The sequence below is a fragment of the Oceanimonas doudoroffii genome, from assembly GCF_002242685.1.
GTDB lineage: Bacteria > Pseudomonadota > Gammaproteobacteria > Enterobacterales > Aeromonadaceae > Oceanimonas > Oceanimonas doudoroffii.
In genome coordinates this window covers 1-56,059 of sequence record NZ_NBIM01000008.1, presented here as the reverse complement: position 1 = coordinate 56,059, position 56,059 = coordinate 1, and the positions used below count along the sequence as shown (strand labels likewise).

54 protein-coding genes and 1 tRNA gene (1 of these 55 cut by a window edge) are annotated in these 56,059 nt (G+C 61.7%); 18 read left to right on the top strand and 37 right to left on the bottom strand.

What is annotated here, in order from left to right; all coding sequences use genetic code 11:
- The 9 genes from B6S08_RS16115 to hutI all read right to left on the bottom strand — a co-directional run.
- Window positions 1-139 carry the beginning of a TonB-dependent receptor family protein gene (locus B6S08_RS16115; protein ID WP_169716421.1) on the bottom strand. Its footprint begins 1,976 nt before the window's first position, so 139 of the gene's 2,115 nt are visible here — the first part of the coding sequence; it begins with the start codon at window positions 137-139; its stop codon lies off the left edge, out of view.
- 107 nt (window positions 140-246) lie between these two features.
- Complete coding sequence (locus tag B6S08_RS16110; RefSeq protein ID WP_094201832.1) at window positions 247-1,035, bottom strand: ABC transporter ATP-binding protein; 789 nt, start codon at window positions 1,033-1,035, stop codon at window positions 247-249.
- A 2-nt stretch (window positions 1,036-1,037) separates the two neighbouring features.
- Window positions 1,038-2,048, bottom strand: a complete 1,011-nt coding sequence (locus B6S08_RS16105) for a FecCD family ABC transporter permease (RefSeq protein WP_094201831.1) — start codon at window positions 2,046-2,048, stop codon at window positions 1,038-1,040.
- The gene (locus B6S08_RS16100; RefSeq protein WP_094201830.1) at window positions 2,045-3,004 is read right to left on the bottom strand and encodes a FecCD family ABC transporter permease; all 960 of its coding nucleotides are present in this window, start codon (window positions 3,002-3,004) and stop codon (window positions 2,045-2,047) included. The genes B6S08_RS16105 and B6S08_RS16100 overlap by 4 nt, the downstream gene beginning before the upstream one ends.
- Window positions 3,001-3,942, bottom strand: a complete 942-nt coding sequence (locus tag B6S08_RS16095; protein ID WP_094201829.1) for an iron-siderophore ABC transporter substrate-binding protein — start codon at window positions 3,940-3,942, stop codon at window positions 3,001-3,003. Before B6S08_RS16095 ends, B6S08_RS16100 begins: the two co-directional genes overlap by 4 nt.
- 152 nt (window positions 3,943-4,094) lie before the next feature.
- Window positions 4,095-5,627 carry a histidine ammonia-lyase gene (gene hutH / locus B6S08_RS16090; RefSeq protein ID WP_094201828.1) on the bottom strand — a complete coding sequence of 511 codons (1,533 nt, stop codon included), beginning with the start codon at window positions 5,625-5,627 and terminating at the stop codon, window positions 4,095-4,097.
- Window positions 5,628-5,632: 5 nt separating this feature from the next.
- The gene (gene hutU / locus B6S08_RS16085; RefSeq protein ID WP_094201827.1) at window positions 5,633-7,327 is read right to left on the bottom strand and encodes a urocanate hydratase; all 1,695 of its coding nucleotides are present in this window, start codon (window positions 7,325-7,327) and stop codon (window positions 5,633-5,635) included.
- A 15-nt stretch (window positions 7,328-7,342) separates the two neighbouring features.
- Window positions 7,343-8,260, bottom strand: coding sequence for a formimidoylglutamase (gene hutG / locus B6S08_RS16080; RefSeq protein WP_245849884.1), 918 nt, complete (start codon window positions 8,258-8,260; stop codon window positions 7,343-7,345).
- Between the two features lie 8 nt (window positions 8,261-8,268).
- A complete protein-coding gene (gene hutI, locus B6S08_RS16075; protein WP_094201825.1) occupies window positions 8,269-9,474 on the bottom strand; it encodes an imidazolonepropionase in 1,206 nt (401 codons plus the stop codon).
- Between the two features lie 179 nt (window positions 9,475-9,653).
- Here hutI and B6S08_RS16070 point away from each other — a divergent pair, with 179 nt between their 5' ends.
- Together B6S08_RS16070 and B6S08_RS16065 are read left to right on the top strand one after the other, a co-directional pair.
- Window positions 9,654-10,964 carry a YjiH family protein gene (locus B6S08_RS16070; RefSeq protein WP_094201824.1) on the top strand — a complete coding sequence of 437 codons (1,311 nt, stop codon included), beginning with the start codon at window positions 9,654-9,656 and terminating at the stop codon, window positions 10,962-10,964.
- 96 nt (window positions 10,965-11,060) lie between these two features.
- The gene (locus tag B6S08_RS16065) at window positions 11,061-11,597 is read left to right on the top strand and encodes a YaeQ family protein (protein ID WP_094201823.1); all 537 of its coding nucleotides are present in this window, start codon (window positions 11,061-11,063) and stop codon (window positions 11,595-11,597) included.
- A gap of 172 nt (window positions 11,598-11,769) precedes the next feature.
- Here B6S08_RS16065 and hutC read toward each other — a convergent pair whose 3' ends face one another.
- Entirely contained in the window at window positions 11,770-12,477 is a 708-nt protein-coding gene (gene hutC / locus B6S08_RS16060; RefSeq protein ID WP_094201822.1) for a histidine utilization transcriptional repressor HutC, read from the bottom strand.
- A 170-nt stretch (window positions 12,478-12,647) separates the two neighbouring features.
- Between hutC and B6S08_RS16055 the strand changes: the two genes are divergently transcribed.
- Window positions 12,648-13,121, top strand: coding sequence for a MarR family winged helix-turn-helix transcriptional regulator (locus B6S08_RS16055; RefSeq protein ID WP_094201821.1), 474 nt, complete (start codon window positions 12,648-12,650; stop codon window positions 13,119-13,121).
- 74 nt (window positions 13,122-13,195) lie between these two features.
- Here B6S08_RS16055 and B6S08_RS16050 read toward each other — a convergent pair whose 3' ends face one another.
- Complete coding sequence (locus B6S08_RS16050; protein WP_094201820.1) at window positions 13,196-13,777, bottom strand: YjaG family protein; 582 nt, start codon at window positions 13,775-13,777, stop codon at window positions 13,196-13,198.
- 150 nt (window positions 13,778-13,927) lie between these two features.
- On the opposite strand from B6S08_RS16050, the gene B6S08_RS16045 reads away from it, so the two are divergent.
- Together B6S08_RS16045 and B6S08_RS16040 are read left to right on the top strand one after the other, a co-directional pair.
- The gene (locus B6S08_RS16045; RefSeq protein ID WP_094201819.1) at window positions 13,928-14,872 is read left to right on the top strand and encodes a D-2-hydroxyacid dehydrogenase; all 945 of its coding nucleotides are present in this window, start codon (window positions 13,928-13,930) and stop codon (window positions 14,870-14,872) included.
- Window positions 14,872-15,462 carry a uracil-DNA glycosylase family protein gene (locus B6S08_RS16040; RefSeq protein WP_094201818.1) on the top strand — a complete coding sequence of 197 codons (591 nt, stop codon included), beginning with the start codon at window positions 14,872-14,874 and terminating at the stop codon, window positions 15,460-15,462. Before B6S08_RS16045 ends, B6S08_RS16040 begins: the two co-directional genes overlap by 1 nt.
- Before the next feature lie 290 nt (window positions 15,463-15,752).
- On the opposite strand, the gene znuB is transcribed toward B6S08_RS16040, so the two are convergent.
- Together znuB and znuC are read right to left on the bottom strand one after the other, a co-directional pair.
- Window positions 15,753-16,541 (bottom strand): zinc ABC transporter permease subunit ZnuB, encoded by a 789-nt coding sequence (gene znuB, locus B6S08_RS16035; RefSeq protein WP_094201817.1) that lies wholly within the window; start codon window positions 16,539-16,541, stop codon window positions 15,753-15,755.
- On the bottom strand, window positions 16,531-17,268 hold the full coding sequence (gene znuC / locus B6S08_RS16030) for a zinc ABC transporter ATP-binding protein ZnuC (protein ID WP_094201816.1): 738 nt from the start codon (window positions 17,266-17,268) through the stop codon (window positions 16,531-16,533). Before znuC ends, znuB begins: the two co-directional genes overlap by 11 nt.
- 87 nt (window positions 17,269-17,355) lie before the next feature.
- Between znuC and B6S08_RS16025 the strand changes: the two genes are divergently transcribed.
- Both B6S08_RS16025 and mepM read left to right on the top strand, forming a co-directional pair.
- The gene (locus B6S08_RS16025; protein ID WP_094201815.1) at window positions 17,356-18,390 is read left to right on the top strand and encodes a zinc ABC transporter substrate-binding protein; all 1,035 of its coding nucleotides are present in this window, start codon (window positions 17,356-17,358) and stop codon (window positions 18,388-18,390) included.
- 188 nt (window positions 18,391-18,578) lie between these two features.
- Entirely contained in the window at window positions 18,579-19,928 is a 1,350-nt protein-coding gene (gene mepM, locus B6S08_RS16020) for a murein DD-endopeptidase MepM (RefSeq protein WP_094201814.1), read from the top strand.
- 87 nt (window positions 19,929-20,015) lie between these two features.
- Here mepM and hemE read toward each other — a convergent pair whose 3' ends face one another.
- The gene (gene hemE, locus B6S08_RS16015) at window positions 20,016-21,083 is read right to left on the bottom strand and encodes a uroporphyrinogen decarboxylase (RefSeq protein WP_094201813.1); all 1,068 of its coding nucleotides are present in this window, start codon (window positions 21,081-21,083) and stop codon (window positions 20,016-20,018) included.
- Between the two features lie 178 nt (window positions 21,084-21,261).
- Between hemE and rsd the strand changes: the two genes are divergently transcribed.
- Together rsd and B6S08_RS16005 are read left to right on the top strand one after the other, a co-directional pair.
- On the top strand, window positions 21,262-21,729 hold the full coding sequence (gene rsd / locus B6S08_RS16010; RefSeq protein WP_094201812.1) for a sigma D regulator: 468 nt from the start codon (window positions 21,262-21,264) through the stop codon (window positions 21,727-21,729).
- Between the two features lie 10 nt (window positions 21,730-21,739).
- Window positions 21,740-22,102, top strand: a complete 363-nt coding sequence (locus B6S08_RS16005) for a PilZ domain-containing protein (protein WP_094201811.1) — start codon at window positions 21,740-21,742, stop codon at window positions 22,100-22,102.
- Here the strand turns inward: B6S08_RS16005 and radA are convergent.
- Window positions 22,099-23,466 (bottom strand): DNA repair protein RadA, encoded by a 1,368-nt coding sequence (gene radA, locus B6S08_RS16000; RefSeq protein ID WP_094201810.1) that lies wholly within the window; start codon window positions 23,464-23,466, stop codon window positions 22,099-22,101. The two genes, B6S08_RS16005 and radA, sit on opposite strands and share 4 nt — an antisense overlap.
- A 69-nt stretch (window positions 23,467-23,535) precedes the next feature.
- On the opposite strand from radA, the gene B6S08_RS15995 reads away from it, so the two are divergent.
- Window positions 23,536-25,785, top strand: a complete 2,250-nt coding sequence (locus tag B6S08_RS15995) for a PilZ domain-containing protein (protein ID WP_094201809.1) — start codon at window positions 23,536-23,538, stop codon at window positions 25,783-25,785.
- Here the strand turns inward: B6S08_RS15995 and serB are convergent.
- Window positions 25,745-26,722 (bottom strand): phosphoserine phosphatase SerB, encoded by a 978-nt coding sequence (gene serB, locus B6S08_RS15990; RefSeq protein ID WP_169716425.1) that lies wholly within the window; start codon window positions 26,720-26,722, stop codon window positions 25,745-25,747. The two genes, B6S08_RS15995 and serB, sit on opposite strands and share 41 nt — an antisense overlap.
- Window positions 26,723-26,812: 90 nt before the next feature.
- Here serB and B6S08_RS15985 point away from each other — a divergent pair, with 90 nt between their 5' ends.
- Window positions 26,813-27,349 (top strand): hypothetical protein, encoded by a 537-nt coding sequence (locus B6S08_RS15985; RefSeq protein ID WP_094201909.1) that lies wholly within the window; start codon window positions 26,813-26,815, stop codon window positions 27,347-27,349.
- Between the two features lie 3 nt (window positions 27,350-27,352).
- Here the strand turns inward: B6S08_RS15985 and deoD are convergent, their stop codons facing one another.
- From deoD to prfC, 6 genes are all read right to left on the bottom strand, one after another.
- A complete protein-coding gene (gene deoD, locus B6S08_RS15980) occupies window positions 27,353-28,066 on the bottom strand; it encodes a purine-nucleoside phosphorylase (RefSeq protein ID WP_094201807.1) in 714 nt (237 codons plus the stop codon).
- Between the two features lie 27 nt (window positions 28,067-28,093).
- Window positions 28,094-29,311 carry a phosphopentomutase gene (locus B6S08_RS15975; RefSeq protein ID WP_094201806.1) on the bottom strand — a complete coding sequence of 406 codons (1,218 nt, stop codon included), beginning with the start codon at window positions 29,309-29,311 and terminating at the stop codon, window positions 28,094-28,096.
- 46 nt (window positions 29,312-29,357) lie between these two features.
- On the bottom strand, window positions 29,358-30,131 hold the full coding sequence (deoC, locus tag B6S08_RS15970) for a deoxyribose-phosphate aldolase (protein WP_094201805.1): 774 nt from the start codon (window positions 30,129-30,131) through the stop codon (window positions 29,358-29,360).
- A gap of 63 nt (window positions 30,132-30,194) precedes the next feature.
- The gene (locus tag B6S08_RS15965; RefSeq protein WP_094201804.1) at window positions 30,195-31,472 is read right to left on the bottom strand and encodes a NupC/NupG family nucleoside CNT transporter; all 1,278 of its coding nucleotides are present in this window, start codon (window positions 31,470-31,472) and stop codon (window positions 30,195-30,197) included.
- Between the two features lie 106 nt (window positions 31,473-31,578).
- A complete protein-coding gene (locus B6S08_RS15960) occupies window positions 31,579-32,343 on the bottom strand; it encodes a TatD family hydrolase (RefSeq protein ID WP_094201803.1) in 765 nt (254 codons plus the stop codon).
- Between the two features lie 114 nt (window positions 32,344-32,457).
- Entirely contained in the window at window positions 32,458-34,047 is a 1,590-nt protein-coding gene (prfC, locus tag B6S08_RS15955) for a peptide chain release factor 3 (RefSeq protein WP_094201802.1), read from the bottom strand.
- A gap of 199 nt (window positions 34,048-34,246) precedes the next feature.
- On the opposite strand from prfC, the gene B6S08_RS15950 reads away from it, so the two are divergent.
- From B6S08_RS15950 to fabG, 3 genes are all read left to right on the top strand, one after another.
- Entirely contained in the window at window positions 34,247-34,801 is a 555-nt protein-coding gene (locus B6S08_RS15950) for a tRNA-uridine aminocarboxypropyltransferase (RefSeq protein ID WP_094201801.1), read from the top strand.
- Window positions 34,802-35,244: 443 nt separating this feature from the next.
- Window positions 35,245-36,507 (top strand): urate hydroxylase PuuD, encoded by a 1,263-nt coding sequence (locus B6S08_RS15945; RefSeq protein ID WP_094201800.1) that lies wholly within the window; start codon window positions 35,245-35,247, stop codon window positions 36,505-36,507.
- A 204-nt stretch (window positions 36,508-36,711) separates the two neighbouring features.
- Window positions 36,712-37,464 (top strand): 3-oxoacyl-ACP reductase FabG, encoded by a 753-nt coding sequence (gene fabG, locus B6S08_RS15940; RefSeq protein ID WP_094201799.1) that lies wholly within the window; start codon window positions 36,712-36,714, stop codon window positions 37,462-37,464.
- Between the two features lie 191 nt (window positions 37,465-37,655).
- On the opposite strand, the gene B6S08_RS15935 is transcribed toward fabG, so the two are convergent.
- The 7 genes from B6S08_RS15935 to B6S08_RS15905 form a co-directional block, all read right to left on the bottom strand.
- Window positions 37,656-39,125 (bottom strand): PhnE/PtxC family ABC transporter permease, encoded by a 1,470-nt coding sequence (locus tag B6S08_RS15935; RefSeq protein ID WP_245849883.1) that lies wholly within the window; start codon window positions 39,123-39,125, stop codon window positions 37,656-37,658.
- Complete coding sequence (locus tag B6S08_RS15930) at window positions 39,122-39,793, bottom strand: ATP-binding cassette domain-containing protein (protein ID WP_094201798.1); 672 nt, start codon at window positions 39,791-39,793, stop codon at window positions 39,122-39,124. Before B6S08_RS15930 ends, B6S08_RS15935 begins: the two co-directional genes overlap by 4 nt.
- A complete protein-coding gene (locus B6S08_RS15925) occupies window positions 39,793-40,665 on the bottom strand; it encodes a putative selenate ABC transporter substrate-binding protein (RefSeq protein ID WP_094201797.1) in 873 nt (290 codons plus the stop codon). The genes B6S08_RS15930 and B6S08_RS15925 overlap by 1 nt, the downstream gene beginning before the upstream one ends.
- A 54-nt stretch (window positions 40,666-40,719) precedes the next feature.
- On the bottom strand, window positions 40,720-41,049 hold the full coding sequence (locus B6S08_RS15920; protein WP_094201796.1) for a branched-chain amino acid transporter permease: 330 nt from the start codon (window positions 41,047-41,049) through the stop codon (window positions 40,720-40,722).
- Window positions 41,042-41,722, bottom strand: coding sequence for an AzlC family ABC transporter permease (locus B6S08_RS15915; RefSeq protein WP_094201795.1), 681 nt, complete (start codon window positions 41,720-41,722; stop codon window positions 41,042-41,044). The genes B6S08_RS15920 and B6S08_RS15915 overlap by 8 nt, the downstream gene beginning before the upstream one ends.
- Before the next feature lie 62 nt (window positions 41,723-41,784).
- Window positions 41,785-43,143, bottom strand: coding sequence for a heavy metal sensor histidine kinase (locus tag B6S08_RS15910; protein WP_094201794.1), 1,359 nt, complete (start codon window positions 43,141-43,143; stop codon window positions 41,785-41,787).
- On the bottom strand, window positions 43,140-43,811 hold the full coding sequence (locus B6S08_RS15905; protein WP_094201793.1) for a heavy metal response regulator transcription factor: 672 nt from the start codon (window positions 43,809-43,811) through the stop codon (window positions 43,140-43,142). Before B6S08_RS15905 ends, B6S08_RS15910 begins: the two co-directional genes overlap by 4 nt.
- 180 nt (window positions 43,812-43,991) lie before the next feature.
- On the opposite strand from B6S08_RS15905, the gene uraH reads away from it, so the two are divergent.
- The gene (gene uraH / locus B6S08_RS15900; protein WP_094201792.1) at window positions 43,992-44,399 is read left to right on the top strand and encodes a hydroxyisourate hydrolase; all 408 of its coding nucleotides are present in this window, start codon (window positions 43,992-43,994) and stop codon (window positions 44,397-44,399) included.
- A 129-nt stretch (window positions 44,400-44,528) separates the two neighbouring features.
- Here the strand turns inward: uraH and pntB are convergent, their stop codons facing one another.
- The 8 genes from pntB to B6S08_RS15860 all read right to left on the bottom strand — a co-directional run bounded on the left by pntB (window position 44,529) and on the right by B6S08_RS15860 (window position 52,123).
- Window positions 44,529-45,905 carry a Re/Si-specific NAD(P)(+) transhydrogenase subunit beta gene (gene pntB / locus B6S08_RS15895; RefSeq protein WP_094201791.1) on the bottom strand — a complete coding sequence of 459 codons (1,377 nt, stop codon included), beginning with the start codon at window positions 45,903-45,905 and terminating at the stop codon, window positions 44,529-44,531.
- Window positions 45,906-45,909: 4 nt separating this feature from the next.
- Entirely contained in the window at window positions 45,910-47,436 is a 1,527-nt protein-coding gene (locus B6S08_RS15890; protein WP_094201907.1) for a Re/Si-specific NAD(P)(+) transhydrogenase subunit alpha, read from the bottom strand.
- 399 nt (window positions 47,437-47,835) lie between these two features.
- Entirely contained in the window at window positions 47,836-48,594 is a 759-nt protein-coding gene (locus tag B6S08_RS15885; RefSeq protein WP_094201790.1) for a M90 family metallopeptidase, read from the bottom strand.
- Between the two features lie 5 nt (window positions 48,595-48,599).
- On the bottom strand, window positions 48,600-49,895 hold the full coding sequence (locus tag B6S08_RS15880) for an NRAMP family divalent metal transporter (protein WP_094201906.1): 1,296 nt from the start codon (window positions 49,893-49,895) through the stop codon (window positions 48,600-48,602).
- Between the two features lie 259 nt (window positions 49,896-50,154).
- Window positions 50,155-51,162 (bottom strand): peptidoglycan DD-metalloendopeptidase family protein, encoded by a 1,008-nt coding sequence (locus B6S08_RS15875; protein ID WP_094201789.1) that lies wholly within the window; start codon window positions 51,160-51,162, stop codon window positions 50,155-50,157.
- A 40-nt stretch (window positions 51,163-51,202) separates the two neighbouring features.
- Entirely contained in the window at window positions 51,203-51,646 is a 444-nt protein-coding gene (gene rimI / locus B6S08_RS15870; RefSeq protein WP_245849882.1) for a ribosomal protein S18-alanine N-acetyltransferase, read from the bottom strand.
- A complete protein-coding gene (locus tag B6S08_RS15865; RefSeq protein WP_094201788.1) occupies window positions 51,622-51,993 on the bottom strand; it encodes a hypothetical protein in 372 nt (123 codons plus the stop codon). Before B6S08_RS15865 ends, rimI begins: the two co-directional genes overlap by 25 nt.
- A gap of 53 nt (window positions 51,994-52,046) precedes the next feature.
- A tRNA-Trp gene (locus B6S08_RS15860) sits at window positions 52,047-52,123 on the bottom strand.
- A gap of 309 nt (window positions 52,124-52,432) precedes the next feature.
- Here B6S08_RS15860 and pyrB point away from each other — a divergent pair.
- From pyrB to B6S08_RS15845, 3 genes are all read left to right on the top strand, one after another.
- Window positions 52,433-53,356 (top strand): aspartate carbamoyltransferase, encoded by a 924-nt coding sequence (gene pyrB, locus B6S08_RS15855; protein WP_094201787.1) that lies wholly within the window; start codon window positions 52,433-52,435, stop codon window positions 53,354-53,356.
- Between the two features lie 8 nt (window positions 53,357-53,364).
- On the top strand, window positions 53,365-53,820 hold the full coding sequence (pyrI, locus tag B6S08_RS15850) for an aspartate carbamoyltransferase regulatory subunit (RefSeq protein WP_094201786.1): 456 nt from the start codon (window positions 53,365-53,367) through the stop codon (window positions 53,818-53,820).
- 146 nt (window positions 53,821-53,966) lie between these two features.
- Entirely contained in the window at window positions 53,967-55,886 is a 1,920-nt protein-coding gene (locus B6S08_RS15845) for a RecQ family ATP-dependent DNA helicase (protein WP_094201785.1), read from the top strand.
- Window positions 55,887-56,059 lie beyond the last annotated feature (173 nt).

Sequence of the window (56,059 nt, the reverse complement as noted above, 5' to 3'; positions counted from 1 at the left end):
CAATCTGATCCAGTTCAGTGCTGGCGACTTCTTCGGCGGACAGCGGCAAGGCCGGCATCAGTGCCAGGCTGACCAGAATACTTAACGGACGACGGCTGAAGCCGGCCACGGCAGGCTTCACAATCCCTGTAGATGACATAAACAAAACCCAAATGATAATGATTGACTCTTAGTGTTTGGGTATTGTTTTTTATGTGACCTTTCATTTCAATAAAAAATTGAACTTTTTTGAATTTCTGTGACGACTTACCTGGCCGTGCCCCGCGCCAGGGCATGATGAACACCGTCTTCATCCCGCAGAATACGGGCGTCCACTCCGAACACCTCGGCCAGCAGGGCCGGCGTCAGCACCTCGGCTGGACTGCCTTCTCGCACCAGACGGCCCGCCCGCATCACCACCAGGTGCTGGGCGTAGCGGGCCGCCTGATTCAGCTCATGCAGCGACATCAGCACCGACAACCCCTGCTCCCGATGCAGCTGCCCCAGCAGCTCCAGGGTTTCCAGCTGGTAGCCCCAGTCCAGGTAGGTGGTAGGCTCGTCCAGCAGCAGCAGGCCGGCCTGCTGGGCCAGGGCCATGGCGATCCACACTCGCTGCTGCTGGCCACCGGACAGGCTGCGCAGCGGCTTGTCGGCCAGCTCGGCCACGCCGGTCTGGCCCATGGCCCAGTCCACCCGGTCGAGATCTTCCTGTCCGGGACGGCGCCACAGCCCCAGGTGAGGGTAACGCCCCAGCATCACCAGCTGGCGCACATGAATTTCGTCCGGTGCCGTGGGTTGCTGGGGCATAAAGGCCAGCCGCCGGGCCAGGGCCTGCCGGGGCCACTGCGCCAGCTCTCGCCCCTGCAGGCGAATGCTGCCGGCCTGGGGCCTGAGCAGTCCGGCCAGCCCCTTGAGCAGGGTACTCTTGCCGCAACCATTGGGCCCCAGCAGGGCACAGACGCCGGGTTCCAGCTTGAGGCTGATGCCGTTGACGATGGCTTGCTGGCCGGCGCGCCCCTGACCATAGCCAAGGCTGAGGTTGTCGATTTCCAGCATGTTCATACCTTGCGATTGAGCAGATAAAGAAAGAAGGGGCAACCGATAAGGGCGGTCACTACCCCCACCGGTAACTCGAACGGGCTCATCACCACTCGCCCCAGGGTATCGCCGGCCACCACCAGCAAGGCGCCCAGCCAGATGCAGCCCCACAACTGATCGACAATGCGGTTGGGATAAAGCCTTCGGGCCAGCCAGGGCACCAGAATGCCGACAAAGCCGACCGGGCCGCTCATGGCCACGGCGCTGGCCGCCAGGGCCACCGCCAGCGTCAGCATCAGGCCGTTCCAGCGGGTCACGTTAAAGCCCAGGGTCTGCGTTTTTTGAGCATCCAGGCTGAGCAGCAGCATGGGCCGGGACAGCAGGGTTACCAGGGGCAACAGCACCAGGCTCCAGGGCAGCAGGGCCCACAGCCGCTCCCAGCCGGCGCCATACAGGGTGCCCGCCAGCCAGAGAATAATCACCTCGCTGCTGGCCTGCCCCCACAACACCAGGGCGCCCATCAGCAATGCCGAAAAGATGGCGGCGCAGGTGGCGCCCACCACCGCCAGCCGCACCGGGCTGAGTCCGGTGCGGCGCCACAGCCACCACAGCAAGGCCCCCGCCAGCAGGCCGCCCGTCAGGGTCAGCCAGGGTAACCAGGCCAGGGTGACCGGCACCAGCTGGTAGGCGGTATCCTGTCCCATCAACCGGCCCAGCACGACAAACACAATGACCGCCGCCAGGCCGCTGCCGGAGGAAATGCCCAGCACCCCGGCATCGGCCAGGGGGTTGCGGGTGATCAGCTGCAGCAGGTAACCGGCCAGGGCAAAATGCGCACCAACCAGGCCTCCCAGCAGCACCCGGGGCAGGCGGTAATCGAGTACCACCCGCTGCAGGTGCGCACCGGCTTCACCGGCCATCAATTCGATCAGGTTGCCGGACTGCACCTGCACCGCTCCCTGCACCAGGGCGGTCAGGGCAGCCAGCAACAGCAGCAGGGGCAGTCCCAATACCGACAGCAGCCGCGTCATAGCTTTTCCCTTACCATCAGTTGCAACAACAGGGGCCCGCCCAGCAGGGCAGTCATGACTCCTAACGGAATCTCCTGGGCGGTGCCGGGCAGCCGGGCCAGCACATCGGCCCCCATCAGCAGCACCCCGCCCAGCAGCAGGCACAGTCCAAAGGGTTGCCGCCGCTCCGGCCAGAGAAAGCGCACCAGGTGTGGCGCCAGCAGCCCCACAAACCCGATGGGGCCGGCCACCGCCACCGTTGAGGTGGCCAGCAGGGTCGCCAGCAGCAAATACCAGGCGCGCCAGCGCGCCGGCCGTATTCCCAGGCTGAGGGCCATGTCATCGCCATTTTCCAGCACCGCCAGGTTGCGCCGGGTCAGCCACAGCGCCAGCAGGGCCGGCACCACACACCACAGCAACAACTGCAGCTGTGGCCAGCTGCGTCCGGCCACGCCCCCCGCCATCCAGAACAGAAACTCGCCGGCGTCCGCCTCCGCCCGCAGTAACAGGGTGGTGGTCAGGCCGCCACAGAGGGCGGTAACCGCCACCCCGGCCAGCACAATACGGGTAGGTTGCAGCTGTCGTCCCCCCGCCAATAACAGGGTCAGCAGGCCGGCCACCAGACCGCCGGCCATTGCCAGCCAGGGGGTCAGACCAATACCGGCCTGCCCCAGCAAGATGCCGGCGACCACCGCCAGCGCCGCGCCGGCAGACACGCCGGTCAGGGCGGGAGACGCCAGCGGGTTGCGGCTGACCCGCTGCATCACCAGGCCAGACAATGCCAGACAACCGCCCACCACAAAGGCCAGCAGTGCCCGGGGCAGGCGCAATTCCCACACCACCACCTGGGCCAGGCCATCGCCCTGCCCTTGCAGCGCGGCCCACAACCGTTCCGTACCGAGAGGGACATGACCCGCCGCCAGTCCGCCCCACAACAGCAGCGGCATCATGGCCGCCAACAGCAGTTGCAACTTCATGAGAACGGCTTGACCGCCAGCTCGGCCGGCAAGGCTGTCGGGGCCTCAAACAATGCCGGATAGGCCAGGTGCCCCAGCTGTTGCAATATGAGCGTACGAGCAATGGGACCGCCCCCTTCCTTCCAGTGGTACCCCACCGAGTAGACGCGCTGGTTCTTGACCGCCTTCAGGTATTTCCACAACGGATTTTTGACGAAGGCCCTGGGCTGGGCGCTGGGAAACAGCACCAGAATATCCGGATCGGCGGCCAGCAGCTGCTCAAGGGGCATGCGAAAGCCAAAGGGCAGCTTGCCCGGCCATTCGGGGCTGGCACCGGCCACGTTGTTCAGGCCCAAAGCCGAGGCCAGCTCCACCGGCAGAAAGTGATCGTAATAGACAAAGGGCTGCTCACTGGCGGTGACCAGCATGGCAATGCTTTGCCCGCTTAGCTCGCCTATCCGTTCCGCCATTTGCGCCAGGGTTTGCTCGAACTCCCGGTTGAGTGCCTCGGCCTGCTGGGGCTTGCCCACCAGGGTACCGATGTCGGTCACCGCCTTCAGGCTGTCTTTCAGGGTCAGATCATCAAAGGCCGCGTAGGGCGCGATGGCCTGCAGCCTGTCGGCATGAGATTCGGTGTAACGGCGCACCGCCAGTACCAGATCCGGCGCCTGCTCGGACAACAACTCCAGATTGGGCTGTCCTCGCGCGCCCAGGCTCACCGCCTGCGACACTCCCTGTCCCAGGTAAGTAGGCCTGTCCTGCCGGCCGAACTGGGTTACCGCCACCGGGGTTTCCCCCAACGCTACCAGGGCATCGGCGGCAAAGGCGGACACCGCGGCCGAACGGCTCGCCGGCTGCGCCAGGGTGATGTCAGCCCCTCTGTCATCGGTAATGCTCACCTCGGCCTGTGCCTGGCAGGCCAGGCTACCCAGCAACAACGCCGTGAAGATAAACCTCATTCGAAACCTCTCCCTACATCGAATCGACCAGGAAGTTTAAAGCAAACGTGAATCAAAATCAGTTGGCTTGTTATACATTTGGCCAACCGGTCATCATCGGGATCAAAAAAGGGCTGCCGAGGCAGCCCTTTAAGAGTATCAACCGGTGATTTTCAGTGGCTGGGCAGCAGCCCCGCCGGCACCAGGTGGCTGAGCACGTTGGCCTTGAGCAGGGTGTTGGCCTGTTCGATATCGGGGCCAAAGAAACGATCCTTGTCGTAGTAGCTCACCCGTTCGCGCAGGGTCCGGCGCGCCTGTTCCAGCAACTCAGTGGTCTTCATGCCGCCACGGAAGTCCAGGCCCTGACAGGCCGCCAGCCATTCAATGGCCAGCACGCCCCGAGTGTTCTCCACCATGTCCCACAGCCGGCGACCGCCGTTGGGAGCCATGGACACATGGTCTTCCTGGTTGGCGGAGGTGGGCAGTGAGTCCACCGAGTGCGGGTGCGCCAGCGCCTTGTTGTCGGACGCCAGCGCCGCCGCCGAGACCTGGGCGATCATAAAGCCGGAGTTGACCCCGCCGTTTTCCACCAGGAAGGGCGGCAGCCCCGACATATGGGTATCCATCATCAGCGATACCCGGCGCTCGCTCAGGGAGCCGATTTCGGCAATGGCCAGGGCCAGGTTGTCGGCGGCCATGGCCACCGGCTCGGCGTGGAAGTTGCCACCGGAAATCACGTCGTTGTCGTCGGCAAACACCAGGGGGTTGTCGGACACGGCGTTGCCTTCAATCAGCAGTACTTCGGCGGCCTGACGCAGTTGAGTCAGGCAGGCGCCCATCACCTGGGGCTGGCAGCGCAGGGAGTAGGGATCCTGCACCTTGGCGCAATTCACGTGGGAACGGCTGATCTCGCTTGCCTCGCCCAGCACATGGCGATAGGCGGCGGCGGCATCGATCTGTCCTCGCTGGCCGCGCACGTCGTGAATGCGCGGGTCAAAGGGACGGCGGGAGCTGAGCGTGGCCTCCACGGTGAGGCCACCCACGGCAATGGCGCCGGCGAACAGATCCTCCGCCTCGAACAGGCCGCGCAGGGCAAAGGCGGTGGACACCTGAGTGCCGTTGAGCAGCGCCAGTCCTTCCTTAGGGGCCAGCCCCATGGGTTTGAGGCCGGCGATCTCCAGCGCCTGGCCGGCGCTGATGATCTCGCCTTGATAGCGGGCCTGGCCCTCGCCCAGCAGCACGCAGCTCATGTGCGCCAGCGGTGCCAGATCCCCTGAAGCACCCACGGAGCCCTTGCCGGGAATGCAGGGATAAACCTCATGGTTGACCAGGGCCATCAGGGCTTCCAGCACTTCCAAGCGAATGCCGGAAAAGCCCCGGGCCAGGCCGTTGATCTTGAGCACCATGATCAGGCGCACCAAGTCGTCGCTCACCAGCGTGCCCAGGCCGGTAGCGTGGGACAGCACCAGGGAACGCTGCAGGGTTTCCAGATCCTCAGGTTTGATTCGTGTGTTGGCCAGCAGGCCAAAGCCGGTGTTGATGCCGTACACGGTGCGGTCTTCCGCTACCATACGGTTCACACAATCCACCGAAGCCTGAATGGCGCCATGGGTGGATGGATCCAGACTCAGTTTGACCGGCTGCTCATAAGCCTGGCGCATTTGCGCCAGGGTCATTTTTCCGGGGTTGAGGGTCAGTGTGTTCATCGTGCTCAGTCCTTGTTGCTCAAGCCGTTAATCATGGGCAGATCCAGGCCCTGCTCGTGGGCACAGTCGATGGCAATATCATAACCGGCATCGGCATGGCGCATGACGCCGGTGCCCGGATCGTTACGCAGCACGCGGCCCAGGCGGGCGGCGGCGGCATCGGTGCCGTCGGCCACGATCACCACACCGGAGTGCTGGCTGAAGCCCATGCCCACACCACCACCGTGATGCAGCGACACCCAGGTGGCACCGCCGGCGGTGTTCAGCAGGGCGTTCAGCAGCGGCCAATCGGAGACCGCATCGGAGCCGTCCTGCATGGCTTCGGTTTCCCGGTTGGGGCTGGCCACGGATCCGGAGTCCAGGTGATCCCGGCCAATGACGATGGGCGCCTTGAGCTCACCGTTTTTGACCATGTCGTTAAAAGCTCGGCCGAGACGGGCACGATCCTTGAGGCCCACCCAGCAGATCCGCGCCGGCAGTCCCTGAAAGCTGATCCGCTCCCGGGCCATGTCGAGCCAGTTGTGCAGGTGCGGATCGTCGGGGATCAGCTCCTTCACCTTGGCATCGGTCTTGTAAATGTCTTCCGGATCGCCGGACAGCGCCACCCAGCGGAACGGGCCTATGCCCTGGCAGAACAGCGGACGAATATAGGCCGGTACGAAGCCCGGGAAGTCAAAGGCATTCTCCACCCCTTTTTCCTTGGCCATCTGACGAATGTTGTTGCCGTAGTCGGTGGTAGCCGAGCCACGCTCCTGCAACGCCAGCATGGCGCGCACCTGAATGGCCATGGACTCCTTGGCGGCATTCACCACCGCGGCTTCGTCCTTCAGACGCATGTCGGCGGCGTGCTCCATGGTCCAGCCTTTCGGCAGGTAGCCGTTCAGCGGGTCGTGGGCGCTGGTCTGGTCGGTAGTCACGTCGGGCACTATGCCGCGCTCCACTATTTCGGGGAAGATGTCGGCACAGTTGCCGAGCAGGCCCACGGACACCGCCTCACCCTTGGCCTTGGCTTCGTCAATCATCCCCAAGGCTTCATCCAGGCTGTAGGCCTTCTTGTCGACATAACGGGTGCGCAGGCGGAAGTCGATGCGGGTCTCGTCGCATTCCACCGCAATACAGCTGAAGCCGGCCATGGTGGCGGCCAGCGGCTGGGCTCCGCCCATGCCGCCCAGACCGCCGGTGAGGATCCAGCGGCCTTTGGCTTCGCCGTTGAAGTGCTGCTTGGCCATGGCCACAAAGGTTTCGTAGGTGCCCTGCACTATGCCCTGAGAGCCGATGTAGATCCAGGATCCGGCGGTCATCTGGCCGTACATCATCAGGCCTTTTTTATCGAGCTCGTTAAAATGCTCCCAGTTGGCCCAGTGGGGCACCAGGTTGGAGTTGGCCAGCAGCACGCGGGGCGCATCGGCGTGGGTCTTGAACACGCCCACCGGCTTGCCGGACTGGATCAGCAGGGTTTCGTCATCCTCCAGGCGGGTCAGCACCTCGGCAATGCGATCGAAGCAGGGCCAGTTGCGGGCGGCGCGGCCGATGCCGCCATACACCACCAGATCTTCGGGTCGCTCGGCCACGTCCGGGTGCAGGTTGTTGTGCAGCATGCGGTAGGCGGCCTCGGTGAGCCAACTCTTGCAGATTTTATTGACGCCGGTAGGCGCCTTGATGACGCGGCTGGGGTCGTGACGGTTGCTGTGCTGAGACATGAAAAATTCCCTCTCTTATGGTGCCAATGTATGGATCAATCGAGCCGCCAGACGGGCCGTGTGGCCGTCCACGTCGTACTCGGGGTTGAGTTCTGCCAAATCCGCCAGCCGTAGCTTGCCGCTGGCGCGAATGTGTTCAATCAGAGGCTCGATCACTTCCAGCCCCACGCCCCGGGGCGCCGGCGCACTCACGCCGGGGGCCTGGGCGGCGGGAAAGACGTCGATATCCACGGTCAGGTAAAGGTGATCGCAGTTCGCCATAAAGCCGTTGAGCGCCTCGATCAGCGCCGGCAGGGCGGCGGCGGTCATGGCCTTGTCTTCCCGCACTAGCACTCCCAGACGTTCGGCCCGGGCAAACAGCGCCTGGGTATTGGCGGCCCGACTGACCCCCAGACAGGCGTAGGCAAAGGGCCAGTCGCGCTGCTCGCAGGCGTTGGCGATCTGGGCAAAGGGGGTGCCCGACGACACCACGAACTGCGGATCCCGTAGATCGAAGTGGGCATCGAAATTGATGATGCCGATGCGCGGGCACTGCTCCGTCTTCTCCAGATGCTTTGCCAGGCCGCTCCAGGAGCCAAACGCCACCTCGTGACCGCCGCCCATCACGATGGGAAAGTGGCCGGCGGCCAGGCTGTGCGCCACCCGCTCCGCCAGCGCCCGATGGGCACCGTCCAGATCCTCGCCCTGGCACACCACGTCTCCGGCATCATAGGCCGGCGCACTCTGGTGCCAGGCCAGCGGACCCAGGGCCCGGCGCAGGGCCGCGGGACCGCCGGCGGCGCCTGTCCGGCCCTTGTTGCGGCGCACGCCTTCGTCGCTGCAAAAGCCCACCAGGGCGGTGCCCGGGGCCGCGCCTTCGGTCAGCGGCTGCACTCGCTGGTGCCAGCGTGGGCTGTTGGTTTCCGGATCAATGCGTCCGCTCCAATTGCTCATATCGATACTCATGCCGGCTCTCCCGCGACCATGCGTTGATTCAGGGTCGGCAAGCCCACGCTGTAGGCCAGCTCCGCCGGGTTGCTGGTGTTCCACAGACACAGATCCGCCCGCAGCCCGGGAGCAATGCGCCCGATCTGTTGATGCAGCCCCAGGGCGCGAGCGCCGTGGGCGGTGACCCCACTCAGGGCTTCCAGCGGCGTGAGCCGGAACAGGGTGCAGGCCATGCTCAGCATCAGTTTCAGGCTGAAAATCGGCGAGGTACCCGGATTGGCGTCGGTGGCCAGGGCCATGGGCACCCCATGGCGGCGCAACAGCTCAATGGGCGGCACTCTGGTTTCGCGCAGCATGTAAAAGGCGCCGGGCAACAGGGTGGCGACCGTGCCGGCCTCGGCGAGAGCAATAACTCCGGCTTCGTCCAGGTATTCGATATGATCCACCGACAAGGCCCCGGCCCGGGCGGCGGCGGCGCTGCCGCCCAGATTGGACAGCTGCTCGGTGTGACCCTTGATGGCCAGACCATAAGCCCTGGCGGCGACATAGACCCGCTGACACTGCGCCACCGAAAAACCGATGCCCTCGCAGAACACATCCACCGCATCCGCCAGTCCTTCGGCGGCCGCCGCCGGAATCATGCGGTTGCACACCAGATCTATATAGCCGTCGGCATCGTCTTTATATTCCGGTGGCAGGGCATGGGCCCCAAGCAGGGTGGTTATCACCCGCACCGGCCGCTCGCGCCCCAGCCGGCGGGCCACCCGCAGCATCTTGAGTTCGTCTTCCACGGTCAGGCCGTAACCGGACTTGATCTCCACCGTGGTCACACCCTCACTCATCAGCGCCTCAAGGCCCGGCAGCGCGGCCTGGTACAGCTCCTCTTCGCTGGCATCGCGGGTGGCGCGCACCGTGCTGAGAATGCCGCCGCCGGCGCGGGCGATCTCTTCATAACTTTTACCCTCGAGCCGGGCCTCAAACTCACCGGCGCGGCTGCCGCCAAACACCAGGTGGGTATGGCAGTCCACCAGCCCCGGGGTCAGCACCCGCCCCTCGGCGTCGATCACCTCACCGGCCGCCGGTTCGCCGACCAACAGTTCGCTCATCGGGCAAACCCGCTCGATCAGGCCGTTTGTTACCGCTACCGCCATGGGCTCGGCGGCGGTGGCCAGGCCGTCAAACAGGGTGACGTTGATCCAGAGACGATCCGGTTGCGACATGACAGACTCCTTGTATGAATATTTGTATATACATTTATACATTCCACCCCGGTATGGCAAGTCCAATTTGGCGTAACCGCCGATTAATTGACAAGGATCACATCATAAAGAAACGACTTATTAACAATGGTCCGGTTTATGTATATACATTAGACATCATTTACAGGGAGGTTTTCTCAATGCAGTACGCCACCACCGAGTCCCGCACTTCCCTGCGGGCCACCCTTCGCCTGCTGGGGCTCAGCGCCGTGGGCATCCTCATCTTTTTTATTCCCGTCACCCTGCAGGGCAAGACCAGTATTCCGCTGGATCACATGGTGGGCTGGTTGCGCACTGCAATGGGGGAAACCGGGGCCGGCTGGTATGCCATGGCCATGATACTGGCCGGGGCGGTCTATCCGCTGATCAGCGGCCAATGGCGGCGCAGCCAGACCGATCGCATCTTTCTGCTGCTGAAGTGGCTGGGCGTCATCGCCGGTGCGCTGGCGCTCACCGGCATGGGCCCCGCCGCCCTGCAGACGCCGGACATGCTGCCCTTTCTGTTTAACAAGCTGGTGATTTCGGTGGGGCTGATTGTGCCGCTCGGCTCGGTGTTTCTGGCCTTTCTGGTGGGCTATGGCCTACTGGAGGCCATCGGCATTCTGGTGCAGAAGCTGATGCGCCCGATCTGGCGCACCCCGGGGCGTTCGGCCATCGATGCGGTGGCCTCCTTTGTGGGCAGCTACTCCATCGGCCTGCTGATCACCAACCGGGTGTACGGCTCGGGACACTATTCCGCCCGGGAAGCCGCCATTATCGCCACCGGGTTTTCCACCGTGTCCGCCACCTTTATGATCATTGTGGCCAAGACCCTGGATCTGATGGATATCTGGAATCAGTATTTCTGGCTGACCCTGGTGATCACCTTTGTGGTTACCGCCATCACGGTACGGCTGCCGCCCCTGTCCCGTATGGATGACGGCGCCGAACACCGGGAGCCGGTGGGAGAGCCGGGCCGACGTCTGGCCCTGGCCTGGCAAAACGGCCTGCAGGTGGCCGAGCAGGCCCCGTCCCTGCCACGCAATGTGCTGGAGAACTTTCGCGATGGCCTGGTGATGACCATCAGCATACTGCCAACCATTATGTCGGTTGGACTGATTGGGCTGCTGGTGGCCAAATACACGCCGCTGTTCGACTGGCTGGGCTACCTGTTCTACCCGGCCACACTGGTATGGGGGCTGGAAGAAGGCATGGCGTTGTCCCGGGCCACCGCCTCGGGCCTGGCGGAAATGTTCCTGCCGGCGCTGCTGATGGCGGAGGCCGACTTTGTGGCCCGCTTTGCCGCCGGCGTGGTATGCGTGTCGTCGGTGCTGTTTTTCTCGGCATCCATTCCCTGCATTCTGGCTACCCGCATTCCGCTGAAGGTCGGCACCCTGGTACTTATCTGGTTTATTCGTGCCTTTCTGAGCCTGCTGCTGGCCATTCCCGTGGCCATGATGATCGCCCCCTGAGAATCCCCACCAACCGGCCCGCCCTCGTGCGGGCTTTTTATTAGCCGGGTGCGCCACTTGCCGTTACTATAGGCGCTTTTGCACGGAACCCCAGCCATGGCCCTTTCCGCCACCCTGCGCAAGGTGCGCATCAATATCAGCGATATGACCCGCCACTATTACCAGGCCCACAGCCTGACCGTGGCCCAGCATCCTTCCGAAACCGACACCCGCCTGATGGTGCGGCTGCTGGCCTTTATGCGCCACGCCGACGAGGAACTCGGCTTTACCAAGGGGCTCAGCACCGACGACGAGCCGGAGCTGTGGCAAAAGGCACCCGATGGCCGCATTGTGCTGTGGGTGGAACTGGGCGAGCCCAGCGTCAAGCGTATCAAGCAGGCCCTGTCCCGGGCCGAACACGTGGTGGTTTACAGCTATGGCGGGCGCAGCGCCGAGGAATGGTGGAGCAAGCACCAGATAGAGCTGGGCCAGCTGCCCAGGCTGGAGATTTTTCACCTGACCGATCCGCAACCGGCGCAGCTGAGTGAATTGTGCCAGCGCAGCATGGACCTGTTCGCCACCCTGCAGGACGAGGAAATTCAGCTCACCGACGGCAGCCACAGCCTAGATTTGCAGCTGACCCGATGGCGGTGACTTCTTCGGAGAGCAGGAAGCTGGAAGTCCAGTCAGCTGCTTCATAAAGCAGCAGTGGGGATTGCCGGAGCTGACCGTCAAATGTCAGGGACGACATTTGGCGAGCGCTACATGGATGTATTTGCAGCGTGTCGGCGTAGCGCAACCTCACTGCTGCTGAATTGCACGGCACTTACAGCTTCAGCGTTGATCTCAGCTTGTAGCGGTTGCCGGGGTGCCAGAGGCGGGCAAAGCTCACCAGTTGGTGCAGCGACCAGGTGCGCCGGGTCACCAGCAGGCAGGGTTGATCGTGAGCCACCTGCAGCCAGTCACCGATGTTGGCCGGCGCCAGCCGGGCCTCGACAATGTGCTCCAGATCCGACAGCGGGCACTGCTGTACCAGGTAGGCATTGGGGGTCTGGCGGCCGAAGTCGCACTGCAGGTAGCCCGGCGCCAGCTGCGGGTTGACGAAGCGCTCTTCCACCTGAATGGGCACGCCGTTCTCCAGGTGCACCAGCACCGAGTGAAACACCTTTGAGTTAAGCCGCATGCCCATGTTCAGGGCCACTTCCTCGTCGGCGCGGCGGCTGTCCAGCACCAGCACCCGATTGGTGTAGTCATGGCCCCGGCTGCGTACCTCGTCGGCGATGTTATTGATGTCGGCCAGGGGCGATTCCGCCTTGGGCTCGGTCACAAAGGTGCCCAGCCCGGCCCGGCGCATCAGGTAGCCTTCCTGCACCAGATCACGAATGGCCTTGTGCGCGGTCATGCGGCTGACGCCGAACTGGCCGGCCAGCTCCTGCTCGGGCGGAATTTGCTGGTGCAGCGGGTATTCCCCCGATTCGATGCGGGCCAGAATATGCTGCTTGATCTGCTGATAAAGGGGAATCGACTGGGTCACTGGGCCTCCTGCTGTGATCTTCAATTGTACATACAATTACCCCTGAGTCACGGCCACGGGTGTTCAAACCATGACGCGGATCCCGACGGGACTTTCAACCCGAACGGTTTTGCGCTATGGTGCGCGCGATTTAAGCATGCCCATCATCAAAGAACACAGACAGGTAGATAGTGGAAAAACATGAAGAGGTACTGGTAGCCCTGCGCCAGATCATCCGCGCCATCGATCTCCATTCCCGCCAGCTCAGCAAGGCGTCGGGCCTCACCGGGCCGCAGCTGCTGCTGATGCAGGCCATTCGCGAGCACGGCGACATCACCATGCGCAAGCTGGCCCAGGCCACCAACATGAGCCAGGCCACCGCCACCACCATTATCGACCGGCTGGAACAAAAACAGCTGGTGCGCCGCGAGCGCAGCCAGACCGACAAACGCAAGGTGCATGCGGTGCTGACCGAAGCCGGCGTGGACAAACTGAAAACTGCGCCGCGGCCGCTGCAGGAAAGCTTTATTCAGCGTTTTCAGTCTCTGGAAGAATGGGAGCAGAATCTGCTGTTGTCCTCGGTACAGCGCATTTCCTCGATGATGAACGCCCATGATCTGGATGTGGCGCCCCTGCTGCAGGTGGGCAGCCTGCTGCACGAGTAATTTCAGGCGAGGCGCGAAGAATAAGGGGGAAAGCAATGGGACACTCCATCGCCCGACTGCTTTCCCGCTGAGGCTCAGGCGTCCAGACTGATGCCGATATTGGACACACCTCCCTGGGCGGCAAAATCACGCACCGCCATGATGAGCTCGGCCTCACGGGGCTGGGCCACCCGCTCCAGAAGCTCCACCTGAAACTCCATTTCCGCTTCCATCAGCTCATGCTCGTAGAGCTCTTCATTTTCCAGCTCCCGCTCCGCCATCAGCTCGGCAAAGCCCGCCACCGTGCCCAGTGAGGCATTGCTGGCTTCGCTCGCTTCCTCGCCGATGCGGCAGATCACCGAGTTGTAGGCCGCCCCCAGACACACACAGGCATCCAGGGCCGGGTAGGCACCATAGGATTCAAATTTGTTCGGATCCGGAATAAAATTCTCGAACGACTCCAACTCTGCGGTCAGATCCACCCGGGATCCCTTGACCGTCAGGTAGGTCCAGAGTACGTCCAGGCAATGACGAAAACGCTCGCCGTCACCAAAGCCGGCGGTATCGGCAAACAGCCGGTAGTTGGGATACATGCGCTCCGCCAGCGCCAGGGCAAACACGGTTTGCTGCCAGGGCGAGAGCTTGTTGAGTTTTTTGTAAAATTTATCGCCGAACACGCGAAATTCCTTGTGGTTAGGCTTGCCCCGCCGGCCTTGTGGGCGTTTGCCCTTCAGGCTCACAGTTTGCGGGGGAAACACTAGTATAAGATTTTGTCTGTGTCATTGTCTCACAAAACCGGCGAACACCCCATTTCAAGGAGAACAGGTATGGCCAATCATACCCTGCTGCTGCTCAGTCAGGACAATCATCACTACCGGGATCTGCTGAGCAAGGCCTACCTGCCGGGCCTGACCGTGCTGATGCCCGGCAGCGACAACGAGATTCGCGCCGGCCTGGAGCGGGCCGACATTCTGCTGGGCGAGCCCGCCCGTATTCGCCCCTGGCTAAAGGAAGCCCGAGCGCTCAAGTGGGTACAGTCCACCTATGCCGGCGTGGACGTGCTGCTGAACCCGGGCATTCGCCAAGATTACCTGCTCACCAATGTGCGCGGCATCTTTGGCCCCCTGGTGAGCGAGTACGTCTTTGCCCATCTGCTGTCGCTCAACCGCCACCTGCGCCATTACCGAGAACAGCAACGCCATCATAACTGGCAACCCATTGCCTACCAGAGCCTGGCGGGCAAGACCATGCTGATCCTCGGCACCGGCAGCATCGGCCAGCACGTGGCCGGCACCGCCCGTCACTTTGGCATGGAAGTGCTCGGCATCAGCCGAACCGGCCGTGAAGCCCCCAACTTTGACCGCATCTACCAGCCGCCGGCCCTGAACAAGGTGCTGCCCCGGGCCGATGTGGTGGTGAGCGTGCTGCCCTCCACTCCCGAAACCCGGCAGTTGTTTGACGCCGACCGCCTCAACCACATCAAGCCCGGCGTGATCTTCTTTAACGTGGGCCGGGGCGATGCGGTGGATGAGACCGCCCTGCTGCACACCCTGCGTACCGGCCGCATCGGCGCCGCCGTGCTCGATGTGTTCGCCACCGAGCCACTGCCCGAAACCAGCCCGCTGTGGGACATGCCCAATGTGGTGATCACCCCCCACAATTCGGGCTACAGCTTTCCGGATCAGATCGTGACCCGTTTCAGCCGCAACTATCTGAAGTTCAGGGAAGACAAGGTAATGGAAGGCGTGGTGAACTTCGATCTGGGGTACTGATGGACAGCCTGCTCGCCGCAGTGCGCGCCTGCCGGTTGTGCGAGGCCGAACTGCCCCTGGGGCCACGCCCCGTGGTGCAGCTGGGAGCAGGTGCGCGCATTCTGATCATCGGCCAGGCCCCGGGCACGCGTGTGCATGCAACCGGCATTCCCTGGAACGATCCCAGTGGCAATACCCTGCGCCGCTGGCTGGATCTCGACCGCGAAACGTTTTACGACGCTGATCAAGTCGCCATCATGCCCATGGGGTTTTGTTATCCGGGCCGGGGCAAAAGCGGCGATCTGCCGCCCCGGCCGGAATGCGCCCCCACCTGGCATGCCCGCATTCTGGCGGCATTGCCCAATATTCGGCTGACCCTGCTGATCGGTCTTTATGCCCAGCGCTATTACCTGGACAAGCGTTTTCGCACCCTGACCGACACGGTACGCCACTGGCGGGAATTTGCCCCGGACCGTTTGCCCCTGCCCCACCCTTCACCGCGCAACCGCCGCTGGCTGATGCAGAACCCCTGGTTCGAGCAGGACACCGTGCCCGCCCTGCAGGCACGGGTGCATGAAGTGCTGAGCACCAAGCCGCAAGCGGGAAGCTAGACGCCGTAAGCCTCAGCAACGGCGCGGTTGCAGTTCACGACACGCTTCGTTAAAGGCCACTCACTAAAAATGCCTGCTGGGCACATACTCAATGTTCGGTCAGGCATTGTTACTTCGCCACGGCGAGCAGGCCCGCCCCATAAACGCCCGGCAAAGGGTGCCGTGCCCGTCGCGCCTGGGATGGCGCGACGGGGCCTAGGTGGAAGTATTTACGGCGAGCCGGAAAAGCAGTGCCCTTTGTCCGACCGAGGTGCCCAGCAAACAGACGATATGCGGCCAGAACAGGCGGTTCAGCCGCGCCTGGGCACGACCTGAGACAGCAGAAACAGGGTAGCGGCGGCGGCGACCACGGACGGACCGGTGGGAGTGTCATAACTCACCGACAGCTGCAGGCCACCGAGCACGGCCAGCACACCGATGCCCGAGGCCAGGGCGGCCATCTGCTCAGGGGTACGGCTGAAACGCCGGGCGGTGGCGGCGGGAATGATCAGCAGCGAGGTGATGATCAATGCCCCCACAAACTTCATCGCCACCGCAATCAGCACACTAATCATCAGCAACAGCAGCAGCCGCAGGCGCTCCACCGGCACGCCTTCCACCCGGGCCAGCTCCTCGCTCACGGTCAGTGACAGCAACGGGCTCCAGAATTTGCGCAGCACCAGCAGCAGCACGGCGCCGCCACCGTAGATCCAGGCCAGGTCCGCAAGCTGGATCGCCAGCAGATCCCCGAACAGGTAGGCCATCAGATCCACCCGCACATTGTCCATAAAGGCCAGCGCCACCAGACCCAGCGACAGCGAGGTGTGGGCCAGAATGCCCAGCAGGGTGTCGGTGCCCAGCCGGCTGCCCCGCTGCAGTGCCGCCAGAATCACACCCAGCAGCAGGCAGCACACCAACACCGCCAGGGTCAGATTGATCTGCAGCAGCAGCCCCATGGCCACTCCCAGCAGGGAAGAGTGGGCCATGGTGTCACCGAAATAGGCCATGCGCCGCCATACCACGAAGCTGCCCAGGGGACCGGCCAGCAGGGCGATGCCCAGCCCCGCCAGCAGGGCGTAAAGCAGAAAGCTATCCCACATGGCGTACGTCTCCGTGGTGTTCGTCGTCACAATGATGATGGTGGGTATACACCGCCAGCTGGGCCAGCTCGGGGCGGCCAAACAGGCGGGCGAATTCCGGATGGCGCGCCACCTGCTCGGGTTCACCGTGGCAGCATACATGACGGTTAAGACAGATCACCCTGTGGGTGCTGGCCATTACCAGGTGCAGGTCGTGGGAGACCATGAGCACACCGCACTGCAGCTCGCCGGCCAGTTGCTGGATCAGGGCATAAAGCTCGGTCTGACCGTGCACGTCGACCCCTTGGGCCGGTTCGTCGAGGATCAGCAGCTCGGGCGCCATCATCAGGGCTCGGGCCAGCAGGATGCGCTGCATTTCGCCGCCAGACAACGCCTGCATGGCCCTGTCGGCCAGGCGCTCGCCTCCAACCCGGGCCAGGGCCTGGGCCACGGTCAGCCGCCGTCCGCGGGACAGGCTGAGAAAGCGCGCCACCGTCAGCGGCAGCACCGGATCCAGGTGCAACTTCTGGGGCACATATCCCACCCGCAGGCCCGGTTTGCGCCACAGGATGCCACTGGTGGCCTGACGCAGCTCGAGTACCAGCTTGATCAACGAACTTTTACCGGCGCCGTTGGGCCCCACCACCGTCAGGATCTCACCGCCGTGAAGGCTAAGGGAGATATGATCCAGGATGACATTGCCGTCGGCCTCAAGGCCGACGTCTGTCAGTTCCACCAGTTTGCTCATGCACTGCGCGCCTTTACTTCAATATTTGTAATAATATAACATTCATGCTCGATTCAATTCCATTCACAACTGCAGAGATATCCGCTCATGAGACCCCTGTTTTTTCTGGCCCTGCTGCTTAGCAGCCAGGTCGGTGCCGTCGAGATCCTCACCACCGTCAAACCACTGCAGCTGATTGCCAACGCCATTACCGAGGGTGGCAAGCCGGCCGGGCTGCTGCTCAAGCCGGGTACCTCGCCCCATGACTATTCCCTCAAGCCCTCGGATCTGCGTCGAATCAAGAACGCGGATCTGGTGATCTGGGTCGGCCCCGAGCTAGAAGGCTTTCTGACCCCGTTGCTGGGCAACAGCGACAACGGCCTGGCGCTGATGGCCCAGATGCCGGCCAGCGCGCACGATCATCATGAAGGGCATGATCACGACGACCATCAAGAGCACGATCATCATGATGGCCACGCAGCGCACGAACACCATGATCATGACAGTCACGACGCACATGAACACCGGGATCATGACGGCCATGAAGCGCACGAAGATCATCATGACAAGGTCGAGATCGCCGACGACAGTGCCGAAGACGAGCATGATCACGATCACGGCGGCCGGGATCCGCACATCTGGCTGGATCCACACCATGCCCTGCACATCGCCCGGCTGATCGCCGAACGCCTGGGCGAATTGGATCCCGCCAACCTTGATCGATATCAGGCTAACTTGGTCCGGTTTGAGTCAACACTGGCCGACACCGACAAGCGGGTGGCCGAACGCCTGGCACCTGCTCAAGACAAGGGCTATTTCGTGTTTCATGATGCCTATGGCTACTGGGAAGATCACTACGACATTCCGTCCCTCGGCCATTTCACCATTAACCCGGAGCGCGCCCCCGGGGCCCAGACCGTGACCCGAATTCACCAGGCACTGCTGGATGCCAGCGCCGAATGCGTGTTTGCCGAACCCCAGTTTCGTCCGGCGGTCGTAAATGCCGTGGTACGCGGCACCCAGGCCCGCGTGGCGGTGTTGGATCCTCTGGCCAGTGACATTGAGGCCGGTCCTGACGGCTACTTTGACTTTATGCTCAAGCTAAGTGAAAACATGGCCGTCTGTTTGCTGAATGAAAGGTAAACACACAGCCAGAAATTTTTGTATAATGCCGAACTTTCGTGTTGATTGATGCACTAACCTTGGTGGCCCGAAATTTTCGGGCCATTTTGTAATAAAAAAAGCTGTTTTATCTTTTATAGTTATTAAAGCAAGCCATAAAACGGCATTCGCATGCATCGAGTAGTAATCCACAGGCACAGGTAACCCGGATGAAGTTTCTCCGCCCGATACAAAGCAGACTGCAAGAGATGCCAGTCCCCCTGCCCAGACGTCACCTGTATGGCATCGTTCTGCTCAGCGGCCTGACCCTTGCCACCGCCACCCTGATGCCCACGCCGGGCGAACTGATCGACGGCCCCGTACGCATCAGCATTCCGGCCAGTCTGCATGTGCCCCAGCACCAGCAGGAGCAGGTCGACAGCACCGAATTTTATTCCCTGCCCAACGACGATATCGGCGCCGCCGAACCCGTCGACGCCCTGGACGAGATCGCCGCCAGTGAGCCGGAATGGCAGGAATACGTGGTCCAGAACGGCGACACCCTGAGCACCATTTTCAACGGCCTGGGCCTGCCCCTGGCCACCATGTACAAGCTGCTGGATGCCGATGACAACCGGGTGCTCGACGGCCTCAAGCCCGGCCAGACCCTGTATCTGCTGATCGACGAGAACAACCTGCTGCAGGAGTTCAAGATTCAGCGCGACATCATGCACACCCGCATTTTCAGTCGCAGCGGCGACGGTTATAAAAGCCGGCTGAAAACCGAGGAAAGCCACTGGGAAAGCCGCAGCCTCAACGGCACCATCAACGGCAGCTTCTATCTCAGCGCCCGCAGTGCCGGCCTGTCCGCCGGCCAGATCCAGAAGGTAGCCAACCTGTTTCAGTGGCAGCTCAACTTCGCCCGAGACCTGCGCCAGGGCGATACCTTCAAGGTGGTAGTCAAACGCGAATTCGTGGAAGGCCAGAGCACCGGCAAGGCCGAACTGCAGGCGGTAGAGATCGTCAACGCCGGCCGCAGCTATCAGGCCTTTCGCCACGAAAACGGCAACTTCTATGATGCAGAGGGCAACAGCATGGAACGGGGTTTCCTGCGCATTCCCCTGCAGCATCACTCGCGCATCAGCTCCAACTTCAACCTGCACCGCAAACACCCGGTTACCGGCCGCATTCGCCCCCACAAGGGCACCGACTTTGCCGTGCCCACCGGCACCGCCGTGGTGGCACCCAGTGACGGCGTAGTAGTCAAGGCGGTACGCCACCGCCTGGCCGGCAACTATCTGGTGATTCGCCACGGCCGCAAGTACACCACCCGCTACCTGCACCTGAGCAAATTTCTGGTGAAGCCGGGTGACAAGGTGCGCCGGGGCGATCGTATTGCCCTGTCGGGCAACACCGGCCGCTCCACCGGTCCGCACCTGCATTACGAGTTTCTGGTCAACAACCGCGCCGTCGACCCCATGCAGGTCAAGCTGCCCATGGCCGAGGGCCTGACCGGCACGGCCCGCCAGCAGTTCCTGGTGAAGGTGAAACAATACAAGCAACAGCTGGCCGGCGGCTGACATACGCCATCTCAAAAAAAAAGCGCCGTTCGGCGCTTTTTTTGTTTGCGAGTGTTCATGAATGCCGGGCTGACCCGGCATGCATGCTTACTCCGCGTGATAGGGCCGCGACAGCCGGTGCACCGATTCGATAAAGGCGCCGGCATGCTCAGGCTCCACGTCCAGATGAATACCGTGCCCCAGGTTGAACACATGGCCGGGGCCATGGCCAAAGCCTTCCAGAATACCGGCCACTTCCTGCTCGATACGCTCGGGCGAGGCATAGAGCATGGACGGATCCATGTTGCCCTGCAGCGCCACCTTGTCACCCACCCGGCGTTTGGCGTCGGCGATATTGATGGTCCAGTCCAGTCCCACGGCATCGCAGCCGGTGGCGGCGATGGCTTCCAGCCACTGGCCGCCGTTCTTGGTGAACAGGGTTACCGGTACTCGGCGACCGTCGCTTGCTCGGGTCAGGCCGTCCACAATCTTGGCCATATACTGCAGCGAGAAGTCGTTGTAATCCCGCGGGGTCAGCACGCCGCCCCAGGTGTCAAAGATCATCAGCGACTGGGCGCCCGCCGCCACCTGGGCGTTGAGGTAGCTGATCACGCTGTCGGCCAGCTTGTCGAGCAGCAGGTGCAGGGTCTGCGGCTCGGCATACATCATTTTCTTTATTTTGGTAAAGGCCTTGGAGCTGCCGCCTTCCACCATGTAGGTGGCCAGGGTCCAGGGGCTGCCGGAAAAGCCGATAAGCGGCACTTCCCCCTGCAGCTCGCGACGAATGGTGCGCACCGCGTTCATCACATAGCCCAGCTCACCTTCCGGATCGGGCACGCCAATACGCGCCACATCGGCGGCACAGGTGACCGGACGCTCAAAGCGCGGGCCCTCGCCGGTTTCGAAGTACAGACCCAGTCCCATGGCATCGGGAATGGTCAGAATGTCGGAAAACAGAATGGCCGCGTCCAGCGGAAAACGACGCAGCGGCTGCAGGGTGACTTCACAGGCCAGCTCGGCATTGCGGCACAACGACATAAAGTCACCGGCCTGGGCCCGGGTGGCCTTGTATTCCGGCAGATAACGGCCAGCCTGACGCATCATCCACACCGGCGTATAGTCGGTAGGCTGACGTAACAGGGCGCGTAGATAGGTATCGTTTTTGAGTGGTTTCATTCCGTCGTTCCGCATCGGGTGGCAAAATTTGGCCGCATTGTACCACCACAGCCCGGGAACGCGAAAAACCCGGGGACGGTGCCAGAATGGTCAGTTAATCGCCACTGGCTCTTGACCGGGACGCGACTTTTCTTTAGTTATAGTTAATGAGCCCATCAGGCAGCCCACGGAGGGAACCATGCTCGGGAAACTGGAACAGACCAAGGCCAGACTCGGCGGCATCCACAAGGCACTGGACGCCTTTCTCAACGCCCGCCAGAGTTTACTCGTGGAATACATTCGCCTTTCCACCCATCAGAAAACCCTGCCGGCTCAGGAAGAGCTGCACGAATTCTGCGGCCAGCTGGTCGATTACGTATCGGCCGGACACTTCGAGGTCTATGACCATGTGCTGGCGGCCTATGAGGCTTCAAAGGGCAATGCCCGAGTGCTGGCCGAACGCATTTATCCGCGTATCAAGCGCAACACCGACGACGCCCTCAACTTTCACGACAAGTACACCGAGGCCGACGACGATACCCTGCTGGAACTGGATCAGGATCTGAGCCGGCTGGGCGAGTTGCTGGAAGAGCGCTTTGAGCTGGAAGACCGGCTGGTATCGGCCATTCGCCTCACCGATCACCTGGACACCGGCGAACCTGCCTGAGGAGGCGATTTTGGCCGAACGCAGAGCCCTCAGCCGAGTCCGCTTTAACGCTCAGGCCCGACTGATTGACGCCGGCGGGCAGGAATGGCCGGTAGAAGTGTGCGATCTGTCCCTGCATGGCGCCCTGCTCACTCGCCCCGCTGGCTGGCGGGGCCGTGACGACGAGCGGCTGGAGCTGCAGTTGCAGCTGGATGACGCCGGTCAGCGCATCGTGATGCGCGGCCGGCAACGCCATCATCGGGGGGCCGGACTGGGGCTGGAGTGCGAACTCCTCGACATGGCCAGCGCCACCCACCTGCGTCGCCTGGTGGAACTCAACCTGGGTGACGAGCACCTGCTGCAACGCCAGTTTGTGCACCTGGCCGGTGACTAGAGCGCTTCCAGCGCCTCTTCCAGCTTTTTCACCGCGATCACTTCCATGCCTTCCGGAGGCTGCTTGGGCCGGTTGGCCCAGGGTACTATCGCCCGGGTAAAGCCGTGCTTGGCCGCTTCCGTCAGCCGTTCCTGACCCGAGGGCACCGGCCGGATTTCTCCCGACAGGCCCACCTCGCCAAACACCACCAGCTCCTTGGGCAGGGGCTTATCGCGAAAGCTCGACACCAGTGCCAGCAGCAGCGCCAGATCGGCACTGGTGTCTTCGACCCGCACTCCGCCTACCACGTTGACGAACACATCCTGATCCGCCATCTGCATCCCGCCATGGCGATGCAGCACCGCCAGCAACAGCGCCAGCCTGTTGTGCTCCAGACCCACGGTCACCCGACGCGGATTGGCCAGCTGGGAATAATCCACCAGCGCCTGCAGCTCCACCAGCAACGGCCGGGTGCCTTCCCAGATCACCATGACCACGGAGCCGGTGATCTGCTCCTCGCCCCGGCTGAGGAAGATGGCAGACGGATTGCTCACCTCCTTCATGCCGGTTTCGGTCATGGCGAACACCCCCAGCTCGTTGACCGCACCAAAGCGGTTCTTGTGACTGCGCAGGGTACGAAAACGGCTGTCGGCGGCGCCATCAAGCAGCACCGAGCAGTCGATGCAGTGCTCCAGCACCTTGGGGCCGGCCAGGGTGCCGTCCTTGGTCACATGGCCCACCATCAGGATCACCACCCCCTGCTGCTTGGCAAACCGAGTCAGCTGGGCAGCAGCTTCCCGCACCTGGCTCACCGAGCCGGGTGCCGACTGCACATCGGCCACGTGCATCACCTGAATGGAATCGATCACCATCACCGCCGGCCGCTCTTCCCGGGCCACGTGGCAGATCTGCTCGACATTGGTTTCCGACAGCATGCGCAGCTGATCCCGAGGCAACCCCAGGCGCTGGGCGCGCATGGCCACCTGCTGCAACGACTCCTCTCCGGTCACATACAGGGTTTTCATCCGCCCGGCCAGGCCACACATCACCTGCAGCAACAGGGTACTTTTACCCGCGCCCGGATTACCGCCGATCAGAATCGCAGAGCCCGGTACCAGGCCGCCGCCCAGCACGCGATCGAGTTCACGAAAACCGCTGTCGATGCGCGGAATTTCGGTCATGGCGATTTCGTTCAGGGTCTGCACCTTGTTATCGATGGCGCCGGCATAACCGGAAAATCGGGCATTGCGACTGGACGAGGAAGCTGGCGCCAGGCGAATCTCACTGATGGTGTTCCATTCCTTGCACTCGGAACATTGCCCCTGCCAGCGGGGAAACTCGGCGCCGCACTCGCCACAGACGAAGGCGGTTTTGGACTTGGCCATGCTGTCTCACTCATTAATTCACAAGCTGTTATACTGGCTCAAGATTTTCGCTCACTCAAGCACACGAAAATGGATTTCAGCCCCTATAAAGCCCTGCTTGACCGCATCGTTCCCCTCAGTTACCAGCAGGACGCCGAAACCCTGCTGAACAGCCTGCTGCCGGAAACCGACAGTCGCACCCATTACCGCCTGCTGGCCGAAATCAACCGGCTCAAGGCCCCCTGCCTGCGGGTGCTGGATTTGCGCCAGCTGTTTCCCCAGCAATGCCGCCCGGTGTTGCACCAGGGACTCTATCACATGCTGCCGCCCCGGCTGGAGCAACGCTTTGGCCAGCTGCTTGAGCAGTACAACGGCGATTACACCCGTGGCCTTTACGAGGCCCTGCTGACCGAGCTCGAAACCCTGCGCCAGCAGCCCGCCATGCTCAACAGCACGCCCTGGCACCGGTTGGGCTTTGGCATTCGACGCCAGGAGCCTCGCCTGCAGTTTGTGACGCCGGTGCGTTTTCACCTCGCAGATGGCGAGCTGCAGACCAACAGCCTCGACATTTCGGTGCATGGCCTGATGGCCACCCTGGCATCCGCGGCAAAACTGCCCGAAGAGGTGGAGGTCTCCTTTCCCGGGTTGGCCCGCCAGCCCGCCCTGGCCTGTCTGGCCGAGCCCAGACACTATCGGCGAGTATGCCAGGGCAAAAATGAAAAGGGCCGGGTGCGGCTGCAGCGCATTGAGCCCGACAAGGCCTGGGACCAGGCCCTGGAGCAGTTTATCGACCAGAATCAGGGCCGCTATGGCCAGGATGCAGAAGACCTTTTTGAAACCGCCCTGTCCCAGTGCTGGGGCCGGGCACTGCTGGAAAGTGGGCAGGGCCAGGTGCTGTTTTTTGACGCTCGGGGTAGCCTGCAGCAGGTCCTGTGCAACCGCGCCGGCAAACCGCTGCTGGAATACTGGCAACAAAAGGAACAAGGGGATCTGCTGGGCTGCCTGCTGGCGCCCGAGCGCATTCTCGCCATGGCCGGCCGCTCTCAGGCCAGCATGCTGCTTTACGCATTCCGGGTTCAGGGCAAGACCGCCAGCTACCGTTTCGCCGCCGAGCATGACCGGCTGGAGCAGGATGGGCAACTGGCGCAATTTATCAGTGAAGGACAGCGCGCCGGCACCCTGCAGCTCTATCACCTCAGCCTGTCACCGGTTCGCCTGAGCGACGCCCTGCTGGATGATCTCGACGTCATGGGCCAGACGAAGCTGAAGATGCTGAAATGGCAGCTGTGGCTGACTCCCCTGCCTGCACCCGAGCCGGAACAGCGTTTGCCGGCCCGGCCCCGGCTGCTGCAGCCCTACCTGCTGCCCGCTACCCCAGCGCCACTCAACCTGGTGCCACTGCGCCAGGCGGCGCTGCGCAAGGAAACCCGCTTTCGGTTCAACACCCCGGTAGAGCTGACCTTGGGCGACGCCCTGATCAGGGGGGGAACCGAAGATATTTCGGTGCAGGGCATGAAAGTCAGGCTGGAAAAGGCACTGGAGCTGGAGTTGCTCACAGAGGTGCAACTGAGCCTGCCCGAACTCAGCAAACTGGGCCGGGACTGGAAACTGAAACGATTGCGCTACCGGGTGATCAACCAGAGCGGTGATGGCCACGTACTGCATTTGCAGGCCGAGCCGGCGGGAAAAAACCACGCCGGCTGCCGCTTCTTCACCGCCCTGCTGGCCCAGAACCAGGACAAGCTGCGCGCCCGCCCCGAGACCATGCAACACCCCGCCTGGATACGGCTGCTGACCCGCCAGGCGGTACAGCAACTGGCCGGTCCGGCCTTTATTCTGGGTCGCAATGACGGCGGGTTTTATGTTCAGGGCAGCCTTGCCGCCGACCACCTGCCGGCGCTGATGGGCTGGCTCGGCAATGACGACGACGAGGCCTCTCCGGGCCGGCTGTTGTCCCGGCCGCTGTTGCAGTCGGTCGCCACCATATTGCAACGCCCCAGTGGCAGAAGCCACCTGCTCTCCGAAGTCTGGCTGAGCTCGGATGCGGCCGGTGTTCGCCAGCGCCAGATTGATCCCGATGCGGCCACCCGCGAGCGTCTGCTTGCCAGCGACAAGGAGCTGACCGTGTGCCAGCTGATCAGCAACCGCCTGCAACTGCGCCAGCTCGATCTCTATATGCCGGAGTGGCAACGGCTGACCGAAACCTCGCTCTACAAGACCCAGCAACTGGAGCAGAACCTGGCGGAGCTGTCGCTATTGTGCCAGGTCATCGACATTACCGGACTGGCGCGTTCATCCCTTAACGCGCCTGCAGCAGGCCCAGCACCCCTTCCAGGCTGAGCCGGTTCAGGCACACCGGTGCCTGCTGCTGCACCAGGGGTTTGGCGTGCAGTGCCACCCCCAGGCAGGCCTGGGCCAGCATTTTCAGATCATTGGCGCCGTCGCCGATGGCCACGGTCTGCGCAATGGGAATGCCGTGCTCGTGGGCCAGCTCCACCAGAATATTGGCCTTGGCATCGGCATCGACGATGGCGCCCAACACCTCACCGGTGAGTTTGCCGTCGCGAATTTCCAGGGTGTTGGCAAACACCGCATCCAACCCAAGCTGTTGCTGCAGATGACGGGCAAAGGGCACAAAGCCACCGGAGGCAATGGCCACCTTCCAGCCCATGGCCTTGAGCCCGGCCACCAGCTCGGTCAGACCCGGCATCAGTGGCATGCGGCCGATGACCTCATCGATAATACCGGCATCGGCCCCGGCCAGCGCGGCCACTCGGCGCCGCAGGCTTTCGGAGAACGGCAACGCCCCTTCCATGGCGGCCCGCGTGACCGCGGCCACTTCTTCCCCCACTCCGGCCAAGGCGGCGATCTCATCGATGCATTCGATCTGAATGGCGGTGGAGTCCATGTCCATCAACACCAGGCCGGGCTTGTCGGCCGAGGGTAGTGACGGCACACAGGCCAGATCCCAGTCGGTAGCCACCTGCTGTAGTGCCGCCTTCAGCGCCGGCGACCAGGCCGACAGCCTCAGGCTGGCCAGCTCCCGTCCGGCCACGACCGCCACGGCGCTGAGCTCGACACGAATACCGGCTTCATCCAGCACCTGCAGGCTGGCCACCAGGGCCTGTTTGCTCAGGCGCTCCGCCAGCAACACCAGCCGTCCCTTCACTTCAGGCAGGTGCCCGGCTTCCCATTCTCCCTCACGCCACAGGCATGATTGCTGCGCCAGTGCGTCTTTCCATTCCACTACCCGCTCGGGCAGCTCATTGAGCAACAGTGCCACTTTTGTTCCCTTTATTACTACGACAAACCGGCGCTCAGGGTAGCGTATTGCTTTTTAAGCAGGCAAGAGACAATATTGTCCGCCATGAGCACCCCTCCATCACTCTTTAAACGGTTGCCCTGGCTGTGGCTGCTGGCACTGCTGCTGTTGCTGCTGGCCGGTCGCCAATGGCTGGCGCTGAACGAACTGGGCCAGCGCTGGCAGCTGCTGCCGCACCGCACCTCGGCCTCCGCCCTGGCGGATTTCGCCGAGTTTCAGGCACTGCGGGCGCTGAGCACCGAAGACAGCGAGGCACAGCAACTGCTGGTCACCGAGCTCAGCCACTCACCGCTGGTGCTGTCGGCCCGCCTGTACGACGGCGGCGGCACCCTGCTGGCCGCCACCGACGCGCCCGACGTTGTACCCAGGCAGGCCTATGTAAGGCCCCTGTACGACGAGGAGCGTACCGCCGGCTTTTTGCACCTGAGCCTGTCGGAGTCGGCGCTGACCGCCGAGCAGCACCAACTCTGGCTGCGGCTTTACCGGCAGCTGGGCTGGCTGCTGCCCCTGACCGGCGCCATGGGCGCCCTGCTGACCATGGCGTTGCTGCGGTGGCGCCGGCGACGTGCACCGACCGAATAAGGCTCAGTCGGCCAGCAGTACCGACTCCAGCGCCACTTCCATCATTTGATCAAAGCCGGTCTGGCGCTGGTCGGCGCTGAGCCGCTCGCCGCGCAGTATGTGATCCGAGACCGTGCATATGGTCAGGGCCCGGGCACCGAACTCGGCGGCGACGCCATAAAGCCCCGCGGCTTCCATTTCCACGCCCACTACGCCATAGCGTTTCAACAGCTCGAACAGCTCGCTTTGCGGGGTGTAGAACAGATCCGCCGAAAACAGGTTGCCCACCTTCACCGGCACCTTGAGATGATTGGCCGCCGCCACGGCATGCTGAGTCAGTTCAAAGTCGGCGATCGCCGCCAGATCATGGCCCATAAAGCGGGTACGGTTGACTCTGGATTCGGTGCTGGCGCCCAGACCGATCACCAGATCCATCAGCTTGACGTCGTCGCGCACCGCGCCACAGGAGCCCACGCGAATCAGGTTTTTCACCCCAAACTCGGTGATCAGCTCCTTGGCATAGATGGACACCGACGGTATGCCCATGCCGTGGCCCATGACCGATACCGCCCTGCCCTGGTAGCTGCCGGTAAAGCCCAGCATGTTGCGCACCGCATTCACCTGGCGTACATCGGTGAGAAAGGTCTCGGCAATGTATTGGGCCCGCAGCGGATCGCCGGGCATCAGAATGGTCTCGGCAAAGTCGCCGCGCTCGGCCTTGATATGAGGTGTAGCCATGGTGATGTTCCCGTTAGTCAGTAAAGATCACAAAAAAGAGCGGCCAAAGTCCATGGGGCTGGTGCCAAAGTAGGTCGCCAGGCTCTGGCCGATATCGGCAAAGGTGTCACGCCCGCCCAGTGACCCGGGCTTCAGTCCGGCGCCGGTGGCCAGCACCGGTATATGCTCACGGGTGTGCTCGGTGCCGATCCAGGTAGGATCGCAGCCGTGATCCGCGGTGAGGATCAGCAGATCTTCCGGTTTCAACCGCCGCAGCAGCTCGGGCAGGCGCCGATCAAAGGACTCCAGCGCGGCGGCGTAGCCGGCCACATTGCGGCGATGGCCAAAGCTTGAGTCAAAGTCGACAAAATTGGTCATGATCAGGGTATTGTCCCCGGCCGCTCCCACCTCATTCAGGGTCGCGTCAAACAGGGCGTCGTGACCGCTGGCCTTGACCTTGCGGGTAATGCCGCAATGGGCGTAGATGTCGGCGATTTTGCCGATGGACACCACCTCGCCATGTTGCTCGTCCACCAGCTTTTGCAGCACGGTGGGGGCCGGCGGTTCAATGCTGTAGTCCCGGCGGTTGCTGGTACGTACGAAGTCGGCGGCGCCCTCTCCCACAAAGGGACGGGCAATGACCCGGCCGATGTTGTAAGGCATCAGCAGCTCCCGGGTGAGCTCGCACAGGGCGTACAGCCGCTCCAGGCCAAAATGCTGCTCGTGGCAGGCAATCTGAAACACCGAGTCCGCCGAGGTATAGCAGATGGGTTTGCCGGTACGCACATGCTCCTCGCCCAGCTGTTCCAGTATGGTGGTGCCCGAGGCATGACAGTTACCGAGGATCCCCGGCAGTCCGCCCCGCTCGATCAGAGCGTCAATCAACCCTTGCGGAAAGCTGTTGCGAGTGTCGTGAAAGTAGCCCCAGTCAAACAGCACCGGTACCCCGGCAATCTCCCAGTGGCCCGAGGGCGTGTCCTTGCCCGACGACAGCTCCCGCGCATAGCCGTAGCTGCCGGTGACCTCGACGGGCAGGGTCACGCCTTCCGCCACGGCCCCGGTGCTGTCGGCATGAGCATGAAACAACCCCAGCCGGCCCAGGTTGGGCAGCCGCAGCGGTCCCTCGCGGCCCTCATCGGCCCGCCCCTGGGCGCAGGCGGCGGCGATATGCCCCAGGGTATCGGCACCGACGTCACCAAAGCGGTCGGCGTCGGGAGTGGCGCCAATGCCGAACGAGTCTAGAACCAGGACGATGGCACGTTTCATGGGGTCTCCTTGGTGCCGCCGGGCGGCACGGCCAAAATGGTCAATCTCAGTAACCGCCGGTATTCGGCCCGCGCGTACCGAGCCGCAGCGTGGTCAGTATGTCGTTGAGCAGCCCTGAGGCACCAAAGCGAAAATGCGCCGGGGTAAGCCAGTCCGGCCCCAGCCGCTCGGCGGCCAACCGCAGGTAGTCAGCGGCCTGGGCCGCGGTGCGCACGCCCCCGGCGGCCTTGAAGCCGACCCGGCCACCGCGGAGCTTGATGACGTCAAGCATCACTCCTGCCGCCTCAAGGGTGGCGTTGACCGCCATCTTGCCGGTGGAGGTCTTGATAAAGTCGGCGCCGCCGTCAATGGCCAGCTCGCTGGCGCGCCTTACCAGCGCCGGCGTGCCCAGTTCACCGCTTTCGATGATGACCTTAAGGGTTCGCTCACCACAGGCGGCCTTGCAGGCGTTGACCAGGGCGGGGCCGGTTTGCTCATCACCGGCCATCAGTGCTCGCCAGGGAAACACCACATCCACCTCGTCGGCGCCCGCGGCAATGGCGGCTCGGGTCTCTCGTTCGGCCTTTGCAATATCGCCGCCACCGTCGGGAAAGTTGGCCACGGTGGCCACCCTCACCCTGCCGGCCACTCCCAGTGCAGCCAGGGTGGCGCGGGCCAGCGGCACAAAACGCGCAGACACACACAGTGCCGCTGGCATGCCGGCGGGCGTCAGCGCCTGATGACACAAGGCGATAATGTCGGCTTCGGTGTCATGCTCGTTGAGGCTGGTCAGATCCATCAGTGCCAGCGCCTGCCGCGCCTGCGTTTGCAATTCACTCATTCACTTCTCCCCTGCCATTGCCCCAGTGTACCGATATTTGACCATGAAGGGACACCAAAGTGTTCAGGCCGCCCCCAGCGCCAGAAAAAAACCGGCCAGGGCGGCGGACATCAGGTTTGACAGGGTGCCGGCCAACACCGCCTTCAACCCCAGCCGCGCAATGTCGTGTCGCCGGCCGGGCGCCATGCCGCCCAGGCCGCCCAGCAGAATGGCCACCGAGGCCAGGTTGGCAAAGCCGCACAGGGCAAAGGAGATAATGGCGCGAGTGTGCTCGCTCATGGCCCGGCCGGTGCTGTCCAGCAGCAGTTGGTCGGACAGATAAGGGGCGAAATTCGCATAGGCCACGAATTCGTTCAGCACCAGCTTCTGGCCAATAAAGGAGCCGGCCAAACGGGCTTCCTCCCAGGGTACCCCCAATAAAAACGCCAGCGGTGAAAACAGCCAGCCCAGCAGCCATTCCAGGCTGAGCCCCTCCATGCCAAACCAGGTGCCCATGCCGCCCAGCATGCCGTTTAGCAGCGCAATCAGGCCGATAAAGGCCAGCAGCATGGCGCCCACGTTCATCGCCAGTTTCATGCCAGCGCTCGCACCCGAGGCGGCGGCGTCGATGACGTTGGCCGGACGGTCCTCGTCAAAACCGGCGGCATCGGTCTGATCCTGGGGTTCCGGGGTGGCGGTTTCCGGCAGCAGCAGCTTGGCAAACAGCAGGCCGCCGGGAGCGGCCATAAAGGAGGCGGCGATCAGGTATTCCAGCGGCACCCCCAGAGAGGCATAGCCCGCCAGCACCGAGCCGGCCACCGAGGCCAGGCCGCCGCACATGACCGCAAACAGCTCCGACTCGGTCATGCGGGCAATATAGGGGCGCACCACCAGCGGCGCCTCGGTCTGACCCACAAAGATATTGGCGGTGGCCGAGAGCGACTCGGTGCGTGAGGTACCCAGTGCCTTTTGCAGGGCGCCGCCCAGCAACCGAATCACCCACTGCATGATGCCGAGGTAATAGAGCACGGCGATAAGCGACGAAAAAAAGATGATCACCGGCAGCACCCGCACCGCAAAGATAAACCCCAGTCCGCTTTCAAAGGCGGCGTTCCCCACCAGGCCGCCAAACAGAAAGCTCATGCCGTCGTTGGCATAGGCAATGACCTGGGCGACCCCATCGGACAGGGCCTTGAGAAATTCGCGCCCGGCGGGCACATAGAGCACCAGGGCGCCCAATCCGGCCTGAATGGCAAAGGCACCACCCACGGTACGCAGCCGAATGGCACGGCGGTTGCGGGAACACAGCAGGGCAATGAGGATCAGCACCACCATGCCCACCAGGCTCATGATCAGGGTCATCCGCAAGTCTCTTTAATTTAACGGCAGGGTGTTCTGAGGGTAGAAAAAAACCGGAAATTTACGAGGGAAACGGCGATAGATTTTTGATTTTATGCGCAAAATCGTACTACCAGACAAACAGCCGATCGGCGTTGGCTTCCAGCCCGGCGACCAGCTCGTCGAGGGGCTCGTCGCGCAGTTCCGCCAGGGCGTTCAGCACCCGCGGCAGTCGCTCGGGATGGTTGGGCTGGCCCTGAAAACCGCACAGGGGCATGTCGGGCGCATCGGTTTCCAGCACCAGGGACTCCAGTGGCATGGCGGCGATGACACCGCGGGTCTTGCTGGCCCGTTCATAGGTGATGGTGCCGCCCACCCCCAGATGAATACCCAGCCGCCAGAAGGCCTGCGCCTGTTGCAGGGACCCGGCAAAGCCGTGCACCACGCCGCCCACCGGGGTAAGGCGACGCAGCCATTTCATCAGCACATCGTGAGCCTTGTGGCTGTGCATCATCACCGGCAGGCCGCGCTCGCAAGCCAGCCTGAGCTGAACCGAAAACGCGGCTTCCTGCTCGGCCATGGGCAACCGGCAGGCCATGTCCAGCCCGGTTTCACCGATGGCCACACAACGAGCATCGGCGGCGTCCAGCGCCGCCACCAGTCTCGCTTGCCATTGCGCGGAAGCACCCGCCACCCACCAGGGATGCAATCCCAGGGCGTAGCGGGTACCGGCAAGGGTGTCGCAGAACGCCCGCAGCCCGGGCCACTGGGCCTCTTCCACGCCCGGGATCACCAGCCGGTGGACCCCGGCGGCCTGAGCCCGCCGCCAGTGCTCCTGAGGATCGTCGGCAAAGGCGTCAAAGTCGAGGTGGCAGTGGGTGTCGGTGAGCAGCATGGACAATCCCGGAAAGTGAAGGCGTACTGACTTCAAGAGTATCAGAAAGCCGGGCAAGAAAATGCCGGGACAAGCCCGGCATCGTGTATGGAGCGACGTCACAACCCCGGTGGATTAGTGCTCCCGGGTCTTGCTGAACTGAATGTCCGGGTAACGCTCCTGGGTCAGGTTGAGGTTGACCATGGTGGGGGCGATATAGGTGAGGTTGTCGCCGCCATCCAGGGCCAGGTTGGCGGACACCTTGCGCTGGAACTCGTCCAGCTTCTTGGCGTCCTTGCCATACACCCAGCGGGCGGTAGAGACGTTGACCGACTCATAGAGGGCGTCCACGTTATATTCGGCCTTGAGCCGTGCCACCACCACATCGAACTGCAGCACACCCACGGCGCCCACGATCAAGTCGTTGTTGTCGAGCGGGCGGAACACCTGCACCGCGCCTTCTTCCGACAGCTGTACCAGGCCCTTGAGCAGCTGTTTCTGCTTCAGCGGGTCCCGCAGGCGAATGCGACGGAACAGCTCGGGGGCGAAGTTGGGAATGCCGGTAAACTTGAGCTCTTCCCCTTGAGTAAAGGTGTCACCAATCTGAATGGTGCCGTGGTTGTGCAGGCCGATAATGTCGCCGGCAAAGGCTTCTTCCGCCCGCTCCCGATCACCGGCCATAAAGGTCACGGCGTCGGAAATGCTGACCGTCTTGCCGATGCGCACGTGCTTCATCTTCATGCCCTGGGTGTACTGGCCGGAGACGATGCGCATAAAGGCGATACGGTCCCGATGGCGAGGATCCATGTTGGCCTGGATCTTGAATACGAAGCCGGAAAACTTGTCATCGGCGGCGGTCACTTCCCGCTCCTGGGTCTGACGCGGTTGGGGCGCCGGCGCCCATTCGGTGAGGCCATCGAGCATGTGATCCACGCCAAAGTTGCCCAGGGCGGTACCGAAAAACACCGGGGTCAGTTCACCGGCCAGGAACAGCTCCTGGTCAAATTCGTGAGACGCGCCCATCACCAGCTCCAGCTCTTCCCGCAGCTGTTCGGCCAGGCCGTCACCCACGGCCTCGTCCAGCTCGGGGTTGTCCAGGCCCTTGATGATACGCACTTCCTGAATGGTATGCCCCTTGCCGGACTGATACAGAATGGTCTCGTCCCGGTGCAGGTGATACACCCCCTTGAACAGCTTGCCGCTGCCGATGGGCCAGGACACCGGGGCGCACATGATGTTGAGCTCGGTTTCCACCTCGTCGAGCAGCTCCATGGGGTCGCGAATGTCCCGGTCGAGCTTGTTCATAAAGGTAACGATGGGGGTGTCGCGCAGCCGGGTCACTTCCATCAGTTTGCGGGTGCGGTCTTCCACGCCCTTGGCGGCGTCGATCACCATCAGGCAGGAGTCCACCGCAGTCAGGGTGCGGTAGGTGTCTTCCGAGAAGTCTTCGTGGCCCGGGGTGTCGAGCAGGTTCACCAGACGGTCGTTGTAGGGAAACTGCATCACCGAGGTGGTGACCGAGATGCCCCGCTCCTTTTCCATTTCCATCCAGTCGGACTTGGCGTGCTGGCCCGAGCCGCGGCCCTTGACGGTACCGGCGCTCTGAATGGCCTGGCCGTGCAGCAACACCTTTTCGGTGATGGTGGTCTTACCGGCATCCGGGTGAGAAATAATGGCAAAGGTACGGCGCTTGGCAATTTCCTGCGCTATGGTGCTGTTTGACATGGTGCTATCTTCTGGGTTGACACGGACTCGGGCTGCCGGCGGGTATGCCTGAAAATAAAATCCGCTAGAGTGAACTTGGCTGGCGGCTATTTTCGCCTATTCGGCGGCGCTTAACAATCCGTCTCATGCTCCCCCGCACTTTCCCCCTGCCGGCGAGGCCGTTAAACTTGGCCGTTTTCAGTCAGGAATTCACCCACTCATGTCCCGCGCCACCTGCTCCCGTTGCCGGCTGCCCGAGCGCACCTGCCTGTGCGCCGAGACGCGGCCGCAACCCTGCCCGCTGCCGGTGATCGTGCTGCAGCACCCGCTCGAAGCCAGACACGCCAAAAGCACGGTGCCGCTGCTGCAGCTGGCGCTGCCGACACTGCAACGGGTGGTGGCCGAACACATGGCACCACCAGCGCCTCTACCGCGAGGACGCTGGTGGCTGCTTTACCCCGGTGACGAGGCGGTGGATATCGACACCAGTCCCCCCGGCCGCCTCGACATCGGCGGCCTGGTGGTACTCGACGGCACCTGGCGCAAGACCCGGCGGCTGCGTCACCTCAACCCCTGGCTCAACAGCCTGCCCGCCCTCAGTTTCAGCCAGGCACCTGCCGGCCGCTACGCCATTCGCAAGGGGCCGGGCGGCCATGCCCTGTCCACCCTGGAAAGCCTGACCCATGTGCTGGGCCGAATAAGCCCTGCTTTTGACCCGGCTCCCCTGCACCATCTGCTCGCCTGCCGAGTGGCCCAGTTTCATCCCGACGACTAGAGTAAAAGCGGGTGTTGACGGATCAGGTGTATACAACCGGCTCCCGCTTTGCTCTACATTTCAAGCAGGGAAGTCGGTTGCAGCTGTAGTCAAATACGCTATCATGACGCCCGCTTCGTCTTGCCCCGGCACCGGCTTCGCCGCCCTCCGCCACAAGACAAGCGCAAGCCGTTGATTAACATTGATTTTTAGCATTAAAACCGAATTCAAAACATCGAAGTGGTTGCAAATGCAAGAAAATTAACTGTTAATGAATGTTGACAAACTTCATGTTTTTGAAAAAAATCACCTCACAAATTGTCAACAGTTCAAATTTTGAACTGTATACAGTTTGGAAGCACACAACAGCGCATGTGGTCTCAGCTCCCGCCCTTGGCAGGGCTCTGTTTCGATGCGCTAGGGTCTCAATCAATACAAAATGAAACAGAGAAGGTAAGACCATCATGGAAGCGTATCTGCTGGATTTTGGTAACCTGCTGCTCCGCTGGCTGCACGTGATTGCCGCCATTGCCTGGGTAGGGGAATCCATTTACTTCGTAATGCTCGACAACGGCCTGCGCCCGCCCAAGTCTGAAGAGTGCAAGAAAAAAGGCGTGTTCGGTGAAATGTGGGCCGTGCACGGCGGTGGTTTCTACCACAACCAGAAATATGCAACCAGCCCCGAGCAACTGCCCGAAGACCTGCACTGGTCTTTCTGGAAGTCCTACACCACCTGGCTGTCCGGTTTCGGTCTGTTTACCCTGCTGTATCTGACCAAACCCAGCTTCTATCTGGTCAACCCCGCCTCTCCCTGGGAGTGGGCCGCCAACATGACCGGCTGGCAGGCCAACATTGCCGCCCTGGCATTCTTGCTGCTGGGCTGGATCGTGTATAACGAGCTGTGTAAGCGCATCAGCCCCAACATGGAACGCGATGGCATTCTGTCCGTTGCCGTTGCCGTGATGATGGTGGTGGTTGCCTACCTGAGCACTCACATCTTCTCCGGCCGTGCTGCCTTCCTGCTGACCGGTGCCGTGATGGCCACCGCCATGTCTGCCAACGTGTTCTTCTGGATCATTCCCGGCCAGCGCCGCATGGTTGCCGCCATGAAAGCCGGTGAAACCCCGAACCCGCTCGACGGCAAACGCGGTAAGCAACGCTCCGTGCACAACACTTACTTCACCCTGCCGGTAGTGCTGCTGATGCTGAGTAACCACTACTCCTTCACCTACAGCCATGAACTGTCCTGGGTGATCATGACCCTGTTCATCTTCGCAGGTGCCCTGATTCGTCAGTACTTCGTACTGATGCACGCCGGCCAGATCCGTCCGGGTTATCCCGCCGCCGGTGTGGCGCTGATCCTGGTGGCCATTTGGGTAGGTGCGCCCAAGCCGGTAGCAGCCCCGACTGCTGTTGCTCCGGCTGCCACCCAGTCTGAAACCGCCGCCGGTGAAGAGGCCGCTGCCGCTCCTGCCGCCGCTGTCGTCACCACCGCTCAGGTACTGGAAGTCATGGAAGCCCGCTGTGTGCAGTGTCACGCCGCCCAGCCCACTCAGCCCGGTTTTGCCGCTGCGCCTGCCGGCGTTGTGCTGGACACCGAAGAGCACCTGCTGCTGCAGGTCGGTACCGTCAAGCAGGTTGTTGCCAACAAGTACATGCCGCTGGGCAACATCACCGGCATGACCGACGAGGAGCGCGCCCTGGTGGCCGCCTGGAACGGTCAGTAAGTCATACTGCTTCGCTATGCAAAAGCCCGCCTTGTGCGGGCTTTTTTGTGCTCACGGTTCACCGCATCGCTATCATGCGTCGCAAAATAAAAAAACCAAATAAAGATACTGGCTGATGAAAATTAACATTGCAGTGCAAAATTTAAGCTATTATGGAGCATAATATCGGAGCTGGCTGACACTACTCTCAAAAAGGAAGGCACCATGAACGGCACTGCCAATGACATGCAAAACAACATCTGTGTGGTTACCGGCGCCGCCCGCGGGCTGGGCCGCTGCATCAGCGAAACCCTGGCCCTTGCCGGAGCGGCCCGAGTCTATGCCTGCGACATTGACATGACCCCGGCCGACGCCTGGCTGAGCGAGCACGACAACGTCACCGCCGTGACCCTGGATGTATGTGACGGCGACGCCCTGAGCCACCTTAGCGCCCGCATTCTGGCCGAGCACGGCCGCCTTGACGTGCTGGTGAACAACGCCGGCATCACCCGCGATGCCCTGCTGGAAAAGATGACCGACACCGACTGGGATCGCGTGCTGGATGTAAATCTCAAGGGCGTCTTCCTGATGACCCAGGCGATGCTGCCGCTGATGAAACTGCACCAAAGCGGCAGCATCGTCAGCATCTCTTCCATTGTGGGCACCGATGGCAACATTGGCCAGAGCAACTACGGCGCCAGCAAGGGGGGGCTGATCACCATGACCAAGGGCTGGGCCAAAGAGCTGGCCCGAGGCGGCGCCCAGATTCGGGCCAACTGCATCGCCCCCGGCTTTATCAATACCGAGATGACCCAGGCAGTGCCGCAAAAGGTGCTGGACAAGATGACCGCCCGCATTCCCCTCGGCCATCTGGGTGAGCCCACCGACATTGCCCAAGGGGTGCTGTTTCTGGCCAGCCAGCGCGCCCGTTACATCACCGGACAGGTACTAAAAATTGATGGCGGGCTGGTGTTGTAAGGCAAGCACCAGGGCCCGGTGTTGGGTCCGCCTGGCTCATCGCCAACCTACCCTCCTCGCCCGTCGAGGAGTGGTATGCAACGCTCAAACTTAATGACGCCACCACAGGGATTACCGAAGCTGACCGGCTTGCAGCGTGTCGGCGCAGGTAACGCTGCTGATGCTTCGGGCTAGCACTGACTGGCAAAGACTTACAGCACCTGGGCGCGATTGCCCAGGTGCAGCCGTTGCCGCAGGCGGCGAGCCAGCACGTCCACCAGCATGTTAAGCCCGGCGCATACCAGCAGCAGCACCATGGCCCGGTCGAAACGGAATTCGCTGAAGGCCGAGTCGATAAAAAAACCCAGCGTGGGAATGCCCAGCATGCCGAGAATGGCGGTTTCACGAATAAGGTTTTCAAACCGGTACAGGCTGTAGGCCATAAAGGCACGATAGAGTCGGGGCAACACTTCAAAAACGTACAGGTTCAGGCCACGGGGCGCGTCTTCCCGCAGGCTCAGGGTATTGAGGTGATGGCCCAGTAAATGGGCGATAATAGCGCCGTTATGCAGGCCCAGTGCCAGCATGGCCGGCAGCATACCCGGCCCCAGCAGCAGCATGCCGATAAAGGCCAGCAGATACTCCGGCAGGGAGCGCATCAGCACCAGCCAGCCATGACTGGCCTGCCGGCTGACGACATTGCCGAAACGCCGGGAAATAGTCGGAAACCACAGCAACGCCAGCACACCGGTCACCACCAGTGACACCAGCGCCAGCACCAGGGTATTGGCCAGCCCAGGCCCCACCTGCTGCTGCCACAACGACGCCCACCAGGGCCAGAGTCCGGTCCAGTCCCCGGAGCGCAGGGGGGCGGGAATAATGTCTTCGGTAAAAAAGCGAACCATCAGCCCCCAGTTCAGGCTGGCCACCGGCGGCAGCCAGAGCACCGCCGCCAGCAGATATACAGGCACCAGCCGGCCCCGCAGCCACCAGCGCAGAGTGGCGATGATCAGCACCAGGGCATAGAAAAAGACAGCGGCCTCATCGTAATAACCCTGGCGCAACAGGGATTCCAGGTGATAGCCCAAGGTGGGCAGGCCGATAAAGCCCAGCACCGCCGAGCTGCGAATGCCGCACTCCAGCCGGTAGCCGGTGTAGGTGGCCATCTGCCGCCAGCACAGCGGCAGTTGCAGGTAGACGAGCCGGCTCAGCCGGCCCAAGCCCGCCGGAAGGGCCTGCTCCGGGGCCGGATCGGCTTCCTCAAACAGCTCGCCGTAGATCTTGGCAAAGGTGCCCGCATAGGGCAGTGCAATAGCCAGCACCCCGGCCAAGGCCGAGAGCCCCAGCAACTGCATAAACAACAGCGCCCAGAACAGTTCGTGCACCGCCCTGAGCCCCGCCGCCAGCCGGCGCACGCCGGCACTGCGATAACCACAAGCGAGAAACAGGCCCAGTATGGCGCCGAGCGCCACCCCTTGCAGGGCAAAGGCCAGGGTGTTGGCCAGCGCCGACAGCAACACGGTGGCATCGGGCCAGGCCGGCAACAGCAGGCCGGCACCCAGTCGGCCCAGCTCATACCAGGGATCCACGGCGGTAATGGCAAAGTCAGCCCAGGGCAGGCACAGCAGCGCCAGCGCCACAAACAGCAGGCTGGTACGCCCCATGGAAGCAGACGGGATCATAAGGAGGTGTACAGGGCCCGCAACTGGGCCGCACTCAGTTCGCTACTTGGCGCATCCAGCACCAGCCGCCCCTGGCGCAATCCTACAATGCGGGAGCAGTGAGTCAGTGCCTGCTCCACGTTATGCAGCGCCAGCACCACGGTCTGGTGCCGTGCGCACACCAGCTGCAACAGTTCGGCGGCCTGACGCTCGTCCAGCGCCGACACCGGCTCGTCACCGATAAACACTGGTTTTTGCTGATACAGCGCCCGGGCCAGGCTGACCCGGCTCTGCTGACCACCGGACAGGGCGCCGGCCGGACGCCAGAGCTGACCACTCAGCCCCAGCCGGCTGGCCAGCCCGGCGATCTCTGCCTTTGGAGTTGCCAGCGGCCTGACCAGGTTGGCCAGGTTGTACCAGAACGGATGGCGTTCCAGCCGGCCCATGTAGATGTTGTGAAAGGCGCTCAGCACCGGCACCAGGCCGGGCTGTTGCGGACACCAGGCCACATCACTGGGGCGAAGCTCACGCAGCCGGCGCAGCAGGGTGCTTTTGCCGGTGCCCGACTCTCCCAGCAGGGCAATTTTGTCCCCTCGCCTCACCTTCAGGGTCAGGGCCTCAAGCACCGGCTTGCCGGCATAGCCGAGACTGGCCCCGTCAAATCGAAACAGGGTGGCCGGCTCGCTCATTACCGGGCGGGATCCATAATGCCGATGGCCACGGCGGTGTCGCGAATGGGGGCGTAGTCGTCGTTGGTGGCATTGACAAAACCGGAGCGGGGAAAGGCCGCCAGCAGCTCGGGATCGCGCATCTCCAGCAGCGCCTGTTTCACCTTTTCCTTGAAGCCGTCACCGAAGCGGGCGTTCACATCGCCGCGAATGCTCCACTGGTAGTCGGGGTACTGGGGGCTGGTCCAGATCACCCTGACCTTGCTTTCATCGATATTGCCTTTTTCCATCTCGGCATCCCACACCGCGTAGTTGACCGCCCCGACTTCATAGGCTCCGGACTGCACCAGACTGATGGTGCGGTTGTGATCGCCGGAGAAGCCGACTCGAGAGAACAGGGCTTCGGGGGCCTGAGCAAAATGCTGACGCAAAAAGAATTCCGGCATCAGTCGGCCGGAAGTGGAGCCCTTGTCACCAAAGGTAAAGCGCTTGCCGGCCAGCTCCGCTGGTAACTGCTCACTTTCAGTGAGACCAGTGCTTTCATGGGCAATCAGGTAGCTGACAAAGGCAGTATCTTCCGCCCCCTGAGCAATGGCTTCGCTGCCTGGCACCAGCTCTCGGGCCTGTACACCGGTCAGGCCACCGAACCAGGCCAGCTGCACCTGATCGTTACGAAAGGCGCTGACCGCCGCCGGATAGCTCTTCACCGGAATGTACTGTACCTCTACACCCAGCTTTTCAGACAGGTAATCGGCAATCTTGCCAAAGCGTTCGGTAAGGTGACGTTCGTCCTGATCCGGAATGGCGGTAAAGACGAAAGGTTCGGCCTGAGCCAGGCCGCTCAGGCACAGGGCCGCCAGGCCCAGCAGGCGGGCACGCAGAGACAGGGTCATAATCGGTTCCATTTGACAAGAAGGGCAGCAATTATAGCCCAAAGCCTGGAAGGATCAGAGCCCCAGCCAGTCGTTGACCAGCGCCATATACACCAGGGTGCCGGCCAGAATGCTGGTCAGAGCCTGGCGCCGCCATAACTGCAGCACGGCCACCACCGCCACCGCAATCAGCTGATCCCGGCCGTCGGCGGGCGAACTCCAGTTATGCACGCCCACGGCATAGAGGGTCAGCAGCACCATCATGGCCACCGGCAGGCGCCGGCCCAGCACCTGAATACGGTGATGATGGGCAATAACGCCTCTGGCCACAAAGGGAAAGGCGCGCAGGCCAAAAGTGACGCCCCCCATGATCAGTGCCGCCAGCAGGTAATCGGTATCAGACATGGGTCATTTTCTCCCTGGTGTTGGGCTCGGGCCAGGCCAGTAACACCAGCACCAGCATGATGGAGGCCGCCAGCAGGAAGTAATCACTGACCAACACACCGGCCACCGCCGCCGCCACCACGCCCAGGGCCACGGCGCCCCAGTCTTTCTTGGCGCGAATTTGCTCCACTGCCAGCACGGTAAACAGCGCCGTCAGGGCAAAGTCGAGCCCCTGCAGACCGGGGGGCAAGCCGCGGGCCAGCACCATGCCGGCAAGGGTGCCCAGCACCCAGTAGCCCTGATTGAGCAGCACCACCCAGAGTGCAGTTTCGCTGTCTTTTACCCGGCCCGAAGCACTGAGCAGGGAATAGGTTTCATCGGTAATACCGAAAATAAAATATTGCCGGCCAATCACCCCCTTGGGCAACAGGTGATAGAGCGACAGGCCGTAGAAAAGGTGGCGAAAGTTCACCAGCAACGTCGCCACCGCCAGATCAATCCAGCCGATGCCGGCGGCCAGCAGGCCTACCGCCAGATATTGCATGGCCCCGGCGTACACCAACACGCTCATCAACGGCGCCCAATACCAGGTGAGCCCGGCATCCACCCAGAGCACACCAAACACGGCCCCCAACGGCAAATATCCCATCATCACCGGCAAGGTCAGCGACACCAGCCCGCGTTTGCTTGTCATTATTATTCTCCTCTCTTCAGCCTTGGGAAAATAAGGGATTAATGATGGGAGGGCAAGGTCGTTCAGGCGGGAAAACGCAGGGTAAAGGTGGTGCCGTCGTCGTCGCTGTGAACGCTCACTTCGCCACCGTGCAGCTGCATAATGGAGTCGACAATGGCCAGCCCCAGGCCGCCGGTGTCACCGCCCTGGGTACGGGACGGATCGCAGCGGTAAAAGCGGTCAAACAGCCGGGGCAAATGCTCACCGGCAATGGCCGGACCTTTATTGTGCACAAAGACCGCCACACCATTGGCAGTCTGCTCGCTGCCAATGGTGATGGGCTGGCCCGGCTCGCCGTAACGCAGGGCATTGGCCAGCAGGTTGGCCAGGGCTCGGCGCAACAGCTCTCCATCGGCCAGCACCTCACCGCGGGCCCGGTTCACCAGCACCGTGTTCGCTTCTTCCGCCATGCCCTCAAAATACTCGCATAACTGCTCAATCAACGGCGCCAGGGCCACCGGAAACCGCTTTATTTCTGCCTGAGGCTGCTCGCTGCGGGCCAGAAACAGCATGCTGTTAATCATGCGGCTCAGCCGCTGGTATTCCTCCAGATGGGACGCCAGCAAACGTTCATATTCTTCCGTGGTGCGAGGCCGGCGCAGGGTATGCTCGGTATGGCCCACCAGATTGCTGAGGGGCGTGCGAATTTCGTGGGCCAGATCTTCGGAAAAGCGCGACAGCCGGCCAAAGCCGTCTTCCAGCCGGGCCAGCATGTGATTGAGGCTGTCGCCCAGCTCGCGCAGCTCGTCGGGCAGTTGCTGCGTGCTCAGCCGCCGGTGCAGCCGGCGCACCTCAATGGCCCCGGCTTCTGCCGCCAGCCGCCGCACCGGCCTGAGTCCGCGCCGGCTCACCCCCCAGCCGAGGGCAAAGGCCACCAGGGCGCCGCCGGCCAGCGCCAGCAGCAACCGCCAGCGGTAGGCCGCCAGCATCTGTTCCCGGGGCGCCAGCAGCTTGCCCGCCACCAGCATCAGGCTGGTGTCGCCCTGCTTCAAGGGGCGCCAGGCCAGGCGGGCATTGCCGTCATCGTTATAACCCAGCCGGGTCTGCCCCGCCGACAGGCCAACGGGCACCGCCAGCCCGGCGGGGTTGACCGAAATCAGCACCTCGCCGTCCAGGTTCAGCACCCACAGCAGACTGTCTTCATTGCCGAGCATATTGGCATACAGGGTCGGCCGGTTGCGCAGCTCATCGATGCTGTCGCTGCTGGTGAGCAGGGCCTGCATGTGCTCAAGGCGCCCGAGCAGGCTCTGATCGTCCCGCCAGGCCAGTTCCCGCTCCAGGGAAAAATACAGATAAAAGCCCAGGCTGCCCAGCAGCAGGGCGCTGACCAAAGCAAACATCAGCGCCAGCCGCAGGCTCAGGGACGACAGCACGCGCTTCATTCCCGTAGCTCGCACACATAACCCATGCCGCGCACGGTGTGAATGACTTTGGGCTCGAAGTCGTCGTCAATTTTGGCCCGCAGCCGGCGAATGGCCACGTCCACCACATTGGTGTCGCTGTCAAAGTTCATGTGCCACACCTGTGAGGCGATATAGGTGCGCGACAGCACCTCGCCCTGGTGGGACAGCAGCAGCTGCAGCAAGGTGAATTCCTTGTTGGTGAGATCAATGCGCTGCCCGCCCCGGCTGACCCGGCGCGCCAGCGGATCCAGCTGCAGATCCGCCAGCTGAAAAAACATCGGTTCCGCCGGTTTGCCCCGGCGCAGCAGCTTGCGGGCCCGGGCCAGCAGCTCGGCAAAGGAAAACGGCTTGGCCAGATAGTCATCGGCGCCCTGCTCCAGGCCGCGCACCTTGTCTTCCACCGCGTCCCGGGCGCTCAGGCAGATCACCGGGGTATCGCCCTGGCTGCGAATAAACTGCAGCAGCTGCCAGCCGTTCAGGCCCGGCAGCATGATGTCGAGGATCACCAGATCAAAGGGGCTTTCCTCCAGCAGGTAACGTCCTTCCTGGCCGTCTTCGGCCACTTCCACCTGATAGCCGGATTCGGTAAAGCCCTTTTTCAGGTAATCGGCGGTTTTGGCTTCGTCTTCCACCACCAGAATGCGCATGAATGACCTCGCTCAATACGATGCATGCCGGCAGTTTATCACCGAATGCGCCCGCACCGGTTTGATGACGGTTTTGTAATAAAGCGGTAAGGGGTTTGCAAGGCACGCTCGGGCATGATGAGCCCATGTCGCCGGCAGGTTCCAGTGACAGCCCACTTTCTTACTCTGAAGGAGAACAGCATGAGCCTTAAACATGTTCTGGCCGGCGCCATGATGGCCGGTGTATCCACCCTTACCCTGGCCGCCGGCAACCCACTGAGCGTGCATGTCCTCAACCTGGAAAGTGGCCTGCCTTCCCCCGATGTGAAGGTGGTGCTGGAACAAAAGCAGGGTGACGACTGGGTCGAGCTGAACAGCGCCGTGACCAACGAGCAAGGCCGCATTACCGCCCTGTATCCGGCAGGTCGGGAGCTGGAAAAGGGCACCTACAAGGTCACCTTTGAAACCGGCGACTGGTTTGAACAGCACGACACCGAGACCTTTTTCCCTGAGATTCCGGTGATCTTCAGCGCCGACGGCGAGCTGGATCACTACCATGTGCCGCTGCTGCTGAGCCCTTACGGCTTCTCTACCTATCGCGGCAACTAAGTCCGGCCGCTATAGCAAACACCAAGTCCTGTGTATAAAAAAAGAGAGCCTCGGCTCTCTTTTTTGCATTGCTTTCTCTAAGCACAAAAAAGAGGCGCCGAAGCGCCCCTGAATGGCATAGCGTGCGAATTACAGCGCGCGCAGAATATTGTCCACGCTGTCCTTGGCGTCGCCAAACAACATGACGCTGTTTTCCCGGAAGAACAGCGGGTTCTGCACACCGGCGTAACCGGTGTTCATGGAGCGCTTGAACACCACCACCTGCTGGGCCTTCCACACTTCCAGCACCGGCATGCCGGCGATGGGGCTGGCCGGATCCTCGGACGCCGCCGGGTTGACGGTGTCGTTGGCGCCGATCACCAGCACGGTGTCGGTGTCGTCAAAGTCATCGTTGATCTCGTCCATTTCCAGCACCACGTCGTAAGGCACCTTGGCCTCGGCCAGCAGCACGTTCATGTGACCGGGCAGACGACCCGCCACCGGATGAATGCCAAAGCGCACCTTGACACCGGACGCCCGCAGCTTGGACACCAGTTCGGCCACCGGGTACTGGGCCTGGGCCACCGCCATGCCGTATCCGGGGGTGATGATCACGGAGCTGGAGCCCTTCAGCATTTCGGCCACGTCTTCGGCGTTCACTTCGGTGTATTCACCGTCCTCTTCCTCACCGGAAGAGACGGTGCCGTCGGAGCCAAAGCCACCGGCAATTACCGAGATAAAGGAGCGGTTCATGGCCCGGCACATGATGTAGGACAGAATGGCACCGGAGGAGCCCACCAGGGCGCCGGTCACGATCAGCAGATCGTTGGACAGCATAAAGCCCGCGGCGGCGGCGGCCCAGCCCGAGTAGGAGTTGAGCATGGAGATCACCACCGGCATATCGGCACCGCCGATGCTGGCCACCAGATGCCAGCCAAAGGCCAGGGCGATCAGGGTCATCACCAGCAGGGCAAAGGTGGAACCTTCCACCTGCACAAACCAGATCAGCAGAATGGCAGAGACCACCACCGCCAGCAGGTTGAGCTTGTGTCGGTGCGGCAGGGCCAGCGGCTTGGACGACACCAGGCCGCGCAGTTTGCCAAAGGCCACGATGGAGCCGGTAAAGGTCACCGCGCCGATAAATACGCCGAGGAAGATCTCGGTGTTGTGAATGTTGAGCATGGCGCCGGACAGGTCGCCGTGGTCAATATAGGTGTTGTAGCCCACGAACACCGCGGCCAGACCCACGAAGCTGTGCAGAATGGCAATCAGCTCCGGCATCTCGGTCATTTCCACCTTGAGCGCAAAGCGAATGCCGATGGCGGCGCCGATGGCCATGGCCACGATGATCCAGCCCAGGCCGGTGACCTCGGGGTTAAAAATGGTGGCCAGCAAGGCAATGGCCATGCCCGCCACGCCATACCAGTTACCGGCCTTGGCCGACTCCTGTTTGGACAAACCGGCCAGGCTCATGATAAAGAGCACGGCGGCCACGATATAAGATGCAGTTACTAGTCCTTGTGACATTTAATCAGCCCTTCCTAAACATCTTCAGCATGCGATGTGTCACGGTAAAACCGCCAAACACGTTAATTGAGGCGATCAGCACCGCCACGAAGGCGAGGAAGCTGACGAAACCACCCGAGCCCACCTGCGACAGGGCGCCCACCACGATAATGCCGGAGATGGCGTTGGTCACCGACATCAGCGGCGTGTGCAGGGAGTGGGACACATTCCAGATCACGTAGTAGCCCACGATACAGGCCAACACGAACACGGTGATGTGCGACAGAAACTCCGCCGGCGCCACCGCCGCCAGCCAGGCGAACAACAGCACGCCGGCACCGCCCAGGTAATACTTGAGGTTGCTCGGCTTCTTGGCATGGGGCTCGGCCGCGGGCTGAGCCGCCGCCTTGGCCTTGGGCGCCGCCGACACGCTGATAGCGGGCGGCGGGAAGGTCACTTCACCATCGCGGGTGACCGTCATGTTGCGCAGTACCACGTCGTCAAAGTCGACGTTGATGTTGCCGTCCTTTTCCTTGCACAGCAGCTTGGCCAGGTTGACCAGGTTGGTGGCGTACAGGGTGGAGGACTGGGTCGGCAGGCGACCGTTAAGATCGGTGTAACCGATGATCTTGACGCCGTTGTCGGACACGAACAGCTCGCCCGGCTTGGTCAGCTCGCAGTTACCGCCGTTCTGGGCGGCCAGATCCACGATCACCGAGCCCGGTGCCATGGCGGCCACCATGTCGGCGGTGATCAGCTTGGGTGCCGGCTTGCCGGGGATCAGGGCGGTGGTAACGATAATATCCACCTCTTTGGCCTGCTCCATGAACAGGGCCATTTCGGCGTCGATAAAGGCCTGGCTCATTTCCTTGGCGTAGCCGTCGGAAGAGTCGCTCTCCTCTTCGTAGTCCAGCTCCAGGAACTCGGCGCCCATGGAGTTGATCTGCTCTTTTACCTCGGGGCGGGTATCAAAGGCACGTACGATGGCGCCCAGGGAGCCGGCGGCACCGATGGCGGCCAGGCCGGCCACACCGGCACCGATCACCAGCACCTTGGCGGGGGGCACCTTGCCGGCGGCGGTGATCTGGCCGGTAAAGAAACGACCGAATTCGTGGGCGGCTTCCACCACGGCACGATAGCCGGCGATGTTGGCCATGGACGACAGCGCATCCAGGGACTGGGCGCGGGAAATGCGCGGCACCATGTCCATGGCAAGCACGGTCACGCCCTTATTCTTGAGCTGTTCAACCAGCTCGGGGTTTTGGGCCGGCCAGATAAAGCTGACCAGGGTGGTGCCCACCTGCAGCCGTTCGATTTCCTCGGCAGTGGGTGCATTCACCTTGTAGATAATGGCGGATTGCCAGGCCTCGTCGGCACTCACCAGTTGAGCGCCGGCCGCCGCAAAGGCGGTGTCTTCAAAGCTGGCCTTACTGCCCGCGCCTTGTTCCACGCAGACGTCAAAGCCCAGTTTGCGCAGCTGTTCAACGGACTTGGGGGTCGCTGCCACCCGGGTCTCTCCGCTGAGCGTTTCCCTTGGAATTCCGATTAACATAATAATTCCCTGATTCATGTTGATATCGCGTCGGGCGCGCACCCGACGTTCAGCAAGCTGTTCCTTCAACCGCTCGGCAGCCTTGCCTGTGTTGCGCCAGCAAAATGACGTTGTTTTACAACGGCGCCGTTTTGTTTACGCATATCCAATGATGCATTTTGTATTTTTAAGCATAATTGCACACAAAGTTTCACGAAAACTTGCACAACAAGTTTTAAGTGAAGATATAACGTAAGAAAAATACAGCGCGAAAGTCAATATACTGGCTCAGTCGAAAAAAGATAAATCGATCTTTCCTCGAGCCTCGATAGGCTCTGACTTTCAATCGTTAAGGTATCATTTATCATCAAATGGCCAAGCGGTCATTTGATGAGCAGGATCACAGAAGGGTGAAAGGAGTCAGCCGACCGCCGTAGGCTGACGCGCCAGCGGGTGCTGTGAAAAGAGCCGGGCCAGCTGGGCATATACCGCCGGATAGGCGCCATGCAACAGCCGCGGATCGGTAAAGAACAGCTCCGTCGCCACCGCCAGAAACTCCGCCGGATGGGTGGCGGCGTACGGATCTATGGGCGCCTCACTGCATTCGACCTTGCGCCGCAGGTCGTCAAAGGCGGCCTGAAAGTCACGACGCCATTCGGCCATGGCCATGCCGGGACGCATGGGGGGCACGCCGTCGGCCTCGCCGCCCAGCATGTCGAGCTTGTGGGTCAGCTCGTGAATGATGAGGTTATAACCGTCCCAGCCGCCATCGTCGGCCAACTCGCTCCAGGCCAGCACCAGCGGCCCCTGTTGCCAGGACTCGCCGGCATGCTCCGCTTCCACCTCACTGACCAGGCCGTATTCGTCCTCCACGCTTTCGCGCCGAGTCACCGGCGCGGGGATCAGAATGATTTCGTGAAAGCCTGCATACCAATCCAGCCCCAGGTGCAGTATGGGCAGCGCCGCCTGCAAGGCCAGTGCCGCCGTCTGCCGTGGCGTGGGGGTAACCCCGAGCAGGGTCAGGGTTTTGCGCGCCAGCAACTCGTTACCCAGTTCGCACAGGCATTGTTGCTCGGATTCACTCAGGCCCTGCAAAATGGGCAGGGCCTGCAACGCCTCCTGCCAGGGCAGCGGGGCGGCAGGCGGATGTTTACGGGTAAGCCAGTCAAACCAGCCCATGACGGTTACTTCACAAAGAGATACCAGTAGCCAAACAACAGATTAAAGCCGGCAAAAAACAAAATGCCCACCCGGCTCAGTATCACCATGCCCTTGCCCAGCCGGTATTGCTCGGGTACCTGCGGCAGGTTCATCAACCGGAAATTCAGCCAGGCAAACACCAGGGCACTGATAAAGGCGGAGATCATGGCGAACTCCAGCATCGCCAACAGGGCCCCTTTAAAAAACATGATAATAAAGGCCGCCACCACGCCCATCACCACCATCAGCGGATAGGTATAACGTGCGCCCTCACCGGTAGGGCCGCTGCCCTTGGGCTGGCCAAACTGCACAAAGCACTCGCTCAGCGAACGGCTGTAGCCGTCCAGCACGGTGACCGTGGTGGAAAACATGCACAAAAAGGCGATAAAGGCGATCAGCCAGCGGCTCCACTCACCCATCACGCTGGCATAAACGTCGACCAGCTGATGAGCAAAGGCGATGCCGGATGTGGCCAGGGCCTCGCCACTGCCGTGCAGCACCAGGGCACCCAGGGCCACAAAGGCAATGGCCAGCAGGGTGGAGGTCACATAACCCACGTTAAAGTCGACCAGGGCCCCCTTATAATCCAGCTCGGCGCCCAGCACCTTTTGCTTTTGCCGCAGCCAGACGCTGTTCCAGGAGGACAGCTCAATGGGGGCCGGCATCCAGCCCATCAGGGCCACCAGAAAGCCAACCGAGGCCAGGTTCCACGGACTGGGGGCCACAAAATCCGGCGTGGCCACGCCTCCCCGGTTAAGGGCGATAAACACCGCGGTGACCGTGGCGATGGCCAGGCCGACAATGATCCACTTGGTGACGCTGTCGAGGGTCTTGTAGTGCCCTGTGATCAAAAACACCAGGGAGCCCGCCAGCACTATCATGCTGAGCTGAGTCACGCTCAGGCTGTCGCCGATAAAGAGCCCCAGAATGCTGCCGCAGAGCATGGCCACGCCGGCGGTGCTGACCACGGAAGCAAAGAGGTTAAGCAGGGTAAACAGGCGCAGGTAGCCGCGGCCAATGCGATCATACCCCTGGATCAGGCTCTCATTGGCGGCCATGGTGTAACGGGCGCCAATCTGAAAGAAAGGATACTTGAGCAGGTTAACCAGCAGAATCAGTCCCACCAATTGCCAGCCGTAAATGGCACCGGCCTGGGTGGAAGCCACCAGATGAGAGCCGCCAATCGCCGCCGCCGCGCCCAGTATGCCCGGGCCCAACACCCGCATATAGTGACTTATGCTACGGGACTCGCCCTTTGCCATTTCAACCGCCTGCGACATACCGCCTTCCTGCCTGTTTACATTGTGTTTTAAAAAGAAAGACAGGTAAAAGGCCACAGCAAACAGCATAAAGCAACTGCTTTTTAGATGTGTTTATGGCCCCAAAAAGACAAATAAACCAAAATAAAAACACCAAAAGAACTATTGTTTGGTTTTGATTTTACCGTTCAGCCCATGACGGCACAAAGCCGCTAAATTACCACATTAAATAATTCCACTTGTTACCATCGTTTTCGCCGCCGCCATCGGGCTACTGAGGCTACTGCCGGCCTTCACTCCCCCTGGCCAACAGGGTCTGCCCGGTGGCGGGCACCCGGCCGTTAAGGGTAAAGGGAATGGATTCAAGCCTGCCCTTGTTGTTGACCTGTACTGCCAGATGCAGATGAGGGCCAGAGCTGTAACCGGTATGGCCCGAAGCGGCCACCACCTGACCGGCCCGTACCCTGTCCCCCTTTTTTACGGTCAGCGAATGGGTATCCAGGTGGGCATAGAGGGTCATGGTGCCATCATTGTGACGCAGCCTGAGGTGGTTGGATTTGCCTCGGTATCGGGCCGCCAGGCCCCCTCCTACATGGTGATCCACGGCCGCCACCACCACACCGTCGGCGGTGGCCAGCAGAGGTGTGCCCACCGGCAGGGCAATGTCCAGGGCGTAACGGTTGGACGCCTTGTTATGGCTGAAATCGCCATTAAACCCCTGTGAGATACGAAAGGCGCCGGACACCGGCGGGCTCATGTTCACGGCACCAACAACCACCGGAGCAGCTTGATTACGATACTCTTTCCACGCTTTCACCCGAGGACTGACAATGGTGCTGCCGGCAATTTTTTGCACGCGATGGTCGCTGTCCACTTGGTTACGCCCCTGATGACTGCTGTAGGCAAAACCATAGTCATAACCCCAGGCACCCGGGCCGGAAGGGATGAGCTTGCCAAGGAACTTTTCTTCCCGTGCGGGCAACACCACGGCCTGCTGCAAGGCCGCGGGAATCACCACATTTTGCTGGCTGGAGAACTGCAAATTCAGTTGGGCTCTGCTGGCGAGGCGGTTAAGGGCAAAAAAGTAGTGGCCATCGGGCTTCTTCACCACCCGAACCAGAATGCCGTCCTTGTTGACCGCATCCTGGTGCCAGCGATGACCAGAAACTGCCTTCAGGCGGTTGTCGGTGTAGTGCACCACGCCGGCGGCATCTCGATAACGATAGATTTCGGCTTGCGCGGACGTCATCCATGCCAGCGCCAGCCAACAGGCAAGCAGGCCTCTCATAATACATCCCTGTGAGAGCGTGTGCTTTTCAGTATAGGAACTAGAGCCGCTTTTGCATGATCACCGCGTCTTCATGGCCGACGTCGGAGGGGTAATAATTGCGGCGCCGGCCACTCTCTTGATAGCCGGAGGAGGCATACAAATGAATGGCGGCCAGATTTGAAGCCCTGACCTCCAGCCACAACCAGCCGAGCGCTCGCGCCCGGCACTGGGTGAAATAGTGTTCCAGCAGCCTTCGGCCCAGCCCCCGGCCCTGCCACGCGGGAGACACGCAAATATTCATCAGGGTGCTCTCGTCAAGTACGCTGTCGGCAATAAAGTAGCCCTGCAGTTGCTGCCCGTGCCACAACGCGCCGGTAAAATAGCGCTCGCCAAAGACATCGGCCAGCAGTGCCCGGCTCCAGGGATGGGCATGGGCCGCCTGCTCCAGTGCGGCCATGGCGTCGAGGTCGGCCAGACTCAGGGGACGGAATTCAGGCTGCACAGCCGGCTCCAGAGTTCTCGTTTCTGACTTGCGGTCAGGGGCAGTGAAGCCTGCCAAGCCAGATCGTCGGCGGGAGTGGTGAGGTTGAATCCCAGCATAACGCGCGCGCCGGGGCGACCGGCGGCCAGCCAGGCGGTTTCGTCCTGTACCAGAGGACGAACGCCATTCAGTGCCAGGGTGAGATCGTCAAACAGGCGCTCGGGCAGGCGCTGTCCCTGACCGGTGATCAACAGTACATCGGCAACGGGTGACGGAGGCTCGGGGGCATAAGGCAGACGCTCGCCATGGGTGCATTGCCATACTGGCAACCCCATAAACCGCCAGAGCCGGGATTGTAATGGCTTCATGATCACTCCATAACGCAAAAGGCCAGCACTGAGGCTGGCCTTTTCGGTGAAGCTGGCAGGGGCAGAGGGACTCGAACCCCCAACCGTCGGTTTTGGAGACCGCTGTTCTACCAATTCGAACTATGCCCCTGCAACACGAGGCGAATTATAACCGGCGGCGATCAAAGGTAAAGGGCTTTTTCCTGCACGCCGGCGCGTTCGCTCACTCTTTCACCGTTTGAGCCCATTCGGTCCGGGTATTTTGCTTTGCCGCCGCATTTCTCTATAATCCGGTCGGTTTGCAAACAAGCGGAGCTGATATGCCCCATTCCCATTGCCACTCTTGGTCCGTGGTGGTGCCCCTTGCCGGCACCGGCTTCCGCGTTTGCGATCCTGTCACTCCAATGGCCCCATTCAGGGGCTTTTTTATGGCCCGAATTTCACTTGAAGAGCACTGCTGATGGCGAACCCCCTATATCAAAAGCATGTAATCTCCATATCCGACTTTACCCGCGCCGAGCTGGAGCTGGTCATTGATACCGCCGTCATGCTCAAGACCCATCCCCGTCCCGAGCTGTTGAAACACAAGGTGGTGGCGAGCTGTTTCTTTGAAGCTTCAACCCGTACCCGGCTGTCATTTGAAACCGCCGTACACCGCCTGGGCGGTGCCGTTATCGGCTTTTCCGACAGCGGCAGCACCTCCCTCGCCAAAAAGGGTGAAACCCTGGCCGACTCGGTACGCATCATCAGCTCCTACAGTGACGCCTTTGTCATGCGCCACCCGCAGGAAGGCGCGGCCCGGCTGGCGGCGGAATATTCCTCGGTACCGGTGATCAACGCCGGGGACGGCTCCAACCAGCATCCCACCCAGACCCTGCTGGACCTGTTTACCATCTATGAAACCCAGGGCACCCTGCAGGGGCTGACCGTGGCTTTTGTGGGCGACCTGAAATACGGGCGCACCGTCCACTCCCTGACCCAGGCACTGAGCCTGTTCGGCTGCAAGTTCTACTTTATCGCCCCCCAGGCGCTGGCCATGCCCGACTACCTGTGTGACGAGCTGACCGAAAAGGGCATCAACTTCGAGTTCCGTGACAGCATGGAAGAGGTCATGGACGAGCTGGACATTCTGTACATGACTCGAGTGCAGAAAGAGCGCTTTGACGAAACCGAATATGTGCATGTGGCGTCCAAGTACGTGCTCACGCCACAGGTGCTGGAAAACGCCAAAGACAGCCTCAAGGTGCTGCATCCGCTGCCACGCATCGACGAGATCACCGTGGACGTGGACGACACCCCCTATGCCTATTACTTTGAGCAGGCGGAAAACGGCGTTTACGCACGCCAGGCCCTGCTTGCCCTGGTGCTGAACGAGAGCCTGTGAGAGAAACGATGAACAAGAGCCAACTGCAAGTAGAAGCCATTCACAACGGCACCGTGATCGATCACATTCCCGCCGGTCAGGGCATCAAGATCCTGCAGCTGTTCGGCCTGGTGCAGACCCATGAGAAAATCACCGTGGGGCTGAACCTGCCTTCCAAGGCACTGGGAGCCAAGGACATCATCAAGGTAGAAAATACTCGCCTGACCGCCGCCCAGGCCAACCAGCTGGCACTGTTTGCCCCCGACGCCACCGTGAACCTGATTGAAGACTTCGAAGTAGTGGAAAAGCTGCAATTACAACTGCCCGAGCAGGTGGAAGGCGTGTTTTCCTGCCCCAACTCCAACTGCATCAGCCACAACGAGCCGGTTTCCAGCAAGTTTAGAGTGCGCGCGGTGTCCGGCCAGGTACGCTTTCGCTGCAACTACTGTGAAAAGTCCTTTCACCGGGATCTGATGGCGGTATAGCCGCCGGCAACGCCCAGCCATTTCCACCGGCAGCCACTCGGGCTGCCGGTTTTTACTCCCTCCGCCTTTCCTTCTGCTGGATAGAGTTGCCAACCCCAATGGTGCGGGCCAAGCTATGGGCACTGTGATTTCACCATACCGCCGCCATGACACTCGAACACACCCTGCAACAGCATTTTGGTTTCTCTTCCCTTCGCCCTGGTCAGCAAGCCGTGATCGACACGATTCTGGCCGGTCAGTCGGCGGCAGCAATCTTTCCCACTGGCTCAGGCAAGTCGCTCTGCTATCAGTTGCCGGCCCTGTTGCTGCCTCACCTGACCCTGGTGATATCTCCGCTGCTGGCACTGATGCAGGATCAGCTTGCCTTTTTGCGGCAGAAAAACATTTCCGCCGCCAGCATCGACTCCACCCAGGGCTGGGAAGAAAGCCGCCGCATCATGCAAGAGGTCAGGGAAGGACGTATCAAGGTACTGATGATTTCGGTGGAGCGTCTGAAGAACGAACGCTTTCGCCAGTTTATCGGCCAGGTGCCCATTTCCCTTTTGGTCATCGACGAAGCCCACTGCATCTCGGAATGGGGCCACAACTTTCGCCCCGATTACCTCAAACTGCCGGATTACCGCCGCCAGCTTCACATCCCTCAGGTGCTGCTACTGACCGCCACCGCCACCCCGGCTGTCATCGAGGATATGCAACGTAAATTCGAGCTGGCCGCGGATCATGTGGTGATTACCGGCTTTTACCGATCCAATCTGCACCTTGACGTCATGGCGGTGAGCGAGGAAGAAAAAATGCCCGCGCTGATCGCGCGTTTGAGAGAGGATCCGGCTTCTCCCACCATTGTCTATGTCACGCTGCAACACACCGCCGAACGAGTGGCAGACGCACTTAATGCCGCCGGCATTCCTGCCAAGGCCTATCATGCGGGCATGGAGCAGGACAGCCGCCGTCAGTTGCAACGGGCCTTTATGGCGGGGGAAGCGCCCTGCATCGTCGCCACCATCGCCTTTGGCATGGGCGTCGACAAGGCCGATATTCGCCGAGTGATTCATTACGATCTGCCCAAGTCCATCGAAAACTACAGTCAGGAGATCGGACGCGCCGGCCGGGATGGTCAACCCTCGCACTGCCTGTTGCTCGGCAACAAGGCCGGGCTTAACGTGCTGGAGAACTTCGTTTACGGCGATACCCCCGAGCCGAATGCCATTGCGGCACTGCTGCATGAATTGCAGCAAGCCGGTGAACAGTGGGAGCTGATGCCGCTGCGGCTGTCAAACAGCACCAACATTCGCCTGCTGCCCCTAAAAACGCTGCTGGTCTATCTCGAACTGAACCGAATAATAGAGCCACAATACAGCTATTTTGCCGATTATCGCTTCAAGTTTGTGCTGTCACGCCAGGAGATCCTCGGCCATTTCAACGGCGAGCGTCAGGCCTTTCTGAATGCCGTGTTTGACGGTGCACCCCTGGCTAGAAGCTGGTGTCAGGTCGACTTTGATGCCATATGGCAACAATATGGCACCGAACGAAAGCGGGTGATTAATGCCCTCGACTACCTGCATCAGCAAGGCTGGATCAGCCTGGAAAGCAAGCAGATGATCGAAGTTTACCGCGTGCTGCAACCGGCATTCGATGTTAATGCCGAAGCCGGCCGCCTGCATCGGCTGTTCAAACAAAAGGAGCGCAGCGAGCTCACTCGGCTCGCCGACATGATTGGCTTTTTCGAAAGCGAGCGTTGCCTCAGCCACCGGCTAGCCGGTTATTTTGCCGATGATCAGGCTCCCAGTACCTGTGGCCACTGCTCGGTCTGTCATGGTAATCCGGCACGGCTGCCCGAGCCCGTACGCCCGCCCTTGCCGACGGCCGGCCAGCTGGCGCACTGGTGCCAGGAGTTACAGGATGCCAGCCAACAACCACTGAGCGTCCACACCCTGACCTGCTTTTTATGCGGGATTTCCACCCCCCTGCTTAATCGCCTGAAAGCCAGAAAACGGCCCGGCTTCGCCCGACTGGAGCAACAGCGCTTTGGCGACATCCTGACCCTGCTGGAGCAGCAAGCCGAGTAAGACAGAAATATGGAAACGAAAAAGCCCTGAGCGTAAGCTCAGGGCTTTTTAATGATGGCGGAGTGGCAAACGCACCGCGTTTGAAGGCGAAGGTGCGCAGCACCGACATCATCCAGCAAGTCCGACACAGCCAATACGAAAAAACCCCAGCCGATTGGCTGGGGTTTTGAGTA

What these genes read in the sequence shown, in the direction of transcription:
- rsd (WP_094201812.1), top strand. Translation starts at nt 21,262, where the DNA reads ATGCTCGGGAAACTGGAACAGACCAAGGCCAGACTCGGCGGCATCCAC.
- B6S08_RS15995 (WP_094201809.1), top strand. Translation starts at nt 23,536, where the DNA reads ATGGATTTCAGCCCCTATAAAGCCCTGCTTGACCGCATCGTTCCCCTC.
- hutG (WP_245849884.1), bottom strand. Translation starts at nt 8,260, where the DNA reads ATGAGCAATTGGAGCGGACGCATTGATCCGGAAACCAACAGCCCACGC.
- B6S08_RS15885 (WP_094201790.1), bottom strand. Translation starts at nt 48,594, where the DNA reads ATGGGCTGGTTTGACTGGCTTACCCGTAAACATCCGCCTGCCGCCCCG.
- B6S08_RS15880 (WP_094201906.1), bottom strand. Translation starts at nt 49,895, where the DNA reads ATGTCGCAGGCGGTTGAAATGGCAAAGGGCGAGTCCCGTAGCATAAGT.
- pntB (WP_094201791.1), bottom strand. Translation starts at nt 45,905, where the DNA reads ATGTCACAAGGACTAGTAACTGCATCTTATATCGTGGCCGCCGTGCTC.
- hemE (WP_094201813.1), bottom strand. Translation starts at nt 21,083, where the DNA reads ATGAAACCACTCAAAAACGATACCTATCTACGCGCCCTGTTACGTCAG.
- B6S08_RS15890 (WP_094201907.1), bottom strand. Translation starts at nt 47,436, where the DNA reads ATGTTAATCGGAATTCCAAGGGAAACGCTCAGCGGAGAGACCCGGGTG.
- B6S08_RS15965 (WP_094201804.1), bottom strand. Translation starts at nt 31,472, where the DNA reads ATGACCCTGATCATGAGCCTGGTGGGCATGGTGGTGCTGATCCTCATT.
- pyrI (WP_094201786.1), top strand. Translation starts at nt 53,365, where the DNA reads ATGAACAAGAGCCAACTGCAAGTAGAAGCCATTCACAACGGCACCGTG.
- B6S08_RS16045 (WP_094201819.1), top strand. Translation starts at nt 13,928, where the DNA reads ATGGCCAATCATACCCTGCTGCTGCTCAGTCAGGACAATCATCACTAC.
- B6S08_RS15935 (WP_245849883.1), bottom strand. Translation starts at nt 39,125, where the DNA reads ATGATCCCGTCTGCTTCCATGGGGCGTACCAGCCTGCTGTTTGTGGCG.
- B6S08_RS16110 (WP_094201832.1), bottom strand. Translation starts at nt 1,035, where the DNA reads ATGCTGGAAATCGACAACCTCAGCCTTGGCTATGGTCAGGGGCGCGCC.
- radA (WP_094201810.1), bottom strand. Translation starts at nt 23,466, where the DNA reads ATGGCCAAGTCCAAAACCGCCTTCGTCTGTGGCGAGTGCGGCGCCGAG.
- B6S08_RS16070 (WP_094201824.1), top strand. Translation starts at nt 9,654, where the DNA reads ATGCAGTACGCCACCACCGAGTCCCGCACTTCCCTGCGGGCCACCCTT.
- B6S08_RS16065 (WP_094201823.1), top strand. Translation starts at nt 11,061, where the DNA reads ATGGCCCTTTCCGCCACCCTGCGCAAGGTGCGCATCAATATCAGCGAT.
- B6S08_RS15920 (WP_094201796.1), bottom strand. Translation starts at nt 41,049, where the DNA reads ATGTCTGATACCGATTACCTGCTGGCGGCACTGATCATGGGGGGCGTC.
- B6S08_RS15985 (WP_094201909.1), top strand. Translation starts at nt 26,813, where the DNA reads ATGAGCACCCCTCCATCACTCTTTAAACGGTTGCCCTGGCTGTGGCTG.
- B6S08_RS15975 (WP_094201806.1), bottom strand. Translation starts at nt 29,311, where the DNA reads ATGAAACGTGCCATCGTCCTGGTTCTAGACTCGTTCGGCATTGGCGCC.
- uraH (WP_094201792.1), top strand. Translation starts at nt 43,992, where the DNA reads ATGAGCCTTAAACATGTTCTGGCCGGCGCCATGATGGCCGGTGTATCC.
- deoD (WP_094201807.1), bottom strand. Translation starts at nt 28,066, where the DNA reads ATGGCTACACCTCATATCAAGGCCGAGCGCGGCGACTTTGCCGAGACC.
- B6S08_RS15910 (WP_094201794.1), bottom strand. Translation starts at nt 43,143, where the DNA reads ATGAAGCGCGTGCTGTCGTCCCTGAGCCTGCGGCTGGCGCTGATGTTT.
- B6S08_RS16025 (WP_094201815.1), top strand. Translation starts at nt 17,356, where the DNA reads ATGAGACCCCTGTTTTTTCTGGCCCTGCTGCTTAGCAGCCAGGTCGGT.
- B6S08_RS15950 (WP_094201801.1), top strand. Translation starts at nt 34,247, where the DNA reads ATGTCCCGCGCCACCTGCTCCCGTTGCCGGCTGCCCGAGCGCACCTGC.
- B6S08_RS16040 (WP_094201818.1), top strand. Translation starts at nt 14,872, where the DNA reads ATGGACAGCCTGCTCGCCGCAGTGCGCGCCTGCCGGTTGTGCGAGGCC.
- B6S08_RS15915 (WP_094201795.1), bottom strand. Translation starts at nt 41,722, where the DNA reads ATGACAAGCAAACGCGGGCTGGTGTCGCTGACCTTGCCGGTGATGATG.
- B6S08_RS15945 (WP_094201800.1), top strand. Translation starts at nt 35,245, where the DNA reads ATGGAAGCGTATCTGCTGGATTTTGGTAACCTGCTGCTCCGCTGGCTG.
- znuC (WP_094201816.1), bottom strand. Translation starts at nt 17,268, where the DNA reads ATGAGCAAACTGGTGGAACTGACAGACGTCGGCCTTGAGGCCGACGGC.
- B6S08_RS15875 (WP_094201789.1), bottom strand. Translation starts at nt 51,162, where the DNA reads ATGAGAGGCCTGCTTGCCTGTTGGCTGGCGCTGGCATGGATGACGTCC.
- mepM (WP_094201814.1), top strand. Translation starts at nt 18,579, where the DNA reads ATGAAGTTTCTCCGCCCGATACAAAGCAGACTGCAAGAGATGCCAGTC.
- znuB (WP_094201817.1), bottom strand. Translation starts at nt 16,541, where the DNA reads ATGTGGGATAGCTTTCTGCTTTACGCCCTGCTGGCGGGGCTGGGCATC.
- deoC (WP_094201805.1), bottom strand. Translation starts at nt 30,131, where the DNA reads ATGAGTGAATTGCAAACGCAGGCGCGGCAGGCGCTGGCACTGATGGAT.
- B6S08_RS15925 (WP_094201797.1), bottom strand. Translation starts at nt 40,665, where the DNA reads ATGACCCTGTCTCTGCGTGCCCGCCTGCTGGGCCTGGCGGCCCTGTGC.
- hutH (WP_094201828.1), bottom strand. Translation starts at nt 5,627, where the DNA reads ATGAACACACTGACCCTCAACCCCGGAAAAATGACCCTGGCGCAAATG.
- B6S08_RS16100 (WP_094201830.1), bottom strand. Translation starts at nt 3,004, where the DNA reads ATGAAGTTGCAACTGCTGTTGGCGGCCATGATGCCGCTGCTGTTGTGG.
- B6S08_RS15960 (WP_094201803.1), bottom strand. Translation starts at nt 32,343, where the DNA reads ATGCTGCTCACCGACACCCACTGCCACCTCGACTTTGACGCCTTTGCC.
- hutI (WP_094201825.1), bottom strand. Translation starts at nt 9,474, where the DNA reads ATGTCGCAACCGGATCGTCTCTGGATCAACGTCACCCTGTTTGACGGC.
- hutU (WP_094201827.1), bottom strand. Translation starts at nt 7,327, where the DNA reads ATGTCTCAGCACAGCAACCGTCACGACCCCAGCCGCGTCATCAAGGCG.
- B6S08_RS15845 (WP_094201785.1), top strand. Translation starts at nt 53,967, where the DNA reads ATGACACTCGAACACACCCTGCAACAGCATTTTGGTTTCTCTTCCCTT.
- fabG (WP_094201799.1), top strand. Translation starts at nt 36,712, where the DNA reads ATGAACGGCACTGCCAATGACATGCAAAACAACATCTGTGTGGTTACC.
- prfC (WP_094201802.1), bottom strand. Translation starts at nt 34,047, where the DNA reads ATGTCAAACAGCACCATAGCGCAGGAAATTGCCAAGCGCCGTACCTTT.
- pyrB (WP_094201787.1), top strand. Translation starts at nt 52,433, where the DNA reads ATGGCGAACCCCCTATATCAAAAGCATGTAATCTCCATATCCGACTTT.
- B6S08_RS15865 (WP_094201788.1), bottom strand. Translation starts at nt 51,993, where the DNA reads ATGAAGCCATTACAATCCCGGCTCTGGCGGTTTATGGGGTTGCCAGTA.
- B6S08_RS15930 (WP_094201798.1), bottom strand. Translation starts at nt 39,793, where the DNA reads ATGAGCGAGCCGGCCACCCTGTTTCGATTTGACGGGGCCAGTCTCGGC.
- B6S08_RS15905 (WP_094201793.1), bottom strand. Translation starts at nt 43,811, where the DNA reads ATGCGCATTCTGGTGGTGGAAGACGAAGCCAAAACCGCCGATTACCTG.
- B6S08_RS16105 (WP_094201831.1), bottom strand. Translation starts at nt 2,048, where the DNA reads ATGACGCGGCTGCTGTCGGTATTGGGACTGCCCCTGCTGCTGTTGCTG.
- B6S08_RS16095 (WP_094201829.1), bottom strand. Translation starts at nt 3,942, where the DNA reads ATGAGGTTTATCTTCACGGCGTTGTTGCTGGGTAGCCTGGCCTGCCAG.